The organism is Sphingomonas sp. S-NIH.Pt3_0716 (assembly GCF_003950715.1).
Lineage (GTDB): Bacteria > Pseudomonadota > Alphaproteobacteria > Sphingomonadales > Sphingomonadaceae > Sphingobium > Sphingobium yanoikuyae_A.
This window is the reverse complement of sequence record NZ_QLJK01000030.1, coordinates 1-55,411: the sequence shown is the minus strand read 5'-3', so window position 1 is coordinate 55,411 and position 55,411 is coordinate 1. Positions and strand designations below refer to the sequence as shown.

The following is a 55,411-nucleotide window of genomic DNA, read 5'->3' as shown; positions in this document are numbered from 1 at the left end:
GATGATGCGCGCCGCGTCAGGCGCAACTCGCGCCCGTCCAGGAATATCCGGGCCAGCTTTTCCCGCGCCTCGATCTGAAAACTGCGTCCTCCAGCGCAGACGACCATCGTAGGTTCCTAGCGCGGCTGGCTCTGAGCGCAAGCCGCTGAGGAAAGGGTTGCGACCATGATGGTCAGCAGCCCGCTTGCGTGCGTTCCGATGATCGTTCGGCGGATGCTGGTGTCCGAACGCATCGCCCCGTCATCCTCCATTGGCTGCTGCTTGCCCTTAATCGCGCGGGGCGTCGTTCGTTCCCTCGCCCAGGACATTGACGATCATGGCGACCAGCGTTTCTTCTGCGCGCAAACGCACGCCACTATCCTTTGCCGCCAGATCATGGCGGACCCAGTCCGGCAGGCGGGTCACGGTCCTGGTCAGCAGGTCTATTGCAGCTTGGTTCATCTGCGGCGCTATGGCGGCTCAATCGGCTGGCGGCAATGCGTCCGCTTCGAATGCCCGCCGTCCGCGCCGTCGCCAGAGTGACAGATGCCGTTCGCGATCATCGTCACGCAGCTTTGCCGCGGCCTCGACGAGCAGCCCGAGGATCACTGCGCGGTCATCATCCGCGAGCGTGACCAGCTCAGCCTTCACGACCAGACCGCCCAGCTCGATCAGGTGCCGGGTGCGCTCTCGCCGTTTCATTTGCCAGTCCCGCCGATCATGCCGCGCCTGGCTCAGCGTTAGTCGATTGCGCGCGACCGCCACCCGGCGCAGCGCTGCCCGGCTTGCCGTAAGCGCCAGACCCAGCATCATGCCGCTGCCCTGAAAAGAAGGCCGCGCCCCGCTTGCGCCACGCCTCCCGTTCGGCATCGCGGCTGTTCGATACCGCCGCCAGCAGCGCCCCGGCCAGCTCCTCGGCGCTGAGCCCATCGGCCCCGGTTGCCATCACGAGCTCGCCAAGCTGGCTTTGCTTGCGGATCTTGAGTTGTCTGGCCTTGTCGGTGAGAGCACGGAGCTCTGCATCATAGTCCCGTGGCTTGCGCATGGAGAATGGCCTCCTGTCGAGTGTGAAGCCATTCGGGTTATCGACCGTCTCGATCACGCTCAATGCGCTGGAATTTCCTGAGATTACGCGATCCCGAGACAGATGAAATCTTTTGAGGGCGCGCTTATACGTCGTGCCGACGTGCTGCTTGAGGTGTAAATGGTACGCCGTCATGGCGATCTACCATTTCTCGGTCAAAGTCATCTCGCGCGCCGCCGGCTCCTCGACGCTGGCGGCCGCCGCCTATCGCTCCGCCTCGCGGCTGCACGATCAGCGGCTGGATCGTCACCATGACTTTTCCAACAAGGCCGGTGTCGTTCACAGCGAAGTGATGCTGCCCGATGGCGCGCCGGAGGAATGGCAGGATCGCGAGCAGCTGTGGAATGCTGCCGAGGCAGCCGAGATCCGCAAGGACGCGCAGCTGGCCCGCGAAGTGGAGTTCGCCATTCCCCGCGAGCTGAGCCAGGCCGAGGGCATCGCCCTGGCCCGCGACTTCGTCCAACGCGAGTTCGTGGATGTCGGCATGGTCGCCGATCTCAATGTTCATTGGGATATCGGCGCCGATGGCGAAGCCAAGCCCCATGCCCATGTGATGCTGGGCTTGCGCGAAGTGACGCAGGACGGTTTTGGCGCCAAGGTCCGCGACTGGAACAGCACGAAGCTTCTGACGCATTGGCGCGAGGCCTGGGCGGAGCATGTCAATGAGCGCCTGGCCGCTCTCGATATCGATGCACGCATCGATCATCGCAGCCTGGAAGAACAGGGCATCGAACTTGAGCCCCAGCACAAGATCGGCCCGGCCGCCTCGCGCATGGTGGAGCAGGGGCAGGCCAGCGAGCGGCTCGAAGAGCATCTCGACATTGCCCGGTCCAATGGCGAGAAGATCCTCGCCAATCCCAATATCGCCCTGGACGGCATAACCCACGGCCAGGCAACCTTCACCAACCGCGACCTCGCCATGTTCGTTCACCGCCACAGCGAGGGGAAGGATCAGTTCGATTCGATCATGGCGGCGGTCAAAGCCTCGCCCGATCTTGTCGCGCTGGGCAAGGATGGGCGAGGGGAGGCGCGGTTCACCTCACGGTCCATGCTCGAGACCGAGCAGCGGCTGGAGAAGGCAACCGCCACGCTCGACGCGCGGCGGCATCATGGCGTCGCCGATCGCCATGTAGAACGCGCGCTGGAACGGGCAAGCGCTCGGGGGCTGAACCTCTCGGCCGAACAGCGTGGCGCGCTGGAGCATGTGACCGGGGCGAAGGATCTGAGCAATGTCATCGGCTATGCCGGCACCGGCAAGAGCGCGATGCTGGGCGTAGCCCGCGATGCATGGGAACTGGCCGGCTATGATGTGCGCGGTGCTGCTCTCTCGGGCATCGCTGCGGAGAATCTGGAAAGCGGATCGGGCATCGCCTCCCGAACGATCGCTGGCATGGAGCATCAATGGGCGCAGGACCGTGAGTTGCTGACCGACAAGTCGATCCTGGTGATCGACGAGGCCGGGATGATCGGCACCCGGCAGATGGAACGGGTAGTCAGGGAAGCGGAGAAGCGTGGCGCCAAGGTCGTGCTGGTGGGCGATCCCGAGCAGTTGCAGGCGATCGAGGCTGGCGCATCGTTCCGGTCCATTGCCGAGCGTCATGGCAGCGTGGAGATCACGTCCATCCGCCGGCAGCAGGAGGACTGGCAGCGCGATGTCACAAGGGCGCTGGCGAGCGGGCGGACGGATGAAGCAATCACCGCCTATGAGGAGCGCGGCCATGTCCATGCGGCAGAAACTCGCGACGACGCGCGGCGCAGCCTGATCGACCGTTGGGACCGGGATCGCATCGCCGATCCTCAGGCCAGCCGCATCATTCTCACCCACACCAATGAGGAGGTGTATAACCTCAACCAGGCGGCCCGTGCGCAGCTCCGCGCCGCTGACATATTGGGAGACGAGGTTCGCCTGACCGTCGCGCGTGGTGCGCGCAGCTTTGCTCAGGGCGATCGGGTCATGTTCTTGCGCAATGAGCGCAGCCTGGGCGTGAAGAATGGCAGTTTGGGCACCGTAGCCCAGGTCAGTCAGTTGGGCATGCGGGTGATGCTGGATGACGGTCGATCCGTTGGGTTCGACGTAAAGGATTATGCCGACATCGATCATGGCTATGCGGCCACCATCCACAAGGCGCAGGGCATGACGGTGGATAAGGTCCATGTGCTGGCAACGCCCGGACTGGATAGACACGCCAGCTATGTCGCACTCTCGCGTCATCGCCGGTCGGTCGAGCTTCATTATGGCCGGGATGATTTTGCCGATCGGGGAAAGCTCGTGCGCACGCTTGGTCGCGAGCGGGGCAAGGATATGGCGTCGGATTATGATAAGGCGCGCGCGCCAGTGCTGCAGCCCAAGTCGAGCCCCTTTGCAGGGCTCAAGCTCAATGCTGCTCCGACCGTCGAAAAAGCGGTTGCGCCACTCCCGGCGGTCGCCACGTCGCCCGAGAAAGCAGCGGAGATTCCTGGTGCCATCCAGCGCCACGCCCGCGCCATACAAGCCATCTTCGCCATGCAGGATCAGGGCAGCGCCATGACGCCTGACCAGGCAGCAGAACTGGGCGCGGCGCGCAAAGGGCTCAACGACATTCGCGAGCATGCGGCTCGCGATGCGGAGGCCGCCTATATCCGTCGGCCTTTGCTGATCGGTCGAGCGGCGCAGGGCGACACCGAGACGGCGCGCCGCGCCATTCTGCATGAGCGGGATGTCCGCACCGATCCGAACCTGCGGGCCGATCGCTTTGTCGCGGACTGGAACCGGAAATCCCAGGCAGCCGAGCAGGCCTATGTTGATGGGGACGAGCCGCGGCGTCGAGTCATCCAGAACAGCATGCGTTCGATGGCGCTATCACTGGAGCGCGATCCGCAGCTTGAATCGATCCTTGCCAATCGCAAGAGCCAACTGGGCATATCCGTAGAGGGGCGACGGTCGCTGGGTGCTGATCTGGCGTTCAATCATGGGATCGATATGGGCCGAGGGCGGGCGCGGGGGATCGGCATCGGCATGTGACGGGCGTCGTTTATGCGCCCTTTGTCGTCGTCCAGCGCCTCACTTGCGTTTCTCGGAAGCCGTCGTTTGTTCAGAAATGCGCTGTCCATCTGTTGAATGGCATGACGACAGCGTCAACTGGTTCCGCACCTATGGTAATGAAAATTGGGAACTTGACCAGAGCGGCCTGACGCAGTGGCGGGTTCGCCTGCATCAACGATGCGCCGATCAATGCGGTGGAGCGGAAATTCCACTGGACGCAGGGGCACCGTCCTGACGATCATCCGTGGTTGAGCGAACTTGGGATTTAGGCGGGATCTAGCGGCGAGTCTTTGTGCTGGATCGCAGACGTCTTGCGAATTGGATGGCGCAATCCGTCAAAACTGCTCACTTGAATAAGACTTGCAAACGTTTGCCTACGCCTTTATTCCCATTTGTGAAGCTGGTTCGGATGGGCGTTTGAGCGCGACCGAACCTACTTCTATCTTAGGGAGGATGTCGTTGGGACTGCACGCTTGACGGCGTCCTCCTCTCATGAAGAGGGCGTTGATGTGACGATATCCTGGACGGCTGCGCATGTTGCTGCAATTCCCTCGTCGCCGATCGTCATTGCCCCAATCACCGACAAGGATTTTGCCCCGGTCGCCTTCAATCTGGGCATCTGGGATGCGTGGCCGATCCAGCGTCGGGATGGCGCACCCTTTGCCAATGCTGCGGGTGGCGAGCTTTGGATGGCGCTCGGCGCGCCGCGATTTGATGATCCGGACGCGCGCCATGGCCATGCACGCATTCATCTGCTTCGCCACGAGGATGGCGGTTGGTCCGACCTTGGGCCTGCCATGCCAGATGGCTTTTCGCCGGGCAGCCGGGAATGGTCTGGATCGGCCATCATCGACGATGCCACCGGCGATGTGATCCTCTATTTCACGGCCGCCGGGCAGCGCGGCGACAATGGACTGACCTTTGAGCAGCGCATGTTCAGCGCACGGGCCAGTCTTGGCGATGACGATCGCCTGGCGGACTGGCGCGACCTGTGCGAAGTGATCCCACCTATGCCGGATTGGTATATGCCCACCACGGGCGGCGGCGCCATCGGCACGATCAAGGCCTATCGCGATCCCGCCTATTTTCGCGACCCTGCAGATGGCCGCCATCATCTGTTTTTCGCCGGCTCGCTGGCGGGAACGGCATCGGCTTTCAACGGGGTAATCGGGGTTGCCACCGCCCCGGCCGATCGCCCGGACGACTGGACCGTCCAGCCGCCGCTGATCGTCGCCGACGACATTAATAATGAGCTGGAACGACCGCATGTGGTGTTCCATCAGGGGCGTTATTATCTGTTCTGGTCGACCCAGGCCCATGTGTTCAATCCAAAAGGGCCAATAGGGCCGACGGGCCTCTACGGCATGGTCGCAGATATGTTGAGCGGCCCCTGGCACCCGATCAACGGCAGTGGCCTGGTCTTCGCCAACCCGCATGAAGTGCCTGCGCAAAGCTATAGCTGGTTGGTGCTGCCTGATCTGCGGGTCACCAGCTTTGTCGATAATTGGGGAGGGGGAGGACGCAAGCGGCGGTTCGGTGGCGCCTTTGCACCGTTCGTTCAGTTGTGGCTCGATGGCGATGCTGCTGGAGTGGCGGCATGACGCCCCCATTGGTCGCGGGTGTCGAGCTGGGCGGGACCAAGGTTTTCGTCCTGCGCGCACGCGGAACCGAGATTGTCGAGCGACAATTGGTGCCGACGACGACACCGGATGCGACTCTGGGCGCGGCACAGGAAATCCTGACCCGCTGGCACGCGGAAGAGGCTTTTTCCGCGCTGGGCATTGCCTCCTTTGGTCCCTTGCGGCTCGACAGAAATGCCGGGGATTTCGGCCGGATTCTGCCAACGCCCAAGCCTGGCTGGAGCGATACGGACATTTTTGGTGCGCTGGCCGGCGCGCTGCCCTGTCCGGCAGCGATCGATACCGATGTGAATGCGGCGGCGTTGGCCGAAGCGCGCTGGGGCGCGGGGGCGCAGGGACAGGAACCATCCGATTGCCTCTGCTACCTCACCGTAGGAACGGGGCTGGGCGGCGGTTTCGCCCTGAATGGCAAAACGCTGCATGGCGCGATGCATCCGGAATTGGGGCATATCGCCATTCGCCGGGCGAAGGGGGATGATTTCCCTGGCGCCTGCCCCTTTCATGGCGACTGTATCGAAGGGCTGGTGTCCGGCCCGGCCCTGGCAAGGCGCTTCGGCCAGCCGGGTGACCAGATCGATGCGGAGGATCCCCGCTGGGATCATGTCGCCCATGACCTTGCCCAGCTCGTGTCCACGATCCTGCTCATGACGGCAGCGCGGCAGGTGTTGATTGGCGGCGGCGTGGGCATGGGCCGCGCCGATCTGCTCGATCGCGTTCGGGCCAAGGTTGTCGCGCAACTGGCTGGCTATCTGCCGTTTGTAACTCCGGACACTATCGCGGCCATCGTGCGCACCCCCGCGCTGGGAGATCAGGCAGGGCCGCTCGGCGCTGTCGCGCTGGCACTTGATGCCCTGGCGGAAAGGCAAGGATGATGAATATGCGGTCCCTTCGGTCATTGTGCCTGGCGGCTACCGTCTTCACGGCTCTTGCCTGTCCTGGCGTCCTTTGGGCAAAGGTCAGCGCCACAGCGGATGGTCGGGTGATGCGGCTCGATGGCGGCGGCGTGACCTATGCCATGGGTGTGGATGAGCAGGGCTATCTCCAGCCGCTCTATTGGGGGCAGGCGCTGGATGAGAAGGCACCGCTCATAGCCCGGCATCCCACCGAATTGTCGGGGTTCGACCCGGCCGGATCGATCACCGCGCAGGAATATGCCGGGCAGGGGGAGGGGCTGGTCAGCGAACCGGGCATCAAGGCGGTTTTTGCCGACGGCAATCGCGACCTGGTCCTCAAATATCGCGGCCACAAGATTTCGGGTGAAACGCTGACGGTGGAACTGGCCGATATCCGCCGGCCGCTCACGGTGACACTGCATTATGTGATTGATCCGGCGACGGGCGTGATCGCCCGATCGGCCAGCGTTCGCAATGGCGACAGCAAGCCGGTGCGCATCGACCAGATTGCGGCGGCGACCTACACGCTGCCGGTCGGCAACGGCTATCGTCTCCGCTATCTGACGGGGCGCCATGCGTCGGAATGGTCGCAGGTAGAAACGCCGGTGACGCCAGCCCTGACCGTGCTGGAAAGTCGCCGAGGATCGACCGGCCATGGCAATCAGCCCTGGTTTGCGCTGGTCAAGGACGGCAAGGGCAGCGAGACGGATGGTCCTGTCTGGTATGGGGCGCTGGCCTGGTCCGGTTCCTTCCGCCTGTCGGTGGGCCTCGACAATCTCAGCCGGGTGCGGATCAGCGGCGGTTATAATCCCTATGATTTCAGCTGGGCGCTGAAGCCGGGCGAGAGCCTGGACACACCGATTTTCTACACGGGTTACAGCAGCAAGGGCATGGGAGACGCCTCGCGCCGTTTTCATGCGTTCCAGCGCGCTGCGATCATTCCCGGCGGCGCCAAGGCGAAGATCCGGCCGCTTCTCTATAATAGCTGGGAGGCGACCACCTTCAACGTGACAGAGGCCGGACAGATGGCACTGGCCGAGAAGGCGGCGAAGATCGGCGTCGAGCGTTTCGTCGTCGATGACGGCTGGTTCGGCGCGCGCGACGACGACAAGGCGGGGCTGGGCGACTGGACGGTCAATCCGCGCAAATTTCCCAATGGCCTGAAGCCTCTGATCGACCGGGTGAAGGCGTTGGGCATGGATTTCGGCCTCTGGGTCGAGCCGGAGATGGTGAATGTCAATTCGGACCTCTACCGCGCCCACCCCGACTGGGTGTTGAACTTCCCGGACCGTCCGCGGACCGAGGGCCGCAACCAGCTCGTCCTGAACCTTGCCAGGACCGATGTGCGCGATCATCTTCTGGCGGTTCTGGACCGGTTGGTGCGCCAGAACGACATCGCCTTCCTCAAATGGGACTATAATCGCAACTGGACCGAGGCCGGCTGGCCGGGCGTGCCGCCGCAGGATCAGCAGCGGGTGCAGGTCCAATATGTCCGCAACCTCTATTATATCCTGTCCGAACTGCGGCGGCGGCATCCGGGACTGGAAATCGAGGGCTGTTCGGGTGGCGGCGGACGCATCGACCTGGGCATTATGGGCCAGACCGACCAGAGCTGGACGTCGGACAATACCGATCCCTATGATCGGCTGATCATTCAGGACGGCTTTACCCAGGCCTATGCGCCGTCGATCATGATGGCCTGGGTGACGGACAGCCCCAACTGGGCGAACGGCCGGGAAACCAGTCTCGACTATCGCTTCCTGTCCGCCATGCAGGGCAGCCTGGGGATAGGCGCCAATCTGGATCATTGGCAGGAGGCGGATTTTGCCACGGCCAGGAAATGGATCGCCGCCTACAAGTCCATTCGGGATATCGTGCAGCGCGGCGATCTCTACCGCATCGCGCCACCTCGGCCAGATGCGGCAAGCTCTGCGACCTTCCATGTCTCCCCGGACAAGCGCCGGGCCGTGCTGTTCCAGATGCTGCACAGTTCATCCTTCCGCGACAATGTGGAGGCGCTCCATCCTGAGGGGCTTGATCCGCTCCGCAGCTACCGGGTGCGGATGCTGGACGGATCGGCCTTGCCCGATGATGTGCCGACGGAGGCGAGCGGCGCCTACTGGATGGAACAGGGGCTGCGCGTGAAGTTGAAGGGCGATTACAAGGGCGCGGCCTATCTGTTCGAAAGCTGAGCGCTCAGCGGCGCGGTGGGCGGATATCGAAGGCGATCGACAGCCGCTGGCCATCCGCGAACGGCACGGTGCCGTGCCACAGGGTGGACGGAAAGAGGATCAGCCGCCCGACCTTCGGCTCGATCTCGCAATAGGGCGGCAGATCCAGCCCCAGTTCCGACGGCGGTGTACCGAAACGCAGCCAGCCCGAAGGCTCTTTCCCCATAGCGTCCGGGTCGGGCAAGGCGACATGCAGCGCCGAACTGATCCAGCCGACCGGATGGGTGTGGGTGACATGAAAGCCCTGGGCATGGAGGCGCACGGACCAGCTACCTGCAAATTTTACCTCGCCGCGTGGCGTTCCTAGCAGCGGATGGCCCGGCTCGGCGGCAGGCAAGCGATCGATATAGTCGCGCACGTTTGCCTCGATCGCCGCGCGGGTGCGCTGAATGATCGGCTCATGTCGGAACAGCAGCGGCCGGTCGGTCTGGGTGCCGCCGCGCACCGACTGATCCGGATAGGGGGAGGTGGCCGTGTGCAGCGTGCGGAGCAGGTCGGCCAGATCGGACAATTCCTGCGTATCCAAACCGATGTCGGCCGCATGGATGAGCTGCTCTGGCCGGTCGAGCCAGGCCGCCCGGTCGTCCCCCAGCAACCGCCAGCCGATCGACAGATAGGGCCAGAACAGCGGCGCGGATGGTGAGCCAAGCTGTGCGAGCGCGATTTGCACCGCCCGCTCCGGCGCGGCGCAGCGCAATGCATGACGGACACGGGCAAGGGCAAGGCCAGGATCGGGGCGGTCGGCCAGCCCGTCGAACAGGTCGGGCCTGTTCGCTGCTGCGCCCGATTCTGCTTCCAGATAGAGGCGCGCCACCTCCAGCGCGCCCGCATCGCCGCAGGCGCGGTTGGCGTCGTGTAGCACGGCGCGGGCATCATCCCACGACTTTGCCTTGGCCAGCCAGTGGAAGCGAGCCAGATGAAGCGCCAGATTATGCGGCTCGGTGCCCAGCGCTTCGGCAAAGCCCTCATCCGCTCGGCCGCCTACGCCGGCCAGGCGCCGCAATGTCGCGCGATAGGTCTGACCCTCAATCCAGCCGGGATGATCGTCGAGCGCGGCCGTCATCAGGGCCAGTGCCGCATCGATGTCGCCTTCCGCCGCAAGCGCGCCGGCATGGCCACGAACCAGTGCCATGTCTCCAGGCGCGAGCGCGCGGGCAACAGCGAATTGAGCGGCGGCGTTTCGTCCCGTCTCATAGCGCAGTTGGGCGAGCAGCGCCTGCGCCGGCGGATCGTCCTTCGCCAGAGCGGCGGCGCGCTCGGCGGCGATTAGCGCAGGCTCATGCGTCTGCATTTCGCGCAGAACCAGTGCTTTGAGCCAGAGGAGGCGGGGATGGTCTGGCCAGGCTATGCCGACCTTTTCCAATCGCGAGGGGATCTGGTCTCCAGCCCCGACGCGCAAGGCGTCCAAAATGGCCGACTCGATCGATCGCAGCCAGGCGGCGGCATCGGGAGAAGACGGCGATGTTGGCTGGTTCGCGACCAGATCGACGAGGCTGTTATCGTCTTTCATCCTCAACCTGCTTGCTCTTGTTTCTGGGCCGCAGCCGCCGCTTGTCTGATCGCAATATAGCCATAAACACCGGGCTGACGAGATGAAATGCAAACGTTTGCTGTAATATGTTGCAAAGGTTTGCAGTGGTGGTTATGCAAGCCTTCAACCGACCGCGAAGCGATGCGCGGCGGCCCTAAGGAGGGGATGATGAAGACCAGCTTTCAGCCAAGCCGCATTTCCACGTTCGCGTTGGCCATGGCCTGCCTTGGCGGGCCTGCCCTGGCGCAGGACGCTGCACCTGCCGAAGCGCAGGCGGCAGCCGCCGGGAATGCCGAACCCGTCAACGGCGAGGATATTGTCGTGACCGCCGCAGCCGGCGACAAGTCGCGGTTCCGATCGTCCATTTCGGTGTCGCAGGTCAGCCAGGAAGCGATCCAGAATTTCACGCCGCGCTCCGAAGCCGAAGTGCTGCGCTCCATCCCCGGCCTCCAGCCCTCCGACACGGCGGGACCGGGCGGCAACGCCAATATCGGCGTGCGCGGCATCCCGGTGTCGACCGGCGGATCGGAATATGTCGCGCTGCAGGAGGACGGCCTGCCCGTCACCCTGTTTGGCGACATCCAGTTCGGCAACAACGATTATTGGCTCCGCTTCGACCAGAATGTCGAGCGCGTGGAAGCCGTGCGCGGCGGCTCCGCCTCCACCTTCGCCAGCCAGGCGCCCGGCGCTGTCGTCAACTATATCAGCAAGACCGGCGAGAAGGAGGGCGGCTCTATCGGCCTGTCCAAGGGGGTCGGCTTCCGCGAGACGCGCGTCGATTTCGACTATGGCGGCCCGATCAGCGACACGCTGCGCTTCCATGTCGGTGGCTATGCCCGCGAAGGCGGCGGCCCGACCAATGAGGATTTCAATATCCTGCGCGGCTATCAGGTGAAGGCCAATCTGACCAAGGATCTGGGCGATGGCCGGGGCTATATCCGATTCAACTTCAAGCGGCTGGACGAACAGGCGCCGACCAACACCACCATGCCGTCGCTGGTGGCGATCGATGGAAACAAGATTACCGATTTCAAGCCATTGCCGGGCTTCGATGCGCGTGACGGATCGACCTATTCCATCTATCAGCGCAGCTTCCAATATGTCGACACCAACGGCGTGCTCAAAAATGCCGATGTGGAGGGCATCCACCCCCGCGTCACCTCCGTCGGGGCGCAATTCCATTATGAACTGAGTGACGCGCTGACCGTCGACAATAATTTCCGCTACACCGACATGAGCGGCAATTTCACCACCCAGTTCCTGAACGTCGCGACGACCGCCAGCGTGCTGGGATCGACCGTGAACGGGCAGACGGTGGGGGCGATCCGCTATGCGGCGGGGCCGAACAAGGGGCAGGCCTATACCGGCACCTATCTCAACAATAATCCGAACATCAACACGGTGATGAAGGATATGGGCAGCATCGCCAATAATCTGGCGCTGACCGGCAGGTTCGATGTGGGTGCGGGCAAGATCACGGTGCAGGCGGGCTGGTTCCACATGAGCCAGAACATCGTTCAGGACTGGCATGTGAACCGCCAATATAGCGCGCTGGAAGGCGAAAATGCCGCGCCGCTCAATCTCTACTCCACCACCGGCACGCAGATCACCGCAGCGGGTCAGGCGGGATTCAACGACAATTGGGGCAATTGCTGCGCGCGCAGCGTCGACCTCAAATATACCGACGATGCGCCTTTCCTGTCGGCCAATTATTCGGGCGGCGGCTTTGACCTCGACGCCAGCGTGCGCTTCGATCGGGTGCGCGGCGAAGGCACGGCGCAGGCGGGCGTTGCCGGCCCCGATTATATCGTCAGTGATGAAGTGGGCAGCGCGACCATCCCGTCGATGGTGCCGGGCGGTGCGATCGAGCGGATCAATTACCGGCGCAGCTATACCAGCTGGTCGTTCGGTGCGCTCTATGCCTTCGACAGCAGCACCAGCATCTTCGCCCGTGCCAGCCGGGGCGGGCGCTTCAACGCCGACCGGCGCACGCTGGGCGGGAATTTCAATGCCGACGGGTCGCTCAACAGCCAGGGTGCCAGCACGGCGATCAACTTCCTCAATCAGCAGGAAGTGGGCGTGAAGCATCGTGGCTTCGTCGGTGGGTCGGGCAATTATTCGGTGGAAGTCACCGGATTTCGCTCGACCCTCACCGAAAATAATTACGACTTTACCCGGATCAACAATCCGCCGCCGAACAATGATCCCAACATCTCCAACGACTATCGCTCCTGGGGCGTGGAACTGACCGGGCGTCTCAATCTCGGCAATTTCCGCCTGGCGGTCGATGCGACCTGGGTGAACCCGAAGATCAAGGACAGCGCAACGGCGGCGTTGGTCGGCAACCGGCCCGGCGGCATTCCCAAGCTCACCTATCTGATCTCGCCTTCCTATGATGCGGGCCTGTTCGCGGTCGGCCTGTCGGCCAGCGGGCAGTCCAGTGCGCCCAATGATGACTTCAATCTCTACACCGTGCGCGGCACGACCTTCTTCAATGGCTTCGTGAAGGTGCGGCCGATCGAGAATCTGGAGTTGGGCCTCAACGCCAATAATCTGTTCGATACGCTTGGCTATCGCGGTGGCGGCCAGCTGCTGCCGATCAGCGCAACGACTGGCATCTTCCAGAATAGCGCGGTCTATGGCCGCACCGTGACGGCTTCGATCCGCTATAATTTCTGACCCGATCCGACGCCGGAACGCATGTTTCGGCTACCTCGAAGGCCCGGCTCCCTCAAGGCGCCGGGCCTTTTCTTGTCAGCTTGATTCTCGGGTCACGATCTCCGGCGCGATCTGGATCGATCCGACCTCCTCGCCTGCAAGCCGCTGACATAGCTGCTCGACCAGCAGGGCGGCCCCGCGCTGGATATCCTGCCGGATGGTGGTGAGCGGAGGGTTGGATAGCCGTGCCAGCGGCACATCGTCAAAGCCCACGACCGACAACTGGTCGGGCACGCGGATATCCTGTTCGGCGGCGGCGGTGATGACGCTCATGGCGGTCACATCGGACGCGGCAAACACGCCATCGGGGCGATGGCCTGCCGCAAAATAGTCGGCCGCCACGCGATAGCTCGCCTCCGGCGTGACATGCGCATGGACCAGTTCGACCCGATCGCGCACATCGGCGGGTAGGGCGGACAGAAAGCCTTCATAGCGGGCGGCAAATTCCGGCACCGCGACATTGCCGAAAAAGGCCAGCTTGCCGCGTCCGCGCTCCAGCAGATGGCGGGCCGCCAGCGCGCCGCCGGCGATATTGTCGGTCCCGATCGTCAGATATTGGTTGCGTTCGGCATGGGCGCCCCAGATGACCAACGGGCGATAATGGCTGGCGGTGCGGTCCAGCACGGCGCTCTGGTCGGACTGGCCGATGATGATGACGCCATCGACCCGGCCGGCGCGGATGAAGGCGTCCAGCCAATCCTCGCCATCGGGCAGGACGCGCGACAGCAGCAGATCATAGCCGCGCTCCGTCAGTTCGTCGGCCAGAAACCCCAGCATCGCCATGAAGAAGGGATCGGACAGATGTTGCCCGCGCTCATGACCCAGGGGCAGCAGGACGGCGATCGCCCCGGTACGGCCCAGCCGCAGATTCTGCGCGGCGACATTCAACTGGAAGCCATGCTGGGCCGCCAGTTCCTGAATACGACGGCGGGTATCCTTGTTGAGCGCGCCCTTCGACGTCAGCGCACGCGATACCGTCGATACCGAGACACCGGCGATCCGGGCGAGGTCGGTTATGCTTCGGACAGGTTCGTTCTGATGATCCGTCATGGCCTATCGTCTAGGCCAGGGAAGGACGGGGGACAATCCGGATCGCAGCTGTATCAATTCTTTCGGGGGTTCCTGACGATCAGGGTGGCGGCCCCGGCTGCGATCATCATCACACCGCTCATCAACAGGATGTTACGCGGATCGCTGCCCAGCAGCGGGCGATAGATGACCGGGACGATCAGCGTTTCAAGCAGCATGGGAATGACGATGAACATGTTGAAAATGCCCATATAGACCCCGGTCCGCTCGGGCGGGATGGCGTTGGCCAGCATGACATAGGGATTGCCCATCATGCTGGCCCAGCCAATGCCGATGCCGGTCATCAGCAGGAACAGGTGCGTGCGATCGCTGGTGCCGGGGATGGCCAGCATCGCAGCGCCGGACAAGGCGACCGCGACGGCATGGACATAATGCGGCCCGATCCGCCGACCGAGTGGCACCATGGCGAAGGCGGCGAGGAAGGCGACGGCATTGTAGAGCGCGCCCGCCTGGCCGGTGAGCAGCACCGCCTGGCGAAAGCCGCTGCTAGTCGGATCGGCCGTGTCGAAAATGGAGCGGGCCAGCGCGAAGCTGATGAACTGCCAATAGGCGAACATGGCGAACCATTGCAGCAGCATCGACAGGGCAAGCTGGCGCATGGCGACGGGCATGTCGCGCACAGCCGCCATGAAGTCGCGCAGCGCCGTGCCGCAGGACAAGCGCTCGCCGCGCATGCGCGCAATCTCCTCCGGCGGCAGCGGCAGCTCGGGCACGCGCAGCACGGACCACAAGATCGTCGAGATGGAAATGACGGCACCGATCAGAAAGGCGATCCGGGTCACGTCCGGTATGCCGTTCGCATCGACCAGATCGGCATCGAAGCCCCACCACACCAGGAGCGTCGGCGCCAGATAGGACAGCGTCTGGGCAAGGCCGGTAAAGGCGCTCTGCGTCAGGAAGCCGACCGACCGCTGGCTCTCGTCCAGCCGATCGCTGACATAGGCGCGATAGGGCTCCATGGTGATGTTGTTCGCCGCATCCAGCATCCAGAGCAGGCTGGCCGCAAACCAGAGCGTCGGGCTGTAAGGCATCATCAGCAGGCCGAGGCTGCACAATATGGCGCCGATCAGGAAATAGGGCGTGCGCCGCCCCCAGCGGCTGACCGTCCGGTCGCTCAATGCGCCCACGATCGGTTGCACGAGCAGGCCCGTGACCGGCCCCGCCAACCAGAGCAGCGGCAGATGCGCCTCATCCGCGCCAAGATAGCGATAGATCGGCCCCATATTGGCCTGTTGCAGGCCAAAGGAGAATTGGATGCCGAGGAAACCGAGATTCATTTCGACGATGCGTGACAGATGCATTCGTGGTTTGCTGGCTCTGTCCCGCATAGATCCTCTCCGTCGCCCTTGCGACCTTTCTGTCGTCGATCATACAGAGTGATGATGAATATGCAAACGTTTGCTTAAGGAGGGCAAATCGACTAAGGGCGAGTGTGCGGCAGATAGATCGTCGGGATGGCCGACCTTCCGACCGGGCGTCAGCCGTCAATACCGATCGTCATGCCCGTAAGCGCTTGCAGTGCCGTGAGCAGGCGATCTCCATGATCGGCGCTAGCTGCGGGAACTGCCGGCTCTTCGCGCCGCATGGCATGCCAATAGCCACCACTGGTCCGCGCTGCCTCGTCGTTGCTTGCGGCGAGCCAGCTCTGCGTCGCCTGTCCGGTCGCGATGTCGACCGGCGCGGACGCGCCGCCCATGCGTGTGCGCACCCAGCCTGGATCGACGGCGTTGCTCAGCACGTCACGCCATCGCCGTGCTATCGCCATGGCAAACGCGACGATTTGAAGCTTGCTATCGGCGTAGGCCTGTTCCGGCTGCCAGCGACGCCGGGTCCAGTCGAGATCATCCACGCCGGCATTGCCGCCCCGGTGAAGCCCGCTGCTCATGTAGACAAGGCGCTCGGGCCGTTCGATGCAGGCGGTCAGGACATAAGGTGCCAGCAGATTGACCGCGGTCATGACGCTGTGGCCTTCCACCGTCCGACCTCTGCCGCTCGCGCCATGTAGTCCGGCATTGTGGATCACTGCGTCCATGCGACCGATGGCATTCACCGCATCGGCCAAATCTCGTGTTTCCGACAGCAGGCTGAGATCGCCTGTCACTATTGCCAAAGCTTGCGGCACTTGCGCTGCCAGAGCCGCAGCCCGTTCGGCATTGCGGGCGTGGAGAACGACATCATGTCCGCCGGCAAGCAACGACTGCGCAGCGGCCAGCCCAAGACCGGTAGAACTGCCGGTGATGAAAATTCTCGCCATATCGACTCCTTGCTCGGCGCATGGCCAGCGCCCAGAGGGCCAAAACGCATCGGGTCTATCTACGCTGCCAACTATCGCGTTCGGCGAAGATCCTCTGCATTTCCAACATATTCTCGGTGCCCCAGCTGCATAAAGGCTCGAGCGCCTGAGCGAGGCTTTGGCCGAGGGGTGTCAGCGTATAGTCCACGCGCGGCGGCACTTCCTTGTAATCAGTGCGCAGCAGAATCCCATCTGCTTCCAGTTCCTTCAACTGCTGGATCAGAACCTTGTCGCTCACGTCGCGGATCGCGCGTTTGAGCGCGCCGTAGCGATTGGGCCCCTGGAGCAGGAAGTAGAGGATCAACGGCTTCCACTTGCCGGCAATGACCTTGAGCGTCGCATCGAGGCCGCAGGTGAAATTAGGAGCAACGGTTCCAACTGAACACGCCCCTGCAGGCGTCGGAGCATCAAACAGGGATTTGGGCTCTGCAGACATTTTCGATACTTACCAAAAGGTGCATACTTGCCGATAGGTAGGTACGCCTCCAGCTACGTGCAACATTAGTTTGGAGGAATTCATGAAAAGACTGGAAGGCAAGACTGCCATCATCACCGGCGGCGGTACAGGCATCGGCCTAGCATCAGCCCGGCGCTTCATCGCAGAAGGCGCGTTCGTCTATATTTTCGGACGTCGACAGGAAAAACTCGATGCTGCCCTAAGCGAACTAGGGGCAAACGCCCGCGCAGTGGCGGGTTCGGTTGCCGATCCTGCCGATCTCGATCGCCTGTTCGAGACAGTGAAGGCAGAGCGCGGATCGATAGACATCCTTTTCGCCAATGCCGGAACAGGCGCGCTGGTGCCGCTGCCGGACATTACTGCCGACCATTATGTTGAAACCTTCGACGTCAATGTGAAGGGCACGATCCTCACAGTGCAAAAGGGACTGAAGCTCATGGACACAGGCGGCTCGATCATTCTGACCGGGTCGACCACGGGTGTGATGGGGACACCGGCCTTCAGTATTTACAGCGCCTCCAAGGCTGCCGTGCGCAATCTTGCGCGCAGTTGGCCGCAGGATCTGCGGGGCACGGGAATCCGCATCAATGTGCTTTCACCCGGGCCAACGCTGACCGAACTGGCGGCCGAGGTCGTCGGCAAGGAGGCGATGATCGAAATGGGAGCAACTACACCGATCGGTCATGTCGGTGATCCATCCGAAGTGGCGGCAGCCGCTGCCTTCCTTGCCTCATCCGACAGCAGCTTCATGACCGGAAGCGAGCTGTTCACCGATGGCGGACTGGCGCAAATCTAAGCTGCATGCCGTTCTTTACGCGCCGACTTGCTTTAGGGCAAGCCGGCGCGAAGTCGCTGATAGGTGGATGATGCACAGACTGCCAGTCCACCTGCATTATGACCGTTAGCGCATCCTGTTCAGAATGGTTTTTGGACTGAACGTTTGACACAGCTAACATGCGATAACGAAGAGACCGAAGTTGGGTCCAGCAAATGGTCCGCTAAATGGTAAAAATAGGTCACGACCGCTGATGGCCCCGCGCAGCGACCGGCAGCTTTCGCACCTTAACCTCTCCGAGCGCGACATTCGTCTTGCCGTTGGCTACCGTGGTGAGGTGCGGAAATTTCGATTAACCGAAACAACTACACGTCTCATCACATATTGATCTTTATGGGGGTACTGCAGGGGGATCATTCAGCAAATTTCGGAACAATATAACGCAAAATCATTGCCTTAGATCGGTTCTTAGGTCTGTGTGAGATCCTACTCCCGCAACCAAATCACACACACACGCCGCCTCGGATCTCCCCAAGGCGGCTTTTCTGTGTCCGGAAATCATCGCACCCGCTCGCCCCGCACCTTCGCCGTGCCGAACAGCCCCATCCTGCACTTGCCGCTCACGACATCGCCGGCAAAGACCAGCTCATATTTCAGCGTGATCGCCATCGGCTTTGTCACCTTCATCTCCCAGGACACCTGATTGCCGGCGATCGTGCCGGCAAATTCCTGCGATCCCTGATCGGCCTCCAGCCGCCCCGTGACCCGATCGCCCGCGACCTGGAAATGCGCCACCATCGGCTGCGGCCCCATCGGCGTCGCCAGCACCAGCTTCCACGCGCCGTCGATCCCGACCGGGGCGGCAGGCGCGACCGTCGGGGCAGGGGGCGCTACCGGGGCAGGGGCATCGGCCTCCGGCGCCCGATGGTCGGGATGGAAGCGGCTGACCGGATGTTCGGGCCAGGGCCGCCCCTCGATGATCGTCATCAGCTTGTCTGGCGTCAGCGGCAGGTCCACCGGCACCTCGCCGAACGGTGCCAGCGCATCGGCGATCGCATTGACCAGGGTCGGCGGGCCGATGATGCAGCCGCCCTCGCCAACGCCCCGAAAACCGCCTTCGGCCTGCGAGGGGGTATCGGCGTGGACATATTCGAAAGCGGGCACGTCGAAGCTCGTCGGCAGCGCATAATCCTTGAAGGTCGCCGCCGTCGGATTGCCCTGCGCATCGCGCGCGGCATCCTCCAGCAGCACGCTGCCTATGGCTTGGGCCAGGCCGCCGGCAATCTGCCCCTCGACCACCGCCGGATTGATCATCACCCCGCAATCCTCGCTGCTGACCCAGCGCTGGATCGTCACGAACCCGGTATCGGCATCGACCTCGACGATGCAGGCATGGGTCGCGCTGGTGAAGGTCATGGGCGGCGGATCATAGCGATATTGCGCTTCCAGCCCCGTCTCCATGCCCGGCGGCAATCGCCCCGGTTCGCCATAGGCGATCTCGGCAATTTCGCGCAGCGTCCGCCGCATCTCCGGCGCGCCGGCGACATGGACCATCCCGTCGGACAGGCTGATCGCCTCCGGACTGGCGTTGAGCAGATGGGCGGCCACCACCTTCACCTTGTCGGCGAGCAGCCGCCCGGCCCGGATCGCCGCACCGCCGCCGATCACCCCCTGCCGGCTGCCGCCCGCGCCGGGGCCAAATCCGCCGCGCGAGCTGTCGCCATCGAAGATGGTGACGTCCTCGATTGGCACGCCCAGCTGCTCGGCGATGCACTGCGCCATCGTCGTCTGGGTGCCATGGCCCTGCGAATGGACGCTCATCACCGCGACCACCCGCCCGGTCGGCTCGATCCGCAGTTGCGCCAGTTCGCCGGTCATCACCGCGATGCTGCCGGCCGCCCCGGTCGGCTCGATATAGGCGGCAAGGCCCAGGCCCAGATAGCGCCCCTGTGCCCGCGCCGCGGCCTGCTCTGCGCGGAAGGCGGGCACGTCCACCACCGCCAGCAGTTTCTCCAGACATTGCGCCGGCGTGATATCCTCGCGCGGGATGCCGAGCGGCGTGACCGACGGCTGGTCGGCAGCGGTGCAGAGGTTGCGGCGACGGATTTCGATCGGATCGATGCCGATCTGCCGCGCCGCCCGGTCGAGCAAGGTCTCGCGCGCCAGCGTCTCGATCGCCCAGGGGCCACGATAGGCGGCCAGCCCCGGCGTATTGCTGTACCAGCCGCGCGATACGAAGCTGTAGGCGGGGATATTATAGGCCGCCCACAGGAACATATGGACCGCGATATTGGCGTCCGCCCCCATCGGATAGGCGCCGTTGTTGAGCGCATAATCGGCATGGCTGGCGATCAGCCGCCCGTCCGCGTCGAAGGCGGCGCGCAATGTCATTTCCTGCTCGCGCGCCTGGTTGGCGGCGGTCAGATTCTCGATCCGGTCCTCGATCCACTTGACCGGCCGGCGCAGCAGCATGGCGGCAAGGATGGCGGACACCTCCTCCATCCAGGGATGATTTTTGAGGCCGAAGGAGCCGCCGACATCCTTGGCAATCACCCGCACGCTCAGGCCCGGCCGGTCGAGCGCCAAGGTCAGCCAGCGCGCCACCAGTTGCGGCCCGGCGCAGGTGATATGAACCAGCAATTCGCTCTCGCCCTGCAGGCTCGCCACCACGCCGCGCGTCTCCATCGGCGACTGGGCGATGCGCTGATGGCGGATCGACTGGCTGACCAGATGCGGCGCGCCCGCCAGCAGCGCCTCCAGCGCGGCATCGGCGTCCTCCTCGCCCATCAGCGCGGCGACATTGTCGTCGGTATCGGGATGCACCCGTGGGCCAAGGCGCGCATCGTCCAGCGTGACGACGGCGGCTTCCTCGGCATAATCGACCACCACCAGGCTGGCGGCATCCTCGGCCAGATAGCGATCGTCGGCGATCACCAGCGCGACCGGATGACCGACATAGGCGACCCGCCCATCGGCCAGCGGCGTCATCGCCACCTCCACCGGGCCGAGGAAGAAACTCAGCATGGTGACGCCGAACGGCGCCAGATCCGCCTGGGTCAGCACCGCATGAACGCCGGGTTGCGCGCGCGCGACATCGGTGTCGATCGACCGGATCGTGCCGCGCGCGATCGGGCTGCGGACGAAGGCGGCGTGCAGCATGCCGGGCAGGATGATATCGTCGACGAAGCTGCCGCGCCCGGTCAGCAGCCGGCCATCTTCCTTGCGCGGCACGCGCTGGCCGATGAAGCGCTGCGCGGAAATCGGCGGCGCATTCATGGCGTGCCATCCTTCGCCGCCAGTTGCCGGATCGCGCGGCGTATCCCCTGATAACCGGTGCAGCGGCACAGATGACCGGACATGGCTTGGGTCATCGCCGCTTCGTCGGGGCGGGCGCCATCGGCCCGCAATGCAGCCAGGGTCATGACGATGCCCGGCGTGCAGAAGCCGCATTGCAGGCCATGGTTATCCTTGAGCGCTTGCTGCACCGGGTGGAGCGTGCCGTCGGCCGCGGCCAGCCCCTCGACCGTGGTCAGGCTGCATCCATCGGCCTGCACCGCCAGCATCAGGCAGGACCGCACCGCGCGCCCGTCTACGATCACCGTGCAGGCGCCGCACACCCCCTGCTCGCAGCCGACATGCACGCCGGTATAGCCCGCCGCCTCGCGCAGCCAGTCGCTCAGCATCAGCCGCCCGTCCACCAGCCCGCGATGCTGTTGGCCGTTTACCATCATCGAAATGCGATGCTCGCTCATGCCGCCAGCCTCCGGTCGAGCGCCTGCGCCAGACTGCTGGCAAAGATGCGCCGGCCGACGCTGCGTCGATAGGCGGCGCTGGCATGGCCGTCGTCAATCGGCGCGCTGTCGGCGATCGCCAGATCGGCAATGGCCTGCACATCGATCCGGTCGATCGCCTGACCGACCAGCGCCTGCTCCGCCTGGCGCGCGCGTATCGGCGTTGGCCCCATGCCGAACCAGGCGATGCCGGCCCGCTCGATCCGCCCCTGCACCACCGCCAGCGCGCCGACCAGCCCGACCAGCGCGAAATCGCCGGGCCGCCGCGCCAACTCGCGGAACAGCGGCACCGCATCCGCCGGCCAGGCCGGATAATCGATCGCCACCAGCATCTCGTCCGGCGCGATCGCGGTGGCATAAGGGCCAAGATAGAGGTCGTCGGCGGCCATGGTCCGCGCGCCGCGCACCGACCGCAGGGTCATGGACGCCCCCAGCGCCACCGCCGTCGCCGGCATCTCGGCCGCCGGTTCACCCAGCGCGATCGACCCGCCGATCGTCCCGCGATTGCGGGTCTGGTGATGGCCGACATGGGCCAGCGCCGTGACGAAGACCGGCAAGGCCCGCGCCAGCAGCGGATTGGCCAGCGCATCGGCCTGCCGCGTCGCCGCGCCGATCCGCAGGCCGCCGGCATGGGGGGCGACGCCCTGCAATTCGGGCAGATGGCCGATGTCGATCAGGATGAAGGGCTGGCTCATGCGCAGCGCCAGCAACGGCATCAGCGTCTGCCCGCCCGCCAGCAATTGCGCGCCGCCCCCGGCCTCGGCCAGCAGGGCGCAGCCATGGTCGATGCTGGTGGCGCGAACATAGTCGAACGGCGCGGGCTTCATCGCCGCCCCCTGCGCCCGGCCTCGAACCCGGCCAGCGCCGTCACCGCCAGCAACAGGCCGATCGCCACCATGCCGGTGCCCGCCACGCCGCTGCGCTCCAGCAGCACCCCGGTCGCCAGCGCCAGCAAAAGCGCGATGATCCAGCCCCAGGGATGGCCGCCCGCCGATGGCGGAGCCTGCACCGGCGCCGGCGCAGCAGCGACCGGAGCACCCTCCGCCGGCACGGTGCCGCCGCTGACCACCGCGTTGAAGTTGCGGAAAAATTGCCCCGCAAGCTGCTTCGCTGTCGCATCGATGATCGGCCCACCCAGTTGCGCCAGCCGGCCGCCAACCTCGGCCTCGACCGCATAGGACAGGCGCGTGGCCGGGCCATCGGCGGCCAGCGTCACCTTCGCGCCGCCCCTGGCATGCCCCACCGTGCCGCCCTGGCCCTCGCCGCTGATGCGATAGCCATTGGGGGCGTCGATCTCCGACAGGGTGACGGTGCCGGCAAAGCGCGCGCCGATCGGCCCGATCTTCACCGCGATCTCGGCCCGCAACCGGTCCCCGCCGTCACGCTCCAGCGACTGGCAGCCGGGAATGCACTGGCGCAGCACCGCCGGATCATTGAGCGCCTGCCATACCGCGTCGCGCGGCGCGGCGATCCGCTCCTCGCCGGTCATCCGCATCAGAAGCGCGCCGCCGTCGCTGTGTCGGTGTCGGGCTTGCGCGTGCCCAGCGCCTCGCGCGCGGTGGCGCGCAGATAGGACCAGATATTGTGGATCTGCGCCTTGCCCAGCGGGAAGCGTGGCATGCCCCGTTCGGCCAGCGCGCCTTCCTGCACCACCTGGTAGAAATTCTCCTCCGACAGCGACAGGGCGGATTCGCGCAGGTCCGGTCCCGGTGCGCCGGCACCCTTGAACGCCATGCCGTGGCAGGCGCCGCAGATGAAACCCATCTCCTTGCCGGCCGCCACCGCCTTTTCGTCCAGCACGATGCTGGGATCGTCGAGCGCATGGACCGCCATGTCGCGCGGGGGCGATGGCGCCAGCCGCGCCTTGCCGCCGATCGCGAAGCTCAGCAGCCGGCGGGGCTGGGCGCCATATTTCCAGCCGACATTCAATATCTCGCTCGCCGCCGCCGTGGTGCCGCCCCAGCCGACCAGCAGCGACACATATTGGGTGTCGCCGATGGCATAGCTCATCGGCGCGCCGATGATCCCCAGACCCGCATCGAAGCGCCACATTTCCTTGCCGCTCGCCGCGTCATGCGCGCGGACATAACCGTCGGCGGTCCCCTGGAACACGAGCCCGCCGGCCGTCGCCAGCGTCCCGCCATTCCACAAATGGGGCCGCGTCATGCGCCAGCGCGCCTTTTGCGCCACCGGATCCCACGCCAGCAGCGCGCCGGTCAGGTCATCCTTGTCGCGCTTTTGCGTGATGAAGCTGGCGCTGGCCCCGGTGATGCTGGCCAGGAACCCCTTGTCCGCCTTTGCGTAGCGGGCGCCGGCCTGCATATAGGGGATATAGGCCAGCCCCGTCTGCGGGCTGTAGCTCATCGCCTGCCAGTTATGGCTGCCCAATGTGCTGGGATAGATGTCGACCGGCCCGTCCTGATAATGGGCGTTGGCGGTTTCCACCGGGCGTCCCGTGGTCATGTCGATATGGCTGGCCCAGCTCACCTTGCCGACCTTCTCGGCCGAGATGAGTTTTCCGGTCTCGCGGTCCAGCACATAGAAGAAGCCGTTGGTCGGCTGCTGCATCAGCACCCGTCGGGGCTTCCTGTCGATCGTCACGGTCGCGGCGATCATGTTGGCCGTCGCCTTGTAATCCCAGCTTTCGCGGGGGTTCTGCTGATAATGCCAGAGATATTTACCGCTATCGGCGTCCAGCGCGACGATCGAGGCGACGAACAGATTGTCGCCGCCGCCCGGACTGCGCTTTTCCGGATCATAGGGGCCGGCATTGCCGACGCCCAGATAGATGCGGTTGAGCTCCGGGTCGAAGGTCATGCCGTTCCACACCGTGCCGCCGGTGCCGGTCTTCCAGTAGGAACCGTTCCAGCTCCTGGCCGCCATTTCCATCACCGGGTCGCCGGCATTCTGCTCCGGGCTGCCCGGCACCGTCCAGAAACGCCAGACCTGCGTCCCCGTCTTCTGGTCATAGGCGGTAACGAAGCCGCGCTGGCCGATATCCGCGCCGCCATTGCCGATGATGACCTTGCCGTTGAAGGTGCGCGGCGCGCCGGTCAGGCTGTGCATAGTGCCCGGCGGCAGCGTGTTGACGCTCCAGACGACCGCGCCGGTCCTGGCATCCAGTGCGATCAGCCGGCCGTCCAGCACGCCGATGAAGATCCGGCCATTGTCGTAAGCGACGCCGCGATTGACGCCCATGCCCATCGCCTGCCGGGTCGGATTGACCTTCCAGATTTCCGGATCATATTTCCAGATCAGCCTGCCGCTCGCGCCGTCGACGGCATAGACCGCGCCATAGCTGCCGCTGAAATAAAGGATGCCGTTCACCGCCAGCGGGGTCGCCTCCAGCGATACCTCGCCCTCCAGGTCGAGCGACCAGGCCAGGCCCAGCTTGCGGATATTGGCGGTGTTGATCGCGCTCAGCTGGCTATAGCCGCTCTCGTCGGCGCTGCCGCTGACTCCGGGCCAGTCGCCCCCCGTGCCGGTCTGCATCGCCTGCTGCGCCACCAGCCCCGCGGCCGACGCCGCCAGCGCAAGTCCCGCCACCGTCCGCACCAGAAACAGCCCGCGCGTCCCCCGCATCCGCTCTCTCCCGTCCTGCCCGCTTGCCGCGAAGCCTGTTTTACTGAACAGGTGTTTAGTTTTTGTCGCTCAGCCGGTCAAGCAGGCGCAGGCCATCGCCCGCGGACATCGCCCCGGTGCTGTCATCATCGCTGTCAATTTTGCCCTGTCGGGATCAGTCCGCGCCGGGGGCGAAGCGGGCGCGGGTCGATTGCGCCGCCTTGCGCGCTTCCTCGACCGCGGCCTCCTCGGTCGCGAACAGCAGATGGTCGATCACCGCCGCCAGATGGCCGCGCATCGCCGCCCGCGCCGCCGCCGGATCGTGCGCCCGGATCGCCTGGGCGATGACGCGATGCTCCTCGACAACCGGCGTCACCTTGGCGGCACGGGCCTTGGCGAGCAGCAGCCGCGATTCCGGCGCGCTCGCCCGCATTTCCCACAGCCGCGCGACACTGTCGACCAGCGCCGCGTTGCGCGTCGCCTGCGCGATCAGCATGTGAAACTGCTGGTCGACGGCATAGGCATCGCCATCGCGCAGATTCTCGCTGGCGATTTGTTCGACCAGCCGGTCCAGTTCGTCCAGCTCGTCCGGTCGGGCATGCAGTGCCGCCAGCGCCGCGGCCTCGCCCTCGATCGCCAGTCGCGCCTCCATCAGTTCGAAGGCGGTGATGCTGAACCGCGGCGCCTCGGCCGCTTGGCGATCGGCGCCGGGTATCCGCACCACATAGGCACCCGATCCGACCCGCACCTCTACCAGCCCCTGCACTTCCAGCGCGATGATCGCCTCGCGCACGGTCGGGCGGCTGACATCATGCTCGATCGCCAACTCGCGCTCGGGCGGCAGCCGGTCGCCCACGGCATAGCGGCCACCCGCCAGGTCCGCGAGCAACCGCCGGGCCAGTTGCTGATAAAGGCGGCTGCCATCGCCGACGTCCGGCAGGGTCTGGGAAGAACTGGTCATGTCAGCCCCTCTCATGCGCTACTCTGTCCGGCTTTTGAAGCCCCTCAGCCGGGTTCAGCTGGGTAAGGCGATCATCGATATCTGTCGGCCATAATCACCTTCCTGCGCATGGCAGGACCGGCGATAGCTGAAGAAGCGATCGGCCTGGCTATAGGTGTCCTCGTCCAGCAGGCTGATCCGCCCGATCCCCGCCGCCTGCAGCCGCGACGCGACATAGGCGGCAATGTCGAACTGGCAGTGGCCCGCCCGCCCGGCGCTGAAGAATCGCGCATTGTCCGCGTCGTCCCGCTCGAACCGCTCGGCAAAGTCCAAAGTCACCTCATAGGAAGCACGCCCGATGCAGGGGCCGATGGCGCAGGCAATGCCCGCGCGCGTCGCGCCCAGCATCTCCATCGCCGCGATCGTCCGGTCGGTGACGCCGCTGATCGCGCCCTTCCAGCCGGCATGGGCCGCGCCGATCACGCCGGCTTCCCTGTCGGCAAACAGCACCGGCACGCAGTCGGCGGTCAATATGCCCAGAATCAGCCCTGGCGTGCGGGTCACCATCGCATCCGCCTCGGGCCGTTCATCCTCGGCGATCGGCGCGGTCACGGTCACCACATCGGGCGAATGGACCTGTCGCACCGTCACCAGCGTCGCGCCGGGCAGCAGCGCGTCGCGCGCCAGATCGCGGTTGCGCAGGATCGCCAGCCGGTCATCCTCCGACCCCAGCCCGACATTCAACCCGGCGCACACACCGGTCGATACGCCCCCCTGTCGTCCGGCAAAGCCATGCGGGACATCGCCCAGCGCGGGCGCCCGCAGCAACTCGATCATAAAATTTCCTTCGCGCGTTCAGTGAAGAAGCATGTCTCAGAAGCGCAACATACTTGCGCATGGCGGATTAGGCGATAGTCTCCCGTCCCACAGAAAAGGGGGGGCGGCTAACGCGTCGCCCGGGCAGAAGACTCCAATAAAGGGTTTCATTGATGATTTTCGGGCGCGTTAAGCCTCTCGACGCCATATTGGCGACGGCAGAGAAAAAATCACTGCATCGCTCACTGGGCGCATTCCAACTCACCATGCTGGGCATCGGCGCCGTCATCGGCACCGGCATTTTCGTGCTGACGGCCGAGGCCGCGCAAAAGGCGGGGCCGGGCATGATGCTCTCCTTCGTCATTGCCGGCTTCGTCTGCGCGGTTGCCGCGCTCTGCTATGCCGAAATGGCCGCCATGGTCCCGGTCTCGGGTTCCGCCTATACCTACAGCTATGCGGTGATGGGCGAACTCATCGCCTGGATGGTCGGCTGGGCGTTGATCCTCGAATATGCGGTCGCCGCCGGCGCCGTGTCGGTGGGCTGGTCCGGCTACGTCGTTGGCCTGATCGAACATACATTCCACCTCGACATACCCGATCTGCTGACGCGCGGGCCGTTCGATGGCGGCATGGTCAACCTGCCGGCGATGCTGATCGCGTCGCTCGTCACCTGGCTGCTGGTCATCGGCACCAAGGAAAGCGCCACCGTCAACGCGGTGCTGGTCGCGATCAAGGTGTCGGCGCTGACCCTGTTCATCGTCCTGTCGGTGCCGGTCATGAACATGAAGGGCTTCACCCCGTTCATGCCGCTCGGCTTCTCGGGCGTGTCGGCCGCCGCCGCCTCGATCTTCTTCGCCTATGTCGGTTTCGACGCGGTTTCGACCGCAGCGGAGGAAACCAAGAATCCGCAGCGCAACATGCCGATCGGCCTGATCGGCTCGCTCGCCATCTGCACCATCTTCTACATGCTGGTCGCGGCCGGCGTGATCGGCACCGTCGGCGCACAGCCGGTCTATGGCCCGGCCGGCGAAGTGCTCGCCCCCGGCTCGACCGCCCTGTCGCAGCAGTGCGCCGCGCTGGCCGCTGCCGGCACCGAAGCCGTCACCTGCTCGAAGGAAGCGCTGGCCTGGACCCTGCGTGAAATCGGCTGGCCCCAGATCGGCAACCTGCTCGGCCTCGCCGCCGGCCTGGCCCTGCCTTCGGTCATCCTGATGATGATGTTCGGCCAGACCCGCATCTTCTTCGTCATGAGCCGCGATGGCCTGCTGCCGGAACTCTTCTCGAAGGTGCATCCGACCTACAAGACGCCGCACGTCATCACCATCCTGACCGGCATCTTCGTGGCGCTGTTCGCGGCCTTCTTCCCGGTCGGCATCCTGGCGGACATCTCCAACTCGGGCACGCTCTTCGCCTTCGCCGCCGTGTCGATCGCGGTGATGCGCCTGCGCAAGACCGATGCGGACCGCAAGCGTCCGTTCCGCACTCCGGCCATCTACATCACCGCGCCGATCGCCATCGCCGGCTGCGCCTATCTCTTCTGGAGCCTGGGCGTTGAAACCAAGCTGATGTTCGTCGGCTGGGCGACGCTCGGCCTGATCGTCTATTTCGCCTATAGCCGCAGCCGCAGCCATGTCGGCCGGGGCGTGGTCGATGTGGCGGAGGCTGGCGCGGGCATCCCGCCCCAGCCGGTGCCGCCGCTGCCGGGCGCGCACACGCCGGGCGGCCAGGACGCCTGATCGGCCTGACGATCGATGGAAGGAAGGGGCGGGCGACCGCCCCTTTTTTCTTGGGTGCCTCTGCCGGCCCGACCCCTGCGACCTTTTGTCTTGGTGACAGCGGGCGGGGGCCGGGCTAGGCCGTCCCCATGGGGAGCCTGCGCGCCTATCTTCAGCAGCATCGGGGGCAAGCGCTGGCGCTTGTCCTGCTGGCGCTGTGCATGAAGGCCTTGCTGCCCGGCGGCTTCATGCTGGCGCAGCAACAGCGCACCCTGGTCATCCAGTTCTGCCATGACGCCGCGATCGGCAGCACCTCCTCGCAACTGATCGTGCCCTTGCAGGCCGATCCCGATCATCAGCCGGCCGATGCGGCCAAGCGCACATGTCCCTATGGCGCGCTCTCCATGGCATCGCTCGGCGGCGCCGATCCGCTGATCCTGGTGCTGGCGCTCGCCTTCGTGCTGCTGCTCGGCTTCGCGCCGGTGCGGCCGCCTGCGCTTGTGCGCATCGGCCATCTGCGTCCCCCTTTGCGCGGACCACCCGCCTGATCCGACCATGGCCGTGCCGCCGCGCGGCCTTTCTTTCAGATCAAGCGCCCCTGCCGGGAAGGCAGGCGCGCGCAAACAGGGTTTCCGATGAAGACATCTCTCGTCGCAATCGCCGCATCGCTGGCATTGCTCCCCACCCATGTCGCCGCGCAGGACAGCCTGCCGGCCGATACCCCCATCGCCGATGACGCGGCCCCGCCGCTCCAGACCCGCTTCGACGCGGCTGCGCTCGATATCGGCAGCGCGCCGCTCAACGGCGCCCGGCTTGGCAGCGGCACATTGCGCCGCCGCGCCCTGTCGAGCAGCGACACTGCCGCCATCCTCGCCAGCCTGCCCGGCGTCGCGGCCAATGGCGGCGGCGGCTTTTCCTCCATGCCGGCGCTGCGTGGCCTGACCGAACAGCGGATTCGCATCACGCTTGACGGCATCCCGGTCGACATTGCCTGCCCCAACGACATGAATACGCCGCTTTCCTATACCGATCCGCAGACGGTCGGCAGCATCGCGGTGGTGCCGGGGGTCTCGCCGGTCAGCATGGGCGGCGACAATATCGCCGGCATCATCGCCGTCGAAAGCGCGATGCCACGCTTCGCCGTCGATGGCGGCACCCTGGTCACGGGGGAGGCATCCAGCTTCTATCGCAGCAATGGCGACGCCTTTGGCGGCGGCGTCACGCTGACGGTCGCGGGCAAGCGGATCAGCGCCACCTATAGCGGCTCCTACACCCAGTCGGATAACTATGACGGCGGCGGTAACCGGGGCGTGGCCCGCTCGACCGAATATGCCAAGACCGACCATCAACTGGCGCTCGCCGCCCAGACCCGCCTCGGCCTGTTCGAACTGAAGGGCGGCTATCATTTCTCGCCCTATGAGGGCTTCCCGAACCAATATATGGACATGACCTCGAACAAGTCCTGGTTCCTCAACGGCCGCTATCGCGGCACCTTCGCCTGGGGCGATGTCGATGCCAGCGTCGGCTATCGCGACACCGCCCATCGGATGGACTTCCTCGCCGACAAGCAGCCCGGCTCCATGCCGATGAACACGCAAATTCACAGCTTCACCTCGGCGGTGAAGCTGAGCCTGCCGGTCGGCCCGCACGATACGCTGCGTGTGGGCGGCGATTATCAGCATCAGGGCATGGACGACTGGTGGCCGCCGGTCGCCGGATCGATGATGATGGGCCCCAATCCCTATATCAACATCAACAATGGCCGGCGCGACCGGCTGGGCCTGTTCGGCGAATGGGAATCGCACTGGACCGATCGGCTTTCCACCTCGATCGGCGCGCGCTTCGATCGGGTGCGGATGAATACGGGCGATGTCCAGCCCTATGGCACCGGCATGATGAACATGGCCGACGCCATGGCGGCCGAAGCCTTCAATGCGCGCAGCCATCGCCGCACCGACAACAACTGGAGCGCGACCGCGCTGGCCAGCTGGCAGGCGTCCGACCTGCTCGCCTTTGAACTCGGCTATGCGCACAAGAGCCGCGCGCCCAATCTCTACGAACGCTATGCCTGGGGCCGGGGTGCGATGGCCAGCCAGATGATCGGCTGGTATGGCGACGGCAATGGCTATGTCGGCAATCTCGACCTCAAGTCGGAACAGGCCGACACGGTCAGCGCCGCGCTGCGCCTGACTGCGAAGGGCGGGGCGACGCTGAAGATCTCGCCCTATTATACCCGCGTGAACGACTATATCGACGCGGTCCATCTCCAGGATCTGACCGACATGATGGGCATGCCCAGCGGCTTCGTGCAGCTGCAATTCGCCAATCAGGATGCCGAATTTTACGGCGTCGATGTCAGCGCCAGCGTGCCGCTCCAGCGCAGCGCCCATGTCGAAACCAGCTTCACCGCCAGCGCTGCTTACGTCCATGGCCGCAATCTGTCGGATGGCGGCCCGCTCTATCGCCAGATGCCGCTCGACCTGAAGATGGGCCTCGCCCATCGCATCGACGCGCTGGAACTGGGCGCCGATGTCGAATTTGTCGCCGACAAGAATCGCGTCGACGCCACCCGCAACGAACCGCGCACGCGCGGCTATGCGTTGGTCGACCTGCGCGCCGGCTATACGCTGCCGCTTTGGGCCAAGGGGCTGAAGCTGACGGTCGAGGCGAAGAATCTCTTCGACGCCGGCTATGACCTGCCGCTCGGCGGCATGTCACTGGGCGATTATGGCGCGACCGGCGTGCTGCGCCCGGTGCCGGGCATGGGCCGCTCGATCAATCTGGGCCTCAGCACGCGCTTCTGACGAACCGGCCGGGCGCATCCCATCGGTGCGCCCGGCCCCTTATCCGTCTATCAGTGCATCGCCTCATAATCCTCGCGCAGCGCGTTGAGGTGCGGTCGGGTGAACAGCTTGCCGCGCTCCGCCCAGAAGACGATCAACAGCGATCCCGATCCGAACACCAGCAGCCCCAAGGTGAAGGGCAGGGTGGTGCCGTCGAAGGCGCGGCCGACCAGGCTGCCCAGCGCGCTCGACACCGCGGTCGTCAGGAACGCCTGGAAGGAGGAGGCGACGCCCGCTCCCTTGGAGAAGGGCTCCATCGAGATCGCGCTGAAATTGGACGCGGTGAACGCCACCGTCATCATCGTCATCGCCTGCAGGACCATGAAGGTGACGATCGTTTCCTGCCCGGCCAGGATCACCGCCAGATGCACCGCCGCAATCAGGATGAAGGCGATCAGCGCGCTCTGGCTCAGCCGCCGCGCGCCGAAGCGCGAGACCAGCCGGCTGTTGACCAGGCTGCCGATGCCCATGCTGCCGGCGATCGTCGCAAAGGCGAGGGGGAAGATCTTCTGCGCATGGAAAACGTCGAAGAAGATCTGCTGCACCGACAGGATGAAGCCGATCAGGCCGCTCATCACCACGCCGCTCGCCAGCATGTAACCGATCGAGCTGCGCGTGCGGAAGATCGTGCCGACCGTCTGGAGGATGGTGCGCGGGTTGATGCGGATGCGATTGTCGGGATGCAGCGTCTCGGGCAGGCGGATCGCCATCCAGCCCAGGATCGCGGTCGCCAGGATCGCCAGCACCCAGAAGATCCAGCGCCATGGCGCGATCCACAATATCGCCTGGCCGAAACTGGGCGCCATCACCGGGATCAGCATGAACACCGCGAAGATCAGCGACATGACCCGTGCCATCGCGTCGCCCTTGAACCGGTCGCGGATGATACCGACGGTGATGACGCGGCTTGCCCCGGCAAAGAAGCCGGCGCTGGTGCGCGCGATCAGCAACATGGTGAAGCTGTGCGCCCCGGCACAGGCGATCGAGGACAGGATGAACAATATCATCGCCCCGCCCAGCACCTTCTTGCGCCCGAACTGGTCGGACAGCACGCCGAACAGCAGCGATCCCACGCCCAGCCCCATGAAATAGAAGCTGATGATCAACTGCCGGTCATTGGGGTTGGCGATATGCAGGTCGCGGCCGATATCGGGCAGGGCCGGCAGCATCGGATCGATCGACAGCGCATTCATCGCCATCAGGCACGCACACAGCAGCACGAACTCGCGGAAATGAATATCCTTTGCGGCAGGCTGCACGCCCATGGGGGAATTTTCGGCCATCACTGGCCTATGCGGACAATCGCCCGGCGGCGCCAGCCCCAACGCGCTTATTTCCGCCCCTCATCGCCCACCTGTCATCGCCCACCGGGCATTAACCCTGCCGCATCCAGCAGCTTCGGGCAAACTGCGCAAATATGCCGATTTTGCCGTTAACCATTTTTTACGGCCTGCCGGGCATTCTGCCCCCACTCGCAAACCAAAGGTTGGAACATTGGGTTAGGGATACAGGGGAAGATCATGGCAAATAGTCTCAAAAGTGCGCAGTTCTTGATGGATAGTCGTATGGCCGGTGCGGCCCACGGCTCGGCAGAGGCCTGTTTCGAACTGGGCGTCGCCTATAGCTGCGGCACCGGGGGCATGCCGATCGACCTGGTCGAGGCCCATAAATGGTTCAACCTTGCGGCCCGTGGCGGCAGCGAAGCCGGCCAGAGCATGCGCGCCGAAATCGCCGAGGAAATGACCGCGCGCGAGATTGCCGAGGCCCAGCGCCAGGCCCGTGCCTGGATCGTCGCGACCGAAGTCCGCGCCGCCTGATCAGCCTTCCTTGCGGAAGGGCGTTCTTTCATTGAGCCACAAACGGTCGCGCTGCACTTCCTCCCGCTCGGCGTCGAGGAAGCCCGCCACCGCCCGGCGAAAGCTCGCATTGGGAATATGATGCGCCGAATAGGTGGGCTGCGGCGCATAGCCGCGCGCCAGCTTGTGGCCGCCCTGCGCGCCCGCCTCGACCCGGTCGAGCCCGCGCGCGATCGCCGCATCGATCGCCTGATAATAGCATAGCTCGAAATGCAGGTTGGGCACGTCCTCGCGGCATCCCCAATAGCGGCCATAGAGCGTATCTTCGCCGATCAGGTTCAGCGCCCCGGCAACCGCCTGGCCCTCGCGCAGCGCCAGCATCAGCAATATCCTGTCCGCCATCGTCTCGCCCAGGATCGAGAAGAAGGACCGGGTCAGATAGGGCCTGCCCCATTTGCGCGCGCCGGTATCCTGATAGAAATCCCAGAAGATGTCCCAATGCGCTTCGGTCAGGTCGCTGCCGGTCAGGTGGACGATCTCCAGCCCCTCGACCGCGCGCCGCCTTTCCTTGCGGATATTCTTGCGCTTCTCGCTCGACAGCTCGGCCAGGAAATCCTCGAACCCGGCATAGCTCCTGTTGTGCCAGTGAAACTGGCTGTCCTCGCGAATCAGCCAGCCCGCCGCCTCGAACAGCGCGATCTGGTCGGGATCGACGAAGGTCGCATGCGCCGATGACAGGTCGTTGCGCTCGACCAACGTCTCGATTCCCGCGATCAGCGCCGGCCCCAGCGTCGAATCGCGCAGCAGCAATCGGGGGCCGGGCACGGGGGAGAAGGGCGCGGCGATCTGTATTTTCGGATAATATTGGCCGCCCGCCCGCTCCCAGGCATCGGCCCAGCCATGGTCGAACACATATTCGCCCTGGCTGTGGGTCTTGGCATAGAGCGGCGCGGCGGCTGCAATCGTCCCGTCCGACCCGTCGATGACGATCGGCAGCGGCTGCCATCCGGTGCCCGGCCCGACGCTTTCGGACCGCTCCAGTGCGGTCAGGAAATCCCAGCTGATGAACGGATTGGCGCTGCCGGCACAGGCATCCCACTGCGCCCTGGGCAGGTCGGCGACGCCACCGGCGATGCGCGCGACAAATTCGCTCATGCTGGTCCCTCGAAGATGATCTGGTCGACATGGGCCGCAGCGATCGCCCGCTGCGCCGCGCTGCGCACCGTCCAGCTCAACACCGGCAGCCCCCGGCGACGGGCGGCATCGGCGAAGCGGAAGGGCAAGTCACGGATATCACAGGCCAGAAAATCGGGATTGGCCAGCCAAAGTGCAAGGGTGCGGTCGAAAAGCGCGCGCAGCCGCCCCTTATTCTGGCTGCTGCTCACCAGTCCGCGCACCATGTCCGGCCGATGTTGCGCAAACCAGCGCATCGCCAGCGGGTTGAACGACATCACCGCCACCGGCTGATCGCGGCCGTCGAGCGTCCTTGCCACCGCAGAGCAGGTCGGCGCGACATCGCGTCCCTCGACCTTTATCTCGATCAGCAGCGGCGTCGTGATACAGGCATCGAGCAGTGCGGTAAGGCGCGGGATCGCGCCGCCATCGGGCAGGCGCAGCGCGTCCAGTTCTGCCGTATCGCGATCCGCCACGGCGCCCGCTTGCCCGGCCATCCGCATCAGGCTGGCGTCATGAAAGACGATGGGCCGGCCGTCGCGGCTCAGCCGGACATCGCATTCGATGCCCAGCCCCTTGGCGATGGCGGCATCGAACGCCGCCATGCCATTTTCGCTGATGCCCGCCCGATGCAGCCCGCGATGGGCGAAGGGGCGGGCGGTCAGCCAGTCGGGCCGCTTATGCAGCGGGGCGAACCTGCACGATCGCGTCGATCTCGACGGCTGCGCCCAGCGGCAGCACCGGCACGCCGACGGCGCTGCGGGCATGCTTGCCGGCTTCGCCGAACACCGCGACCATCAGTTCCGACGCGCCATTGGCAACCTTGGGCTGGTCGGTGAAGCCGGGCGCGCTGGCGATGAAGGCGCCCAGCTTGACGATCCGCTCGACCCGGTCGAGGTCGCCGCCCAGCGCTGCCTTCATCTGGGCGATGAGGTTCAGGCCACAGGCACGCGCCGCCTCGACGCCATAATCAAGGTCGCGGTCTTCGCCCAGGCGGCCGGTCATCAGCTGTCCGTCCTTCAGCGCGATCTGGCCGGAAATATGCAGCAGGCCATTCACCTCGACCGCCGGCACATAGGCGGCGACCGGCGCGGCGGCGGCGGGCAGGGTGATGCCGAGTTCGGCAAGGCGGGCGTCGATGCTCATGCAATGGCTCCATTCAGGGGCGTTGAAAGTGCGGGTGCCGGCCCTTCGGCCAGGCGGGCGATGATCCATTTTTCGGCGCTGGCCCAATCGTCGATCCGGGCATGGGCCTTGTCCGCGACCGGGATGTCGCCGGCGATCTCGGGCTCGCCGACCATGTGCAGCCGCCACACATCGGGCGCATGACGCGCGACCGACGCATGATGCTCGCCCAGATCGTCGATGAACAGGGCGCAGCTCGGCTGGCGCTCGGCCAGGATATTGGCCAGCTTGCGCCCCTTGCCGCCATGGTTCCAGTGGACCGGCAGGTGCAGGCCATGGCTTGCGAGCTGTTCGATGCGCAGCTGGTGGTGGCGCTCGCCGATATTGGTCAGCACTTCGATATCGGCGATCTGTGCCAGCCGGTGCAGCGCCTCGACCGCGCCGCTGATCGGGGTCTGGCGCGCCATTTCGGTATCGAAAAAGGCGATCAGCAACTCCCACACCAGTTCGCGTTCCAGCGGAATGCCGCTGTCCTTGTGGCGCAGCGCTTCGGCAAAACCCTGTTCGCGCATGTCGAAATGCACGTCATGCGTCTCGTCCAGCCAGTGGCGGAACGGCACGACCATGTGCAGCAATACCTCGTCGCAGTCGGTGATGATCAGCGGACGGCTCATCGGCTCAGATTCTCCTTCGCGGCGATCAGGGCCGCCGGGCTGCTGTCGATCGCCTCGGCACAGGCAACCAGATCGGGTTCATGGTCGGCCAGGAAGGCCAGCACGGCGCTCAGGATCGCGCGATTGCCGACCCCGGCGCGCAGCGCATCGGCATCCAGTCCGGTCAGCGCCAGCAGCCGATCGGCCCGGCGACCATCGCTCAGCGTCCATCCCATTGCCATCAATGCCAAAATTTCGGCATCGGCGGCGCTATCCGGCTTGCCATTCTGGGTCTCGGGTCGCATGATTGGCTCTCGCGGAATGGGCGGCTATAGGCGCGCACCAAGGGGCTTCTCTGGAACGCGGGTGACTCGTGGCAAAGCGCGTGCTCGTTGTCGAGGACAACGAACTCAATCTGAAACTTTTTTGCGACCTGCTGCGCGCGCACGGGCATGACGTGCTGCCGCTGCGCGATGGCCGCGACGTGCTGGCGCAGGCGCGCGAATTCGCGCCGGACCTGGTCATCACCGACATCCATCTGCCCCATGTCAGCGGCTATGACCTGATCGTTTCGCTCAAGGGCGATGACAGCCTGTCGGCGGTGCCGATCATGGCAGTCACCGCCTATGCCGGGAAGGGCGACGAGGATCGTATACGCACGGCCGGCGCCGACGCCTATGTGTCCAAGCCGATTTCGGTGCTGCGATTCGTCGAACAGGTGAACGCGCTGCTGTAACCAGCCGGAAACAGCGTCACTTATGCGTCATCATTCGGTCGCCGCACTGACATCATAGCGCAGTTTGCGCGTCATCCTCCTCTGTCACGTCATGCGCGCCAAGGGCGCGGCGGTCATGCCGACGCTCGGATGCACAGGGGTATTTTATCATGTCTCATCTGACCGACGAGGCGCGCGCGGCCACGCGTGCGGCCCAGCCGACCATCGATATGGGCGACCAGAGCCTGGAGGCGATCGTTGCCGCCAATCCGGCCCGCCGCACCATCCTCAAGAACGGCCTGCTCGGCCTCTCCATCCTGCCCATGCTCGGCGCGCTGGCCGCATGCGATGACGATGATGAAGAGACCCCGACGCCTACGCCCACGCCGACTCCTACCCCCACGCCGACCCCGACGCCCAGCTATGGCATCAGCTTCACGCCGGTCGCCGCCAGCATGGCCGACACCGTGACCGTGCCGTCGGGCTACACCGTCGACGTCCTGCTCAAGGCGGGCGACTCGGTCGAAACCGGTACCCCCTATTCGGGCAGCTATCCGACCCCGGCCGACGCCGAAAAATGGGCCGGCGGCAATCATGACGGCATGGAATATTTCGAACTGTCGGGCACCGATGCCAATAGCGGCGGCCTGCTGGCGATGAATTTCGAATATCCCGACTTCAACATCCTGATGGCCGGCAGCTATGACGCGGCCACCGCGACGGCCGATCAGAAGGCGCTCGCCTTGTCGGCGGTCGGCATCGGCGTGGTCGAGGTCGCCAAGGCGTCGGACGGCAAATGGTCGGTCAAGGCCGGCTCGAAATATAACAAGCGCTACACCGGCAACAGCAGCTACAAGGCCAGCGGCCCCGCGTCGGGCCTGTTGTCGGGCACCATCAAGGGCATGCTCAACAATTGCTCGTCGGGCCGTACCCCCTGGGGCACCTATCTCACCTGTGAGGAATCGACCGACAATTATCTCGACCCGACACAGCCGGAGGAAAATTACGGCTGGGTGGTCGAAATCGACCCCTATCTGGAACTGGCCGTGCCGACCAAGCGCACTGCGCTGGGCCGTTTCGATCATGAAAATGTCGCCTATATGGCCGACAGCAACAACCGCGTGGCCTTCTATATGGGCCATGACGGCACGCCGGGCTGCATCTACAAGTTCGTCTGCGATCGCGCCTATTCGACCGGCAATCGCGCCGCCAACACCGACATGCTCGACCATGGCACCCTCTATGTCGCCCGCTTCAACGGCGACGGCACGGGCGAATGGCGTGCGCTGGTCCAGGGTGAAAATGGCCTGGTCGTCGGCGCGTCCGATCCGGGCAATGTCAGCCAGTTCACCACGGCGCCTGCCCCGACCACGGTCGATTTCGCCAACCAGGCGCAGGTGCTGGTCAACACCATCTCGGCTGCCCGTGTTGCCGGCGGTACCGTCATGGATCGCCCCGAATGGATCACGGTTGCGCCCGACAACAGCGCGATCTTCGTGACGCTGACCAACAACAGCAGCCGCAAGTCGACCGACGCCGCCAATCCGCGCACGACCAACCGCCACGGCCATATCATCAAGTTCAAGGAGGACGGCAATTCGCCGCTGTCCACCAAGTTCAGCTGGGAAATCTTCCTGCTGGCGGGTGATCCCTCGCTGGCCAGCTTCGGCGCCGCCACTGACGATCTGGAAGGCAATATCAACGGCGACACCTTCTCCAGCCCGGATGGCATCCGCATCGATCCCAAGGGCCGCCTGTGGGTCCAGACCGACCATTCGGTGCCGGGTTCGTCGGGTGATTCCAGCCGCACGATCGAACAGGTCTTCGGCCAGAATGCGATGTTCTACATCGACCAGTCGACCAAGAAGTCGATGCGCTTCCTGGTCGGTCCGGCCGGGTGCGAGATCACCGGTATCGCCTACACGCCGGATCTGGTGAACTTCTTCATCAACATCCAGCATCCGACCGGCAACTGGCCGGTTTCGGGCCAGCAGCCGCGCTCCTCGACCATCGTCGTGCGCCGCACAGACGCCAAGCCGGTCGGCAACTGACGATATCGGGCTCCCGATCTTCGGATCGGGGGCCTATCCGGCTCGCATGCCAACAGGAAAAGGCCCGCTCCCAACAGGGACGGGCCTTTTTCGGTGCCGAAAGATCAGGCGCGCGGGCGCGAAGCCCGCTACGGCTTACTTGATCTTGGCTTCCTTGAACTCGACATGCTTGCGCACGACCGGGTCATACTTGCTGAAGCTCAGCTTTTCGGTCGTGGTGCGCGGGTTCTTCTTGGTGACGTAGAAGAAGCCAGTGTCAGCCGTGCTGACGAGGCGGATCTTGACAGTTGCCGGCTTGGCCATGGCTTGGTCCCTGGTCTTGAAATAGCGTAAAAAGAAAAGCGGCCCTGTCGGACCGCCCCGTTTCAGCGGTGCCCCTTGGGGCAGATTCGCCCCGATGTCAAGGCTCGCGCGCCCAATGGAGGCTGCGCAACAGGCTTTACGGCCCTTTAACCCTATGCGCGCATGCTGCCAGGCGGGGCACGGATGAAGGGAGATGGCTCCATGCGACATGATCCGAAACTGGCGATTCTGGCGGACCTGCTGCGGCGGGTCGACGGACTCGCCGCCCAGCGCGGCCATGTGTCGGTGCCGCGCCTGCATGACGAGGTCGACCAGATCCGCCATATCGCACGCGCCTTCCGCGTCGATAGCGTCGGCGATCTGGCCGCCACGCTCCAGTCGGTCCTCTCGCTCGATGGGCTCGATTCGGTCGTCCTCTCCTATCTCGACCGGATGCGTGACGCGATCGCCGACGAATTGCCGCCGCTCGACAATATTTTGCCGCCGGCCGCCGCGCCCGCTACGGTACATCGCCTGCACGCCTGACGGGATTTGGAATGGACGCCTTGTTGATCGCCCTGCTGGGCTGCCTGTTCGGGGAAATCGGGGACAAGGGGCAGTTGCTCGTGCTCGCGCTCGCCCATCGCTATCAACGCGATGGGGCGATCATCGCCGGCGTCGCCGTTGCCGCCATCGCCAATGCCGCGCTTTCCGCGGCAGCGGGCGCCTGGATCGGGCCGATGCTCGGCCATGACGCACGGCTGTTGTTCATGGCGCTGTCGGTGCTGTTCCTGGGCGTCGGCCTGCTCTGGCCGGTGAAGATGCCCGACACGCTCGATGACTGGCGCATCGGGCCGTTCCTCACCACGGCGCTCGGCGTCTTCATCCTGGGCTTTGGCGACGGCCCGCAATTCCTGATCCTGGGCATCGCCACCCGCACGGCCGACCCGGCGCTGGCCGCGATCGGCGGCGCGATCGGCGTGATCGCCGCCAGCGTGCCGGTGATCCTGATGCGCGACCGATTCCTCTCCGTGCTGCCGGTGCGCGCGATTCGCCTGGTCGGCGGCGGCATCGCCATATTGGCGGGCGCAGGCATGGCGATGAGCGCGATCGGCCGGCTCTGATCGATTCCCTTCATCAGCCTGACCGATAAATTGCCCAAAGATTTCCGACTTGCGGGGGCACCTTATTGACGGACAATCATTATATGTCCGAAATCAATTCCGCCCCAACAGGAGGACAATGCATGACCGCCCCCGATCTCAAGACGCCCACCGACCTCAAGAGCAACGCCACCAAGTCGGTCGCAGAGGCCCTGAACGGTGCCCTGGCCGACAGCTTTGCCCTCTATCTCAAGACCAAGAATTTCCACTGGCACGTCTCCGGCCCGCATTTCCGCGACTATCATCTGATGTTCGACGAGCAGGCGACCGAAATCCTGGGCGTGACCGACCTGATCGCCGAGCGCGTGCGCAAGACCGGCAACACCACGCTGCGCTCGATCGGCGACGTCGCCCGTCACCAGAGCGTGAAGGACAATGACGCCGATTTCGTCAGCCCGGCCGACATGCTCCAGGAACTGCGCGACGACAATCTGGCGCTGGTCGAAACCTTCCGCGCAGTGAAGGCCGCCGCCACCGAGGCAGGCGACAATGCGACCGAAGGCATCGTCGACGACTGGACCGACCAGGCCGAACAGCGCGCCTGGTTCCTGTTCGAAGCCGCCCGCGGCGCCTGAATCCGAAAAGGGCCTCCCGGCAAATCACCGGGAGGCCTTTTTCCATGCGACGTCCGTTCGCTTCGAGCCTGTCGAGAAGCGTAAAGCGCTACGCCTCGTCCACCACCCCGATCGCCACGATCTCGATCGCACCGTCCTTGCCGGCAAAGTCGACCGCCTCGCCCATCTCGGCATCCATCATCGCGCGGGCCAGCGGCGCGGAAAAGCTGATCCGCCCTTCATGCGGATCGGCCTCGTCATCGCCCACGATCGCCACGGTCTTTTCCTGGCGGTTCAACCGATAGGTCACCCGCGTCCCGAACGCGACCGCTTCGCCATCGGCCGCCGGGCGCAGTTCCGCCGTCGCCAGCCGCGTGCGCCAGTAGCGCAGCACCCGCTTGTGCTTCTTGGCGGTTTCCTCGTCCATCGCAGCGGTGTCGATCGCTTCCAGCGCCGCCACCTGTTCCTGCGTCAGCCGCAATCCGCGCGCCGTGACCCAATTGGGACCGGGCGGGATCGGCAGCTCGAACTTGGGCTCCATATGCTCATCGTCGCTTTCGCGACGAAAGGCGACACTCATCTTGCCTCTCCAGAATTCCAATAATGCGGGACGACGGGACCGAACTGGCCGGTCAATCCTCGTCGAACAGCCCTGCAAGCTGTTCAACCATCGTGCCGCCCAATTGTTCGGCGTCCATGATGGTCACGGCGCGGCGATAATAGCGGGTGACATCATGGCCGATGCCGATCGCCACCAGTTGCACCGGCGACCGGTTCTCGATCCAGTCGATCACCTGGCGCAGATGCCGCTCCAGATAGGTGCCGCTGTTGACCGACAGGGTGCTGTCGTCGACCGGCGCACCATCGGAAATCACCATCAGGATGCGCCGCTCCTCGGGTCGCGCGATCAGGCGCGCATGCGCCCAGAGCAGCGCCTCGCCGTCGATATTTTCCTTCAGCAGCCCTTCGCGCATCATCAGGCCCAGATTCCTGCGCGCCCGGCGCCAGGGTTCGTCGGCCTTCTTGTAGATGATGTGGCGCAGGTCGTTGAGCCGTCCCGGCATCGGCGGGCGCCCGGCCGCCAGCCAGTCCTCGCGGCTCTGTCCGCCCTTCCAGGCGCGCGTGGTGAAGCCGAGGATTTCGGTCTTCACGCCGCAGCGTTCCAGCGTGCGGGCCATGATGTCGGCGCTGATCGCGGCGATGCTGATCGGCCGGCCGCGCATCGAGCCACTATTGTCGATCAACAGGGTGACGACGGTGTCGCGGAACTCGGTGTCGCGCTCGATCTTGTAGGTCAGCGACCGGGTCGGGTCGATCACGATCCGCGCCAGCCGCGCCGCGTCCAGAATCCCTTCCTCCTGGTCGAAATCCCACGATCGCAGCTGCTGCGCCATCAACCGGCGCTGCAACCGGTTGGCAAGCTTGGTGACGGCCCCCTGCAAGGACACAAGCTGCTGGTCGAGGAAACCGCGCAGACGATTCAGCTCATCCTCGTCGCACAGGTCGTCGGCGGTGACGACCTCGTCATGCTTCTGGGTATAGGATTTATAGTCGAAACCGGGGGGCAGGTCGGATGTCGGCCGATTGGGCCGTACCGGCATCATGCCTTCCTCGCCCATATCGTCGGCGCCGTCTTCCGCGTCGGCGTCGAACTCCTCGCTATAGTCGGTGTCGCCCTCTTCGGTCTCGCCGCCCTGATCCTCGGATCGGGCCTCGGCGTTCATGTCGCTGTCGCCCGATTCCTCCTGGCCGGAATCGCCTTCTTCCTGCTCTTCCTCCTTGTCCTCGCCCTCATCCTCGGGCTCGGGGTCGTCGGTTTCGGGCGGCACGTCGGCATCGACCAGTTGCAGATGCTCCAGCATCGCCTGGGTCAGCTTCTGGAAGGCGCGCTGGTCGTCGATGGCGAGGCCCAGCGCGTCGAGATCGGTGCCCGCCTTGTCCTCGATCCACTGGTCGACCAGCTTCATCGCCGGCTGCAATTCCTCGGGCACCGCCTGGCCGGTCAGCCGTTCGCGCACCTTGAGCGCCAGCGCGGTCGACAGCGGCACCTCGTCCGCCGCCCGCGCCCGGCGGATCGGATCGGACTTCAGGCGCATCGCCAGCGCCTCGTTCAGGTTCGCGCGCACGCCGTCCAGCGCCCGCGATCCGATCGCCTCGACCCGCGCCTGCTCGACCGCGTCGAACACCGCGCGCGCCACCGCTTCGCCCGGCGCCATCGCATTGTGCAGTTTGGCATTATGGTGGCGCAGCTTCAGCGCATTGGCGTCGGCAAAGCCGCGCGCCAGTGCCACCTGATCGGCGGGCAAAGCGCGGCTGGGCGTCGGCACCTTGATCGCCTTGCCCACCATGTGCGGCGTGTCGGCGGTGAAGCTCACCTCCACCTCCATGTCGCGCGTCATCGCCCGCGCAGTACCGGCCAGCACATCCTTGAAGGCGTCGAGGGGGGAACGTTCGGTCATGGCAAGTCCTTCAGCGCGGCGATGCAGGCCGCACGCAGCGGCGGCAGGTCACGCTGGATCGTGATGAGAATATAGCGGAGGTCGATCGAATCATACTCATGCCGCAGGACATTGCCCAGGCCGCGAATGGCCCTGGCGGGGATTGCAGGCGCAATCTCCTCCATCCGGTCCTCGCCGATCTTGATCACCGCTTCGGTTATCCGTTGCAGGCAGCGTTCGCAGGCATCCACCGTCTTGCGATCGGCGATGAAGGCCACGATCGCCATGTCGCCGACATAGGAACGGGCCGCGTCGATATTCTCGACAATATCCTGCAACCTCTGGGCTTCGCGGCTAGAAGACACAGACGCGATCCCGATCGATCTCGTGTTGCAGTCGTGCCTTGCGGGCCGGTTCGGTGACCATGTCGACGGCGACGCCCAGCGCCTCGCGCACCGCTTCGCCGATCGCGGCCACCTCGAACAGGCCGATCCGGCCATCATCGACCAGCTTGGCCGCGACATCGACATCGGAATCCGGCCGCTGTTCGCCCCGCGCGGTCGATCCGAACAAGGACAGGCTCACCACACCCATGGCCCGCAACTGGGCTTCATGGGCTTTCAGGCGATCGATGGCGGTGTTCCTGTCCATATATCCATCATAATGCCAAGCGCGGGCGCGGGCCAGCGTTCACCGGCCCTCCGGATCGTTCACGCGCGGCACGGCGACGGTCTCGATCTGCGTCTCGACCTCGCTCATCAGCTTGTGGACCGGGCATTTGGCCGCGACCGCGATCAGCTTGTCATGCTGCTCGTCGCTCATCGGGCCGGTCACGGCGATGCGGGTGGTCAGCTTGTAGACCCCGGCCCGCTCCTGGCTCGCATCGCGCACCACGCCGACATGGATATTCTCGACCGGAATGCCGTTGCGCTGCGCATACCAGAGCATGGTCATCGCCTTGCAGGCGCCCAGTGCCGAATCATACAGGTCATGCGGGTCCGGCCCGGCGTCATGGCCGTCGGGCGCCGACATGTCGGCGACGATCTCATGGCCCCGGATGCTGATCCGGTGCGCACTGCCGCCATTGGGGTCGATCCGTTCGACGACGATCATGGTTCCGCCCTTTCGTTCAAGGGGCCGTGCGAAGGTTCAGTTCGCGCGGCTCGCCACGCTCTCGGGCAGGTCCTTGCCAAAGACGCGCTGATAATATTCCGCCACCAGCGGCCGTTCCGCCTCATCGCACTTGTTGAGGAAGGACAGGCGGAAGGCGAAGCCGACATCCTTGAAGATCAGCGCATTTTGCGCCCAGCTGATCACGGTGCGGGGCGACATCACGGTCGAGATATCGCCGTTGATGAAGCCCTGGCGGGTCAGTTCCGCCACCTTGATCATGCTCTCGACCTCCTTGCGGCCGCCCTCATGGTCGTACTCGCCCGACTTCGCCAGCACCACCTGCGCCTCGGTCGCGGCGGGCAGGTAATTCAATGCCACCACCAGATTCCAGCGGTCCATCTGGCCCTGGTTGATCTGCTGCGTGCCATGATAGAGGCCGGTCGTGTCGCCCAGGCCGACCGTGTTGGCCGTCGCGAACAGGCGGAAATGCGGGTTCGGCCGGATCACGCGATTCTGGTCGAGCAGTGTCATCTTGCCGTCGGTTTCCAGCACGCGCTGGATCACGAACATCACGTCCGGGCGGCCGGCATCATATTCGTCGAACACCAAGGCGACCGGGCGCTGCAGCGACCAGGGCAGCAGGCCTTCCTTGAATTCGGTGACCTGCTGGCCGTCCTTCAGCACGATCGCGTCGCGCCCGACCAGGTCGATGCGGCTGATATGCGCGTCCAGATTGATGCGGATGCAGGGCCATTTCAGGCGCGCAGCGATCTGCTCGATATGGCTCGACTTGCCGGTGCCATGATAGCCCTGGACCATGACACGGCGGTTGAAGGCGAAACCGGCCAGGATCGCCAGCGTGGTGTCCGGATCGAACACATAGGCGGGGTCGAGATCGGGCACGCGCTCATCGGCCTGGGAAAAGGCCGGAACCTTCATGTCGATGTCGATGCCGAACATCTCGCGCACATCGACTTCGCGGTCGGGCGCCTCCATCAGCGTCTCGGAACGGGCATCGGGCTGGATGTTGGAAATGTCGGTCATGTCGTCATCATCTTCCTGCGAGTCACTCTCGCCCTAAACGATCGGGCAAGGGTGTGTCGAGACAGTGGGGGCTTCGCGCCCGGCGATCAAGCGGCCCATTCGGTCAGATTGGCCTCCTGTCCGACCAGTGCCAGCCCATGGGCGATCGATGTCAGCTCGCCGCCGGTGGCGATCCGGTCATGGCCGAAGCGGCGGAAGAAGATGTCGCGGATCGCGGGGATCAGCGACGATCCGCCGGTCAGGAACACCCGGTCGATGCTTTCCGGGGCGACATTGGCCTTGGCCAGCGCCTTGTCGACGGTCGCCTCGATCGCGGCGATATCGGCCGCGATCCAGCGCTCGAAATCGTCGCGCGCAACCTCGGTCTCGATTCTGATGCCGCCGCCCTCGAAGTGGAAGGTGGCGCTGTCCGCGTCCGACAGGGCCCGCTTCAGCGCGCCGACCGCATCATAGAGCGGATAGCCCAGTTCCTTCTCGATCACGGTGATCATCCGGCCGATCGCGGCGGGATCGCGCGCGGCCTTCTGCAATTTGGCCAGCTCGTCCATCGTCCGCCGGTTGCGCATCAGCGCCAGGCGCGACCAGTCGGCGAAATCGGCGAAATAGCTGCGCGGTATCTCCAGTTCCTTGCCGAAGGAGGTATAGGCGCCGCCCTTGCCCAGCATCGGCAGCACCAGCTGGTCCATGATGCGATAGTCGAACCGGTCACCGGCGAGGCCAATGCCCGCCGATCCCAGCGGTACGCAGCGCCGCGCCGCGCCCGGCGCCTCGACCCGTACCAGCGAAAAGTCGCTGGTGCCGCCGCCGAAATCCGCGACCAGGATGGTCGCCGCGCTGTCGAGCCGGCTGGCATAGCTGAACGCGGCGCCCAGCGGCTCATAGACATAATGGATCTCGCTGCCGAAGCTGGCGAACATCGCGTCATAGCGCTGCCGCGCCAGCGCCTCGTCGGGCCGCGCGCCGGCATATTCGACCGGCCGGCCGACGACGATGCGTTCGGGCCTCTTGTCCAGCGTGCCGCCGGCATGGCCGATCATCTTCCCCAGGAACATCTGCCCCAGTTCCTCGAAGCGATAGCGTTTCTCGAAGATGCTGGCGCTCTCGAAGATCGGGCTGGCCGCCACCGACTTGAACGATTGCAGGAACCGGCTGTCCTCTGGAAATTCCAGATATTCACTGATCGCCCAGGGGCCGGCCTCATGCGCCATGCCGCCCTTCACATGGCTGTCATGCCAGAAGCACAGGGCAGACCGGAACACCGCGCCAGTCGCCTGCGCGCCGGCAAATTCGACCAGTTCCGACTGGCCGGCATCGGCGATGGCGGCGACGCTGTTGGTCGTGCCGAAATCAAGGCCCAGCGTGCGGGGCTGATCCTGCATGGGGTCTCTCCGGGAAAATCGAGGGCCGGGCGCTATGGCAGCGTCATTCCCACCCGGCAAGGCCATCCTGTCCTACATCGGGGCGGGATGCCAGACCGGAATGGAACGCAAATATGCGAAGTCAGGCGAACACCGGCGCCTTGCGCAGATGGCCATAGGCCTCGATCACATTCTGCAGCTGCCCCTCCTTGGTGCGGTCGCCGCCATTATGGTCGGGATGATAGCGGCGCAGCAATTCGGTATAGCGGGTGCGCAGCGCCTTGCGGTCGGCGTCGATCGGCAGGCCCATCACCGACAGCGCCTTGCGATCCTCGGATGACAGGAATTGCCCGTCCTGCCGCACCTGCGCATCGGCCCGCGCCTTGGCGACCCGTTCCTTGAACTTGGCGCCGATCGCGTCGAGCGGATCCTGGAAGTCCGACCATTTGGGCGGCAGGCTGGCGGCATTGCTCGAAAAAGCACGGGTCTCCCGCTCCCAGCCGGCATAGGGGCGCTGGGCCGCGGCAATCTCCTCCGGGCTCATGCCGGTGAAGAAATTATAGCCCTGGTTGAAGGCGCGGACATGGTCCAGGCACAGCCAGCGCCATTGCGGCCCTTCATGATGCGACCGGTGGCCTTCCTGCAATGGCGCGCGAAATTCGCCCGGTTCCGGGCAGCCGGGCACGGCGCAGGGGCGGTCGCTTTCCACGCGGCCATGGAAACGGTTGAAACGACGGGTCGAGAAGGGATCGCTACTCAAGATTGTCCTGATGGAATGGCTGGCAAAGCAGCCTATATAGGGCGCATGACCACCGACCTCAAAGGCCCTGTCGCCACCGAAATCGAGGCGCGGCTGCGCGCCGCCCTGACTCCTGCCCATCTCGCCGTCATCGACGACAGCGAAAAGCATCGTGGCCATGCCGGCCATGACGGCTCGGGCGAAAGCCATTTCACCGTGGAGATCGTCGCCGAACGGTTCGTCGGTCAGAGCCGCGTCGCCCGCCAGCGCCTGGTCAATGCCGCGCTCGCCGACCTGCTGCGCGACAAGGTCCATGCCCTCGCGATCAAGGCCCGCGCACCCGGAGAAGCCTGACCCTAACGACAGGAGCCGTCCCATGTCGAGCGACAATGTGCTGCTGCAGACGATCACGCCAACGACCCATGATCTGGGCGATTTCAAGGTGCATCGCGCGCTCCCGGCGAAGGAGCGGACCATGGTCGGCCCCTTCATCTTCTTCGATCAGGCAGGGCCGGCGCTGTTGCCGACGGGGCAGGGAGTGGACGTCCGCCCCCATCCGCACATCAACCTCGCCACCGTCACCTATATGCTGGAGGGGACGTTCCTACACCGCGATTCGCTCGGCACGCAGCAGTTGATCGGCCCCGGCGCGGTCAATCTGATGACCGCGGGCAAGGGCATCGTCCATTCGGAACGCACCCCGGCTGCCGATCGCGGCCATGACAAGAGATTGCTGGCGATCCAGACCTGGCTCGCTTTGCCGGAGCGCGACGAGGAGTGCGATCCCGCCTTCGAGCATGTCGAGGGTGGCGGCCTGCCGGTGCTGGAGGATCATGCCTCCTGGGCGCGGGTCATCATGGGCACGCTCTGGGGCGAGACGGCACAGGTATCGACCTATGCCGACACCATCTATGCCGATATCCAGCTGCGTCCCGGCGGCTCGATCCCGGTCGATGCCATTGCGGAGGAACGGGCGCTCTATCTCTGGCAGGGATCGGCGACGCTCGACGGCATCGAACTGCTGCCCCAGACCCTCTATGTGCTGCGCCCCGGCGTGCCCGCGACGCTGCACAGCGACCATGGCGCCAACCTCGTCCTGTGCGGTGGCGAGGCGTTCGCGACCCCGCGCCATGTCTGGTGGAATTTCGTCTCCTCGACCAAGGACCGGCTGATGCAGGCGCGCGAGGATTGGGAGGCGATGCGCTTCCCGCTCATTCCGGGCGACGATCAGGAATTTATCCCGATCCCGCAGGGCCGGCCCAAGACCGTCAGTTACCCCTGACGGTCAGGCTTACTCCACGAAGGTCAGCGACAGATTTTCGGCATTCTTGGGAATGTCGATCCGGCTTTCGTTGATCGACGCTTCCTCGCCGGGCTTCAGCCGGGCCTTGTCCGCCTTGGTGGTCCAGCTGAAGACCAACCGGTTCTGCCGGTCGCGCAGCTGCACCAGCACCGGCGGCACCGGCAGCGCCTGCTTGCCGCTGTTCACGATCCGCGCGCCAAAGGCGAAATATTCCTCGCCGGTGGGCAGCTTGCGCCGCTCGGCAGGCTTGGAGAGGTAGAAGAGCAGGTCCGGATCGCCCTCTTCGGCGACCAGGCCCATATTCACCGCCCAAGCCGGCGGCCCGAAATAATGGAGCGCAGCGCCGGCGGCCGCGATCAGCAGGAAGAAGAGGACGGCGGCCCAGGTCAGCAGCTTGGCGCCATTGCGCCGACGCTTGGCCGGCAGCGACGGCGGCGGTGGCACCTCTTCGGCCGGCTGCGATACGCCCGCATAAATGTCGTCGAACCGGTAATCGGGGGCGATCGCGGGCGTCGGCTCGGCCGCAGGTTCGATCGGCGGCGGGGCAGCAGCTTCCGGCTGCGCGGGGGCTGCCGGTTCCGGCTCGGGCGCCGGCGTGAATCGCATCGGCGCTTCGGCGGGCGCCGCTTCCACGGGTGGAGGCGGCGGCGGTGGCGGAGGCGGAGCGGGCGGCGGCGCAACCGGCGCGGGAGCGACCGGTTCGGGTGCCTCTTCGCGCGCTGCGGGGGCGGGGCCTTCCTGGAACCAGCTATGCTTGCAGGCGGCGCACCGCACCTGGCGTCCGTCCGGGCCGACGGCGGTGTCGGGCACGATGTAGCGCGTCGCGCAATTGGGGCACACCAGGATCATTCTGCTTCATAGGCATGGCAGGGACTCTAGGGCAAGAGTCTGAAACACAGACCAGCTCATGGGCGCGACTCGCGGCATTGCGCGGGATAGTTTGTCGGCCTGCCCTTTACGCGTCCCCGCCGCCTGTGCCATGGCAGGGCTTCGGGGAAGCAGGGAGCGCATCGGCGCCACACGTCACTTATGTCGGCCATCGTCCAGTTCGAAAATGTCGGCCTGCGCTATGGTCTGGACAGCGAGACCCTGTCCGACGTCAGCTTCTCGCTCAACAGCGGCGATTTTTATTTCCTCACCGGCAGCTCGGGCGCGGGCAAGACATCCCTGCTGAAGCTCCTTTACCTCGCCCAGCGGCCCAGTCGCGGCGTGATCCGCCTGTTCGGCGAGGATGTGGTGACGCTCCCCCGCAAGCGCCTGCCTGGCTTCCGCCGCCGCATCGGCGTCGTGTTCCAGGATTTCCGGCTGGTCCCGCATCTGTCCGCCTATGACAATATCGCCCTGCCGCTGCGGGTCGCGGGCATGGAGGAAAGCGAGATCGACGCGCCGGTCAGCGAAATGCTGAACTGGGTCGGGCTGGGCGATCGCGGTCAGGCGCGGCCCGCCACCCTGTCGGGCGGGGAGCAGCAGCGCGTCGCCATCGCCCGCGCGGTGATCGGCCGACCGGAGATTCTGGTCGCCGACGAACCGACCGGTAACGTCGACGCGGACATGGCCCGCCGCCTGATGACCCTGTTCGAAGCGCTCAATCGTCTCGGCACCACCATCGTCGTCGCCACCCATGACCTGCCGCTGATGGCCCAGGTGGCGAGCGCGCAGATGATGCGGCTGGACAAGGGCCGGCTGGCCGATCCGACCGGCGCGCTGCGCTATCCGCCCCGCCCGCAGGGTGGCGTCTGATGGCCGGGGGCAATCGTCGCAGCGCGGCCGCCGCGCGCCATCGCCTGCTGCCCGCCGGCCGGGTGGCCGGGCCGATGCCCTGGATCATCGCGATCATGATGTTCCTGACCGTGCTGGCCGCCGCGGCGGGCCTGGGCCTTGGCACTGCCGTCCGCGCGATGAGCGCCGATCTGGCCGGCCGCGCCACGGTTCAGGTGGTGGAGGCCGATGCGCAGCAGCGCGACCGTCTCTCCGCCCGCGTGCAACAGGCGCTGCGCGGCAATCGCGATGTGCGTCAGGTCGCACCGGTCCCGGCCGCGACGCTGGCGCAGCAACTGCGTCCCTGGCTCGGCGCCGATGTGACCAGCGGCGACCTGCCGATCCCGGCGCTGATCGACGTCAGCCTGACGCCGGGCAATGCGGCGGCCAAGGTCGACCGGTTGCGCCGGTCGCTCGCCACCCTGTCGCCCAGCCTGCGGGTCGAACCCCATGCCGCCTTCCTTGCGCCGTTGGCCGGCCTGCTCACCGCGCTGGGCTGGCTGTCGGGCGGGCTGGTGCTGCTGATGGGGCTGGCCACCGGCGCCGTCGTCGTGCTGGCGGCGCGCGGCGCCCATGACAGCCATCGCACCACGATCGAGGTGCTGCACCTGATGGGCGCGACCGATGTGCAGATCGCTCGCCTGTTCCAGCGCCGGATCGCGCTCGACGCCACTATGGGCGGCGCATTGGGCTTTTCCTTCGCCGTGCTGGTGATCCTGCTGATCGGCGCACGCCTGTCGGCCACCGGATCGCAGCTGATGGGCGCCGTCGCCCTGCCCTGGACCAGCTGGGCGCTGCTCGCGGCACTACCGATTGCCGGCATTCTCCTGTCGACGCTCACCGGCCGCTGGACCGTGCTGCGCGCACTCGGGCGCTCGTTATGATCGTCCGCCTGATCGCCGTTACGCTGCTCGGCTGGATGCTGGGCTTCGCCTGGTTCGCGATGTTCCTGCCCCAGCCGCTCGATGGGCGACAGACCGATGCTATCGTGGTGCTGACCGGCGGTGCCGGCCGCATCGACCGCGGGCTGGCCCTGCTGCAGGAAGGCGCGGCCAAGCGCATGCTGATTTCGGGTGTCGACCGCTCGGTCCGCCCGGTCGAGCTGGCGGCCGAATATAAGACGCGCCTGTCACTCTTCACCTGCTGCATCACCCTGGGGCGCGAGGCGATCGACACCCGCTCCAACGCCATCGAGACGGCGCGCTGGCTGGAACGGCGCGATTATAAAAGCGTCCGCCTCATCACCACCGACTGGCATATGCGTCGTTCCGCGCTCGAACTGCGTCAGGCGCTTCCGGGCCGCATCAACCTTGTCTATGACGCGGTGCCCAGCCGTCCCAGCCTCACCATATTGGTGCGGGAATATAATAAATATCTCGCGCGCCGTGTCGCCGCGCTCTTTGGTATCTGATCCATGACCCTGTTCACTGCCCTTCGCTCGCTCGTCTTCATGCTGACCTTCTATGTCGGCACCGCCTTCTTCGTGCTGGCGGCCGTCATCGGCGGGATGTTCAAGCCCGCGCATGTCCAGTCGGCGGCGACCGGCTGGAGCCGCTTTCATCGCCTTTGCGTGCGCTGGATATTGGGGCAGCGGATCGTGGTTGATGGCGACCTGCCGATCGGTCCCTATCTCTATATCGTCAAACATGAATCGATGTTCGAGACGATCGACCTGCTCTGTCTGTTCGACCGGCCGGTGATCGGCGCGAAGCGCGAACTGCTCGACATCCCCTTCTGGGGCGGCATCGCCCGGCGCTACGGCCTGATCCCGATCGAGCGGACCGCCGGCGCCAGTGCGCTGCGAACCTTGCGCGCTTCCGCCAAGGACGCCGTGGCGCAGGGGCGGGCAGTCTGCCTGTTCCCCGAAGGGACGCGCGTTCCCCATGGCGAAGCGCCGCCGCTCAAGTCCGGCTTTGCCGGCCTCTACAGCCTGCTCGGCCTGCCGGTGGTGCCGATCGCGATCGACAGCGGCGTCGTCTCGCCGCGCGGCAAGTTCCTGAAGCGCCCCGGCACCATCACCTACAAGGTGGGCGAAATTGTCCCCACCGGCCTCGACCGCAAGGAGGCCGAGATCCGCGTCCACGCCGCGATCAACGCGCTCAACCCGGAATCAGCCCTTATCGGTCAGTGAGAGCGGCCGAAGTCGGGCTTGGCGTCGTCCTGGCCCTGTTCGATGATCGACCGGCGGATCGCGCGGGTGCGGGTGAACAGGTTGAACAGCGTGTCGCCGTCATTCCAGCGGATCGCCCGCTGCAGCGTCGACAGATCCTCCGAGAAACGCTGCAGCATTTCCAGCACCGCCTCCTTGTTCGCCAGGAACACGTCGCGCCACATGGTCGGGTCGGACGCGGCAATGCGGGTGAAGTCGCGGAAGCCGCCGGCCGAATATTTGATCACCTCGCTCTGGGTGACATTCTCCAGGTCGCTGGCCGTGCCGACGATCGTATAGGCGATCAGATGCGGCAAATGGCTGGTTACCGCCAGCACCAGATCATGATGCGCCGGGTCCATCGTCTCGACATCGGCGCCGACCCGGCGCCACAGTTCCGACACCCGCTCGACCGCCGCCGGATCGGCATCGGCGGGCGGGGTGACGATCGACCAGCTTCCCTTGAACAGGGTGGCAAAGCCCGCTTCCGGCCCGCTATTCTCGGTGCCGGCCACCGGATGCGCCGGAATGATGATGCGGCCGGGCAGGGCCGTATTGAGCTGCGCCAACACGTCCGCCTTGCATGAACCCACATCGCTGATGATCGCGTCGGCCGGTAGCTCGTCGGCAATCTCCGCCGCCGCTGCACCCATCGCGCGGACCGGCACGCACAATATCACCAGTTCGGCGTCGGTGACGGATGCGCCGGCCGTATCGGTGATGTCGTCGCACAGGTCGATGCGGCGGGCGGTTTCGCGCACCGCCGGGTCGGCATCATGGCCGGTGACCCGCACGGTCGGCATATATTCGCGGATCGCCCGCGCCAGCGAGGATCCGATCAGGCCAAGGCCGATGATGGTGACACGGGAAAAGGGCAGCATCGCGTCAGGCCGCCTCCGCCATGGCGCGCAGCTTGGCAGCGACGGCACGGGTCTGTTCCTCGGTGCCGATGGTGATGCGCAGGCCGTTGGGCAGGCCCTGACCCGGCAGCCAGCGTGTGGCATAGCCCTCGTCCCACAGCCCCTTCATCGCTGCCTCGGCGGTCAGCTTGCCGTCGAACAGGATCAGCAGGAAATTGGTGCGGCTGGGCACCGCGCGCAGCCCGTGGTTGGAGAGGGACGCGATCTCGCCCGCCAGCCATTCGCGCCATTGCGCATTATGGGCGCGGCTCGCCTCGACCCATTCATTATCCTGGATCGCGGCGACCGCAGCGGCCTGGCCGGCGGTGGTCACGTTGAACGGCGCGCGGATGCGGTGGAGGATGTCGATGACGTCCTGGCTGGCATAGCCCCAGCCGATCCGCTCGGCCGCCAGACCATAGATTTTCGAGAAGGTGCGGGTGACGAACACGTTGCTGGCGCTCTTCGCCAGTTCCAGCCCCGCATCATCCTCGTCCGCGTCCAGATATTCGGCATAGGCCTGGTCGAGCACGAACAGGATATCGGGGCGCAGCCCGGCGTGCAGCCGCGCAATCTCTTCCCGGCTGGTCATGGTGCCGGTGGGATTGTTGGGGTTGGCGAGGAAGACGACCTTGGTCTTCTCCGTCACGCAGGCCAGCAGCGCATCGACATCGGTGGCGTAATCGGCGTCCGGCGCCTCGATCGGCATCGCGCCGACGCGGCGGGCGGCGATGTCATAGACCGAAAAGCCGTAGCGCACATAAAGCACCTCGTCGCCCGGCCCGGCATAGGCGCTGGCGGCGATATGCAGCAGTTCGTCCGACCCGGTGCCATAGATGATGCGCGCCGGATCAAGGCCATGGACCGCGCCGATCGCCTCGCGCAGCCTGGCCGCGCCCGGATCGGGATAGGTGGCCAGGTCCGCCGTCGCCGCCACCAGTGCCGCGCGGGCGGCCGCACCGGTGCCGAGCGGGTTCTCGTTGGCGGACAGCTTGATCAGCGGCCGGCCGTCATCGGCGGCGGACTTGCCCGGCACATAGGCATGAATGCCGAGAATCCAGTCCTTGGGGGCGGGTTTTGCTGCAGCGTCGCTCATGGAGCGCGGCTTTAGCGGCTTCCGCGCCAAAGGCAAAGCGGCTGGATCAGCGCGGCGCTGCCAATTCCTGTCGCGCCAGTTCGCGTTGGGCGCGGAACACCGGATCGGACTGCAACCGCGCATAGGTGGCCGATGCCACGACCCGGCCGGCCAGCGTGTCGCTCAGCCAATGGGCGCGACAGATCACCCGGCTCTCGCCAAATTCATAGCCGCGCTTGAGCAGCGCATCCTGCTTGTCGGGCATGACGTCGGTCAGGACCAGCGCCAGCATCCAGCCGATCGCGGTATGGCCCGACGGATAGGAGCCATCCTTGCGCAGCATCGGCTCGTCCTGCGGGCGGCAGGTATTGCCGTCATGCTCCACGAACGGGCGCACCCGCTGATAATGGCCCTTGGCGCGCGAGGTGGAGAAGGCGGCGTCCGCCGCCGCGCGGCGCAGCAACATGGTGAGGTGCGGGTGGGTGCCGTCCGACAGCGACAGGCCGGCGATCGGCTCGAACGACTGGACCATATGCGGCCAGCCCAGGTCCGCGTCCGACGCGGCCAGCGCCTGGCGATCGGCCGGCGCGGCGAGCGCGGCGCGATAGGCTTCCTCGTCGGCCGCCTTGGCGGCGGTGCCGGGGG

The 55,411-nt window shown here is 65.3% G+C and carries 56 protein-coding genes and 1 pseudogene (1 of these 57 cut by a window edge); 22 read left to right on the top strand and 35 right to left on the bottom strand.

Features of this window, described 5'->3' with window-relative positions; all coding sequences use genetic code 11:
* The 4 genes from BRX37_RS20820 to BRX37_RS20810 all read right to left on the bottom strand — a co-directional run.
* Positions 1–107: the start of a hypothetical protein gene (locus tag BRX37_RS20820; protein WP_063976531.1), read on the bottom strand. Its footprint begins 118 nt before the window's first position; the window shows 107 of its 225 coding nt (coding positions 1–107); the start codon lies at positions 105–107; its stop codon lies beyond the left edge, outside the window.
* Between the two features lie 160 nt (positions 108–267).
* Positions 268–441: a hypothetical protein gene (locus BRX37_RS26840; RefSeq protein ID WP_164522500.1), complete on the bottom strand. Its 174-nt coding sequence runs from the start codon at positions 439–441 to the stop codon at positions 268–270.
* 18 nt (positions 442–459) lie between these two features.
* The gene (locus tag BRX37_RS20815; protein ID WP_063976530.1) at positions 460–681 is read right to left on the bottom strand and encodes a conjugal transfer protein TraD; all 222 of its coding nucleotides are present in this window, start codon (positions 679–681) and stop codon (positions 460–462) included.
* Between the two features lie 16 nt (positions 682–697).
* On the bottom strand, positions 698–1,024 hold the full coding sequence (locus BRX37_RS20810) for a conjugal transfer protein TraD (protein WP_063976544.1): 327 nt from the start codon (positions 1,022–1,024) through the stop codon (positions 698–700).
* A gap of 172 nt (positions 1,025–1,196) precedes the next feature.
* Between BRX37_RS20810 and traA the strand changes: the two genes are divergently transcribed.
* The 5 genes and pseudogenes from traA (at position 1,197) to BRX37_RS20785 (ending at position 8,810) form a co-directional block, all read left to right on the top strand.
* Positions 1,197–4,064, top strand: a complete 2,868-nt coding sequence (traA, locus tag BRX37_RS20805) for a Ti-type conjugative transfer relaxase TraA (RefSeq protein ID WP_063976529.1) — start codon at positions 1,197–1,199, stop codon at positions 4,062–4,064.
* 94 nt (positions 4,065–4,158) lie between these two features.
* Positions 4,159–4,354: pseudogene (locus BRX37_RS27405) on the top strand (DUF1348 family protein); the annotation flags it as partial.
* A 240-nt stretch (positions 4,355–4,594) separates the two neighbouring features.
* Positions 4,595–5,686: a glycoside hydrolase family 68 protein gene (locus tag BRX37_RS20795; protein WP_063976528.1), complete on the top strand. Its 1,092-nt coding sequence runs from the start codon at positions 4,595–4,597 to the stop codon at positions 5,684–5,686.
* Positions 5,683–6,597, top strand: coding sequence for an ROK family protein (locus tag BRX37_RS20790; protein ID WP_202907032.1), 915 nt, complete (start codon positions 5,683–5,685; stop codon positions 6,595–6,597). Before BRX37_RS20795 ends, BRX37_RS20790 begins: the two co-directional genes overlap by 4 nt.
* Positions 6,598–6,602: 5 nt before the next feature.
* Positions 6,603–8,810: an alpha-galactosidase gene (locus BRX37_RS20785; protein ID WP_318276822.1), complete on the top strand. Its 2,208-nt coding sequence runs from the start codon at positions 6,603–6,605 to the stop codon at positions 8,808–8,810.
* Positions 8,811–8,814: 4 nt separating this feature from the next.
* On the opposite strand, the gene BRX37_RS20780 is transcribed toward BRX37_RS20785, so the two are convergent.
* The gene (locus tag BRX37_RS20780; RefSeq protein WP_063976526.1) at positions 8,815–10,359 is read right to left on the bottom strand and encodes a putative 2OG-Fe(II) oxygenase; all 1,545 of its coding nucleotides are present in this window, start codon (positions 10,357–10,359) and stop codon (positions 8,815–8,817) included.
* A gap of 186 nt (positions 10,360–10,545) precedes the next feature.
* On the opposite strand from BRX37_RS20780, the gene BRX37_RS20775 reads away from it, so the two are divergent.
* Entirely contained in the window at positions 10,546–13,059 is a 2,514-nt protein-coding gene (locus BRX37_RS20775; RefSeq protein ID WP_063976525.1) for a TonB-dependent receptor domain-containing protein, read from the top strand.
* Between the two features lie 75 nt (positions 13,060–13,134).
* Here BRX37_RS20775 and BRX37_RS20770 read toward each other — a convergent pair whose 3' ends face one another.
* The 4 genes from BRX37_RS20770 to BRX37_RS20755 all read right to left on the bottom strand — a co-directional run bounded on the left by BRX37_RS20770 (position 13,135) and on the right by BRX37_RS20755 (position 16,916).
* Positions 13,135–14,148 (bottom strand): LacI family DNA-binding transcriptional regulator, encoded by a 1,014-nt coding sequence (locus BRX37_RS20770; RefSeq protein ID WP_063976524.1) that lies wholly within the window; start codon positions 14,146–14,148, stop codon positions 13,135–13,137.
* A 53-nt stretch (positions 14,149–14,201) separates the two neighbouring features.
* The gene (locus BRX37_RS20765; protein ID WP_063976523.1) at positions 14,202–15,515 is read right to left on the bottom strand and encodes an MFS transporter; all 1,314 of its coding nucleotides are present in this window, start codon (positions 15,513–15,515) and stop codon (positions 14,202–14,204) included.
* A gap of 149 nt (positions 15,516–15,664) precedes the next feature.
* Positions 15,665–16,441 (bottom strand): SDR family NAD(P)-dependent oxidoreductase, encoded by a 777-nt coding sequence (locus BRX37_RS20760; RefSeq protein ID WP_063976522.1) that lies wholly within the window; start codon positions 16,439–16,441, stop codon positions 15,665–15,667.
* A gap of 55 nt (positions 16,442–16,496) precedes the next feature.
* Positions 16,497–16,916 (bottom strand): winged helix-turn-helix transcriptional regulator, encoded by a 420-nt coding sequence (locus tag BRX37_RS20755; protein ID WP_081261006.1) that lies wholly within the window; start codon positions 16,914–16,916, stop codon positions 16,497–16,499.
* Positions 16,917–16,998: 82 nt separating this feature from the next.
* Between BRX37_RS20755 and BRX37_RS20750 the strand changes: the two genes are divergently transcribed.
* Positions 16,999–17,733 (top strand): SDR family NAD(P)-dependent oxidoreductase, encoded by a 735-nt coding sequence (locus tag BRX37_RS20750; RefSeq protein WP_125989205.1) that lies wholly within the window; start codon positions 16,999–17,001, stop codon positions 17,731–17,733.
* 537 nt (positions 17,734–18,270) lie between these two features.
* On the opposite strand, the gene BRX37_RS20745 is transcribed toward BRX37_RS20750, so the two are convergent.
* The 7 genes from BRX37_RS20745 to pgeF form a co-directional block, all read right to left on the bottom strand.
* Positions 18,271–20,988: a xanthine dehydrogenase family protein molybdopterin-binding subunit gene (locus BRX37_RS20745; RefSeq protein WP_125989203.1), complete on the bottom strand. Its 2,718-nt coding sequence runs from the start codon at positions 20,986–20,988 to the stop codon at positions 18,271–18,273.
* Positions 20,985–21,464, bottom strand: coding sequence for a (2Fe-2S)-binding protein (locus BRX37_RS20740; protein ID WP_125989201.1), 480 nt, complete (start codon positions 21,462–21,464; stop codon positions 20,985–20,987). Before BRX37_RS20740 ends, BRX37_RS20745 begins: the two co-directional genes overlap by 4 nt.
* Entirely contained in the window at positions 21,461–22,330 is an 870-nt protein-coding gene (locus tag BRX37_RS20735) for an FAD binding domain-containing protein (RefSeq protein ID WP_125989199.1), read from the bottom strand. The genes BRX37_RS20740 and BRX37_RS20735 overlap by 4 nt, the downstream gene beginning before the upstream one ends.
* Positions 22,327–22,998 carry an SRPBCC family protein gene (locus BRX37_RS20730; protein ID WP_125989197.1) on the bottom strand — a complete coding sequence of 224 codons (672 nt, stop codon included), beginning with the start codon at positions 22,996–22,998 and terminating at the stop codon, positions 22,327–22,329. The genes BRX37_RS20735 and BRX37_RS20730 overlap by 4 nt, the downstream gene beginning before the upstream one ends.
* A complete protein-coding gene (locus BRX37_RS20725; RefSeq protein WP_125989195.1) occupies positions 22,998–25,085 on the bottom strand; it encodes a PQQ-dependent dehydrogenase, methanol/ethanol family in 2,088 nt (695 codons plus the stop codon). The genes BRX37_RS20730 and BRX37_RS20725 overlap by 1 nt, the downstream gene beginning before the upstream one ends.
* 154 nt (positions 25,086–25,239) lie before the next feature.
* Positions 25,240–26,025 (bottom strand): FadR/GntR family transcriptional regulator, encoded by a 786-nt coding sequence (locus tag BRX37_RS20720; protein ID WP_125989193.1) that lies wholly within the window; start codon positions 26,023–26,025, stop codon positions 25,240–25,242.
* 54 nt (positions 26,026–26,079) lie between these two features.
* On the bottom strand, positions 26,080–26,841 hold the full coding sequence (gene pgeF / locus BRX37_RS20715) for a peptidoglycan editing factor PgeF (RefSeq protein WP_125989191.1): 762 nt from the start codon (positions 26,839–26,841) through the stop codon (positions 26,080–26,082).
* A 152-nt stretch (positions 26,842–26,993) separates the two neighbouring features.
* Here pgeF and BRX37_RS20710 point away from each other — a divergent pair, with 152 nt between their 5' ends.
* From BRX37_RS20710 to BRX37_RS20700, 3 genes are all read left to right on the top strand, one after another.
* On the top strand, positions 26,994–28,556 hold the full coding sequence (locus tag BRX37_RS20710; protein WP_010338621.1) for an amino acid permease: 1,563 nt from the start codon (positions 26,994–26,996) through the stop codon (positions 28,554–28,556).
* 128 nt (positions 28,557–28,684) lie between these two features.
* On the top strand, positions 28,685–29,083 hold the full coding sequence (locus BRX37_RS20705; RefSeq protein WP_125989189.1) for a DUF2946 family protein: 399 nt from the start codon (positions 28,685–28,687) through the stop codon (positions 29,081–29,083).
* 87 nt (positions 29,084–29,170) lie between these two features.
* Positions 29,171–31,339 (top strand): TonB-dependent receptor, encoded by a 2,169-nt coding sequence (locus BRX37_RS20700; RefSeq protein WP_125989187.1) that lies wholly within the window; start codon positions 29,171–29,173, stop codon positions 31,337–31,339.
* Positions 31,340–31,389: 50 nt separating this feature from the next.
* On the opposite strand, the gene BRX37_RS20695 is transcribed toward BRX37_RS20700, so the two are convergent.
* Entirely contained in the window at positions 31,390–32,661 is a 1,272-nt protein-coding gene (locus tag BRX37_RS20695; protein WP_125989185.1) for a multidrug effflux MFS transporter, read from the bottom strand.
* Between the two features lie 237 nt (positions 32,662–32,898).
* On the opposite strand from BRX37_RS20695, the gene BRX37_RS20690 reads away from it, so the two are divergent.
* Complete coding sequence (locus BRX37_RS20690; protein WP_029547874.1) at positions 32,899–33,195, top strand: SEL1-like repeat protein; 297 nt, start codon at positions 32,899–32,901, stop codon at positions 33,193–33,195.
* Here BRX37_RS20690 and BRX37_RS20685 read toward each other — a convergent pair whose 3' ends face one another.
* The 5 genes from BRX37_RS20685 to BRX37_RS20665 form a co-directional block, all read right to left on the bottom strand.
* Positions 33,196–34,329 carry a GNAT family N-acetyltransferase gene (locus tag BRX37_RS20685; RefSeq protein WP_125989183.1) on the bottom strand — a complete coding sequence of 378 codons (1,134 nt, stop codon included), beginning with the start codon at positions 34,327–34,329 and terminating at the stop codon, positions 33,196–33,198.
* Positions 34,326–34,952 (bottom strand): glycerophosphodiester phosphodiesterase family protein, encoded by a 627-nt coding sequence (locus tag BRX37_RS20680; RefSeq protein ID WP_486056842.1) that lies wholly within the window; start codon positions 34,950–34,952, stop codon positions 34,326–34,328. The genes BRX37_RS20685 and BRX37_RS20680 overlap by 4 nt, the downstream gene beginning before the upstream one ends.
* Before the next feature lie 73 nt (positions 34,953–35,025).
* Entirely contained in the window at positions 35,026–35,493 is a 468-nt protein-coding gene (locus BRX37_RS20675) for a RidA family protein (RefSeq protein ID WP_007715324.1), read from the bottom strand.
* Complete coding sequence (locus BRX37_RS20670; protein ID WP_125989181.1) at positions 35,490–36,146, bottom strand: HAD family hydrolase; 657 nt, start codon at positions 36,144–36,146, stop codon at positions 35,490–35,492. Before BRX37_RS20670 ends, BRX37_RS20675 begins: the two co-directional genes overlap by 4 nt.
* Positions 36,143–36,430, bottom strand: coding sequence for a DUF3572 domain-containing protein (locus BRX37_RS20665; protein ID WP_125989179.1), 288 nt, complete (start codon positions 36,428–36,430; stop codon positions 36,143–36,145). The genes BRX37_RS20670 and BRX37_RS20665 overlap by 4 nt, the downstream gene beginning before the upstream one ends.
* A gap of 68 nt (positions 36,431–36,498) precedes the next feature.
* Here BRX37_RS20665 and BRX37_RS20660 point away from each other — a divergent pair, with 68 nt between their 5' ends.
* Both BRX37_RS20660 and BRX37_RS20655 read left to right on the top strand, forming a co-directional pair.
* Positions 36,499–36,861, top strand: coding sequence for a response regulator (locus tag BRX37_RS20660; protein WP_170978437.1), 363 nt, complete (start codon positions 36,499–36,501; stop codon positions 36,859–36,861).
* A gap of 149 nt (positions 36,862–37,010) precedes the next feature.
* Entirely contained in the window at positions 37,011–38,891 is a 1,881-nt protein-coding gene (locus BRX37_RS20655; RefSeq protein ID WP_125989177.1) for a PhoX family protein, read from the top strand.
* Between the two features lie 135 nt (positions 38,892–39,026).
* Here the strand turns inward: BRX37_RS20655 and rpmG are convergent, their stop codons facing one another.
* Positions 39,027–39,194, bottom strand: coding sequence for a 50S ribosomal protein L33 (gene rpmG / locus BRX37_RS20650; protein WP_004208953.1), 168 nt, complete (start codon positions 39,192–39,194; stop codon positions 39,027–39,029).
* Positions 39,195–39,395: 201 nt separating this feature from the next.
* Between rpmG and BRX37_RS20645 the strand changes: the two genes are divergently transcribed.
* The 3 genes from BRX37_RS20645 (at position 39,396) to BRX37_RS20635 (ending at position 40,911) form a co-directional block, all read left to right on the top strand.
* Positions 39,396–39,719 carry a hypothetical protein gene (locus BRX37_RS20645; protein WP_004208952.1) on the top strand — a complete coding sequence of 108 codons (324 nt, stop codon included), beginning with the start codon at positions 39,396–39,398 and terminating at the stop codon, positions 39,717–39,719.
* Between the two features lie 11 nt (positions 39,720–39,730).
* The gene (locus BRX37_RS20640; protein WP_037522168.1) at positions 39,731–40,297 is read left to right on the top strand and encodes a TMEM165/GDT1 family protein; all 567 of its coding nucleotides are present in this window, start codon (positions 39,731–39,733) and stop codon (positions 40,295–40,297) included.
* A 122-nt stretch (positions 40,298–40,419) separates the two neighbouring features.
* On the top strand, positions 40,420–40,911 hold the full coding sequence (locus BRX37_RS20635; protein WP_125989175.1) for a Dps family protein: 492 nt from the start codon (positions 40,420–40,422) through the stop codon (positions 40,909–40,911).
* 88 nt (positions 40,912–40,999) lie between these two features.
* Here BRX37_RS20635 and BRX37_RS20630 read toward each other — a convergent pair whose 3' ends face one another.
* From BRX37_RS20630 to BRX37_RS20595, 8 genes are all read right to left on the bottom strand, one after another.
* Complete coding sequence (locus BRX37_RS20630) at positions 41,000–41,470, bottom strand: GreA/GreB family elongation factor (protein WP_125989173.1); 471 nt, start codon at positions 41,468–41,470, stop codon at positions 41,000–41,002.
* A gap of 52 nt (positions 41,471–41,522) precedes the next feature.
* A complete protein-coding gene (cobT, locus tag BRX37_RS20625; RefSeq protein ID WP_004208948.1) occupies positions 41,523–43,349 on the bottom strand; it encodes a cobaltochelatase subunit CobT in 1,827 nt (608 codons plus the stop codon).
* On the bottom strand, positions 43,346–43,693 hold the full coding sequence (locus BRX37_RS20620; protein ID WP_004208947.1) for a HepT-like ribonuclease domain-containing protein: 348 nt from the start codon (positions 43,691–43,693) through the stop codon (positions 43,346–43,348). The genes cobT and BRX37_RS20620 overlap by 4 nt, the downstream gene beginning before the upstream one ends.
* The gene (locus BRX37_RS20615) at positions 43,683–43,979 is read right to left on the bottom strand and encodes a nucleotidyltransferase family protein (protein WP_004208946.1); all 297 of its coding nucleotides are present in this window, start codon (positions 43,977–43,979) and stop codon (positions 43,683–43,685) included. Before BRX37_RS20615 ends, BRX37_RS20620 begins: the two co-directional genes overlap by 11 nt.
* Positions 43,980–44,018: 39 nt before the next feature.
* A complete protein-coding gene (locus BRX37_RS20610) occupies positions 44,019–44,441 on the bottom strand; it encodes an OsmC family protein (protein ID WP_099233277.1) in 423 nt (140 codons plus the stop codon).
* A gap of 36 nt (positions 44,442–44,477) precedes the next feature.
* Positions 44,478–45,485 (bottom strand): cobaltochelatase subunit CobS, encoded by a 1,008-nt coding sequence (cobS, locus tag BRX37_RS20605; protein WP_004208944.1) that lies wholly within the window; start codon positions 45,483–45,485, stop codon positions 44,478–44,480.
* Between the two features lie 86 nt (positions 45,486–45,571).
* Positions 45,572–46,864 (bottom strand): Hsp70 family protein, encoded by a 1,293-nt coding sequence (locus tag BRX37_RS20600; RefSeq protein WP_125989171.1) that lies wholly within the window; start codon positions 46,862–46,864, stop codon positions 45,572–45,574.
* 121 nt (positions 46,865–46,985) lie between these two features.
* Positions 46,986–47,603, bottom strand: a complete 618-nt coding sequence (locus tag BRX37_RS20595; protein ID WP_125989169.1) for a J domain-containing protein — start codon at positions 47,601–47,603, stop codon at positions 46,986–46,988.
* Between the two features lie 45 nt (positions 47,604–47,648).
* Here BRX37_RS20595 and BRX37_RS20590 point away from each other — a divergent pair, with 45 nt between their 5' ends.
* Complete coding sequence (locus BRX37_RS20590; RefSeq protein ID WP_004208941.1) at positions 47,649–47,936, top strand: BolA family protein; 288 nt, start codon at positions 47,649–47,651, stop codon at positions 47,934–47,936.
* A gap of 22 nt (positions 47,937–47,958) precedes the next feature.
* Entirely contained in the window at positions 47,959–48,864 is a 906-nt protein-coding gene (locus BRX37_RS20585; protein ID WP_125989167.1) for a pirin family protein, read from the top strand.
* Positions 48,865–48,873: 9 nt separating this feature from the next.
* Here the strand turns inward: BRX37_RS20585 and BRX37_RS20580 are convergent, their stop codons facing one another.
* Positions 48,874–49,734: an MJ0042-type zinc finger domain-containing protein gene (locus tag BRX37_RS20580; protein ID WP_125989165.1), complete on the bottom strand. Its 861-nt coding sequence runs from the start codon at positions 49,732–49,734 to the stop codon at positions 48,874–48,876.
* Between the two features lie 180 nt (positions 49,735–49,914).
* On the opposite strand from BRX37_RS20580, the gene ftsE reads away from it, so the two are divergent.
* The 4 genes from ftsE to BRX37_RS20560 are packed head-to-tail and all read left to right on the top strand — an operon-like array spanning position 49,915 to position 52,774.
* Entirely contained in the window at positions 49,915–50,625 is a 711-nt protein-coding gene (gene ftsE / locus BRX37_RS20575) for a cell division ATP-binding protein FtsE (protein ID WP_010338642.1), read from the top strand.
* A complete protein-coding gene (locus tag BRX37_RS20570; RefSeq protein ID WP_017502748.1) occupies positions 50,625–51,527 on the top strand; it encodes a cell division protein FtsX in 903 nt (300 codons plus the stop codon). Before ftsE ends, BRX37_RS20570 begins: the two co-directional genes overlap by 1 nt.
* A complete protein-coding gene (locus BRX37_RS20565) occupies positions 51,524–52,054 on the top strand; it encodes a YdcF family protein (RefSeq protein ID WP_004208935.1) in 531 nt (176 codons plus the stop codon). The genes BRX37_RS20570 and BRX37_RS20565 overlap by 4 nt, the downstream gene beginning before the upstream one ends.
* A 3-nt stretch (positions 52,055–52,057) precedes the next feature.
* Positions 52,058–52,774 carry a lysophospholipid acyltransferase family protein gene (locus BRX37_RS20560; RefSeq protein WP_206434200.1) on the top strand — a complete coding sequence of 239 codons (717 nt, stop codon included), beginning with the start codon at positions 52,058–52,060 and terminating at the stop codon, positions 52,772–52,774.
* On the opposite strand, the gene BRX37_RS20555 is transcribed toward BRX37_RS20560, so the two are convergent.
* The 3 genes from BRX37_RS20555 to BRX37_RS20545 form a co-directional block, all read right to left on the bottom strand.
* The gene (locus BRX37_RS20555) at positions 52,768–53,673 is read right to left on the bottom strand and encodes a prephenate/arogenate dehydrogenase family protein (protein WP_125989163.1); all 906 of its coding nucleotides are present in this window, start codon (positions 53,671–53,673) and stop codon (positions 52,768–52,770) included. The genes BRX37_RS20560 and BRX37_RS20555 overlap by 7 nt on opposite strands.
* Before the next feature lie 4 nt (positions 53,674–53,677).
* A complete protein-coding gene (gene hisC / locus BRX37_RS20550; protein WP_125989161.1) occupies positions 53,678–54,787 on the bottom strand; it encodes a histidinol-phosphate transaminase in 1,110 nt (369 codons plus the stop codon).
* Positions 54,788–54,833: 46 nt separating this feature from the next.
* On the bottom strand, positions 54,834–55,411 hold a 578-nt coding region (locus BRX37_RS20545; RefSeq protein ID WP_164522499.1), incomplete at its 5' end, for an acid phosphatase.

Excerpts from the sequence above, each read along its gene's own strand:
- BRX37_RS26840 (WP_164522500.1), bottom strand. The coding sequence starts at position 441 with ATGAACCAAGCTGCAATAGACCTGCTGACCAGGACCGTGACCCGCCTG.
- BRX37_RS20815 (WP_063976530.1), bottom strand. The coding sequence starts at position 681 with ATGAAACGGCGAGAGCGCACCCGGCACCTGATCGAGCTGGGCGGTCTG.
- BRX37_RS20810 (WP_063976544.1), bottom strand. The coding sequence starts at position 1,024 with ATGCGCAAGCCACGGGACTATGATGCAGAGCTCCGTGCTCTCACCGAC.
- traA (WP_063976529.1), top strand. The coding sequence starts at position 1,197 with ATGGCGATCTACCATTTCTCGGTCAAAGTCATCTCGCGCGCCGCCGGC.
- BRX37_RS20790 (WP_202907032.1), top strand. The coding sequence starts at position 5,683 with ATGACGCCCCCATTGGTCGCGGGTGTCGAGCTGGGCGGGACCAAGGTT.
- BRX37_RS20785 (WP_318276822.1), top strand. The coding sequence starts at position 6,603 with ATGCGGTCCCTTCGGTCATTGTGCCTGGCGGCTACCGTCTTCACGGCT.
- BRX37_RS20780 (WP_063976526.1), bottom strand. The coding sequence starts at position 10,359 with ATGAAAGACGATAACAGCCTCGTCGATCTGGTCGCGAACCAGCCAACA.
- BRX37_RS20775 (WP_063976525.1), top strand. The coding sequence starts at position 10,546 with ATGATGAAGACCAGCTTTCAGCCAAGCCGCATTTCCACGTTCGCGTTG.
- BRX37_RS20770 (WP_063976524.1), bottom strand. The coding sequence starts at position 14,148 with ATGACGGATCATCAGAACGAACCTGTCCGAAGCATAACCGACCTCGCC.
- BRX37_RS20765 (WP_063976523.1), bottom strand. The coding sequence starts at position 15,515 with ATGCGGGACAGAGCCAGCAAACCACGAATGCATCTGTCACGCATCGTC.
- BRX37_RS20760 (WP_063976522.1), bottom strand. The coding sequence starts at position 16,441 with ATGGCGAGAATTTTCATCACCGGCAGTTCTACCGGTCTTGGGCTGGCC.
- BRX37_RS20755 (WP_081261006.1), bottom strand. The coding sequence starts at position 16,916 with ATGTCTGCAGAGCCCAAATCCCTGTTTGATGCTCCGACGCCTGCAGGG.
- BRX37_RS20750 (WP_125989205.1), top strand. The coding sequence starts at position 16,999 with ATGAAAAGACTGGAAGGCAAGACTGCCATCATCACCGGCGGCGGTACA.
- BRX37_RS20745 (WP_125989203.1), bottom strand. The coding sequence starts at position 20,988 with ATGAATGCGCCGCCGATTTCCGCGCAGCGCTTCATCGGCCAGCGCGTG.
- BRX37_RS20740 (WP_125989201.1), bottom strand. The coding sequence starts at position 21,464 with ATGAGCGAGCATCGCATTTCGATGATGGTAAACGGCCAACAGCATCGC.
- BRX37_RS20735 (WP_125989199.1), bottom strand. The coding sequence starts at position 22,330 with ATGAAGCCCGCGCCGTTCGACTATGTTCGCGCCACCAGCATCGACCAT.
- BRX37_RS20730 (WP_125989197.1), bottom strand. The coding sequence starts at position 22,998 with ATGCGGATGACCGGCGAGGAGCGGATCGCCGCGCCGCGCGACGCGGTA.
- BRX37_RS20725 (WP_125989195.1), bottom strand. The coding sequence starts at position 25,085 with ATGCGGGGGACGCGCGGGCTGTTTCTGGTGCGGACGGTGGCGGGACTT.
- BRX37_RS20720 (WP_125989193.1), bottom strand. The coding sequence starts at position 26,025 with ATGACCAGTTCTTCCCAGACCCTGCCGGACGTCGGCGATGGCAGCCGC.
- pgeF (WP_125989191.1), bottom strand. The coding sequence starts at position 26,841 with ATGATCGAGTTGCTGCGGGCGCCCGCGCTGGGCGATGTCCCGCATGGC.
- BRX37_RS20710 (WP_010338621.1), top strand. The coding sequence starts at position 26,994 with ATGATTTTCGGGCGCGTTAAGCCTCTCGACGCCATATTGGCGACGGCA.
- BRX37_RS20705 (WP_125989189.1), top strand. The coding sequence starts at position 28,685 with ATGGGGAGCCTGCGCGCCTATCTTCAGCAGCATCGGGGGCAAGCGCTG.
- BRX37_RS20700 (WP_125989187.1), top strand. The coding sequence starts at position 29,171 with ATGAAGACATCTCTCGTCGCAATCGCCGCATCGCTGGCATTGCTCCCC.
- BRX37_RS20695 (WP_125989185.1), bottom strand. The coding sequence starts at position 32,661 with ATGGCCGAAAATTCCCCCATGGGCGTGCAGCCTGCCGCAAAGGATATT.
- BRX37_RS20690 (WP_029547874.1), top strand. The coding sequence starts at position 32,899 with ATGGCAAATAGTCTCAAAAGTGCGCAGTTCTTGATGGATAGTCGTATG.
- BRX37_RS20685 (WP_125989183.1), bottom strand. The coding sequence starts at position 34,329 with ATGAGCGAATTTGTCGCGCGCATCGCCGGTGGCGTCGCCGACCTGCCC.
- BRX37_RS20680 (WP_486056842.1), bottom strand. The coding sequence starts at position 34,952 with ATGGCGGCGTTCGATGCCGCCATCGCCAAGGGGCTGGGCATCGAATGC.
- BRX37_RS20675 (WP_007715324.1), bottom strand. The coding sequence starts at position 35,493 with ATGAGCATCGACGCCCGCCTTGCCGAACTCGGCATCACCCTGCCCGCC.
- BRX37_RS20670 (WP_125989181.1), bottom strand. The coding sequence starts at position 36,146 with ATGAGCCGTCCGCTGATCATCACCGACTGCGACGAGGTATTGCTGCAC.
- BRX37_RS20665 (WP_125989179.1), bottom strand. The coding sequence starts at position 36,430 with ATGCGACCCGAGACCCAGAATGGCAAGCCGGATAGCGCCGCCGATGCC.
- BRX37_RS20655 (WP_125989177.1), top strand. The coding sequence starts at position 37,011 with ATGTCTCATCTGACCGACGAGGCGCGCGCGGCCACGCGTGCGGCCCAG.
- rpmG (WP_004208953.1), bottom strand. The coding sequence starts at position 39,194 with ATGGCCAAGCCGGCAACTGTCAAGATCCGCCTCGTCAGCACGGCTGAC.
- BRX37_RS20645 (WP_004208952.1), top strand. The coding sequence starts at position 39,396 with ATGCGACATGATCCGAAACTGGCGATTCTGGCGGACCTGCTGCGGCGG.
- BRX37_RS20640 (WP_037522168.1), top strand. The coding sequence starts at position 39,731 with ATGGACGCCTTGTTGATCGCCCTGCTGGGCTGCCTGTTCGGGGAAATC.
- BRX37_RS20635 (WP_125989175.1), top strand. The coding sequence starts at position 40,420 with ATGACCGCCCCCGATCTCAAGACGCCCACCGACCTCAAGAGCAACGCC.
- BRX37_RS20630 (WP_125989173.1), bottom strand. The coding sequence starts at position 41,470 with ATGAGTGTCGCCTTTCGTCGCGAAAGCGACGATGAGCATATGGAGCCC.
- cobT (WP_004208948.1), bottom strand. The coding sequence starts at position 43,349 with ATGACCGAACGTTCCCCCCTCGACGCCTTCAAGGATGTGCTGGCCGGT.
- BRX37_RS20615 (WP_004208946.1), bottom strand. The coding sequence starts at position 43,979 with ATGGACAGGAACACCGCCATCGATCGCCTGAAAGCCCATGAAGCCCAG.
- BRX37_RS20610 (WP_099233277.1), bottom strand. The coding sequence starts at position 44,441 with ATGATCGTCGTCGAACGGATCGACCCCAATGGCGGCAGTGCGCACCGG.
- cobS (WP_004208944.1), bottom strand. The coding sequence starts at position 45,485 with ATGACCGACATTTCCAACATCCAGCCCGATGCCCGTTCCGAGACGCTG.
- BRX37_RS20600 (WP_125989171.1), bottom strand. The coding sequence starts at position 46,864 with ATGCAGGATCAGCCCCGCACGCTGGGCCTTGATTTCGGCACGACCAAC.
- BRX37_RS20590 (WP_004208941.1), top strand. The coding sequence starts at position 47,649 with ATGACCACCGACCTCAAAGGCCCTGTCGCCACCGAAATCGAGGCGCGG.
- BRX37_RS20585 (WP_125989167.1), top strand. The coding sequence starts at position 47,959 with ATGTCGAGCGACAATGTGCTGCTGCAGACGATCACGCCAACGACCCAT.
- BRX37_RS20580 (WP_125989165.1), bottom strand. The coding sequence starts at position 49,734 with ATGATCCTGGTGTGCCCCAATTGCGCGACGCGCTACATCGTGCCCGAC.
- ftsE (WP_010338642.1), top strand. The coding sequence starts at position 49,915 with ATGTCGGCCATCGTCCAGTTCGAAAATGTCGGCCTGCGCTATGGTCTG.
- BRX37_RS20570 (WP_017502748.1), top strand. The coding sequence starts at position 50,625 with ATGGCCGGGGGCAATCGTCGCAGCGCGGCCGCCGCGCGCCATCGCCTG.
- BRX37_RS20565 (WP_004208935.1), top strand. The coding sequence starts at position 51,524 with ATGATCGTCCGCCTGATCGCCGTTACGCTGCTCGGCTGGATGCTGGGC.
- BRX37_RS20560 (WP_206434200.1), top strand. The coding sequence starts at position 52,058 with ATGACCCTGTTCACTGCCCTTCGCTCGCTCGTCTTCATGCTGACCTTC.
- BRX37_RS20555 (WP_125989163.1), bottom strand. The coding sequence starts at position 53,673 with ATGCTGCCCTTTTCCCGTGTCACCATCATCGGCCTTGGCCTGATCGGA.
- hisC (WP_125989161.1), bottom strand. The coding sequence starts at position 54,787 with ATGAGCGACGCTGCAGCAAAACCCGCCCCCAAGGACTGGATTCTCGGC.